The organism is Rhabdaerophilum sp. SD176 (genome assembly GCF_030143245.1).
Lineage (GTDB): Bacteria > Pseudomonadota > Alphaproteobacteria > Rhizobiales > Beijerinckiaceae > Rhabdaerophilum.
In genome coordinates this window covers 285,677-341,266 of the sequence record NZ_JARJNS010000003.1, presented here as the reverse complement: position 1 = coordinate 341,266, position 55,590 = coordinate 285,677, and the positions used below count along the sequence as shown (strand labels likewise).

Here is a 55,590-nt window from a genome sequence, read left to right as displayed (position 1 = left end):
TTCCTCCAGCAGCGCCATCAGCGCGCCCACGCCGGCCGGCTCCATCTGCTCGATGATGATCTGGTAGCTCGATTTGCCCGGGAAGGTGGTGATCCGGCCGATCGCCACGACTTCCAGCCCGTCCTCCGGGCGGAACTTGATTCGCGAGAACACGCCCTTCCAGATCACGGCGTCGATCTTCGCGTTCTGGTCCTTCAGCGAGAAATAGACATGGCCGGAGGAATGCGGCCCGCGATAGCCGGAAATCTCGCCGCGCAGGCGCACCTGCCCGAACGCATCCTCGATGGTGCGCTTCAGGGCGCCGGCCAGTTCGGAGACCGACAATTCGGGAGTATTGGTGACCGGCTGATCCATGCGCCGAGTGTAGAGATCGGCGGCGAGGGATGCTACAGCCCTGTTGCGTTGCGGGACCCGGTTTTCCGCAACTCACATAGTCAGAGGGTTATCATGAAGGTTCTTCTTCTCGGCAGCGGTGGCCGCGAGCATGCCCTCGCGCTGGCGCTTTCGCGATCCGCATCGCTGACGCAGCTCTTCATCCTGCCGGGGAATGACGGCATGGCCCGCGAGGGGCAGCTCGTTTCCGGCATTGCCCTCGCCGATCACGCCGCGATTCTCGACCTCTGCCGCACGGAAGCGATCGACCTCGTCGTGGTGGGCCCGGAAGCGCCTCTGGTGGCCGGCCTGGCAGATGATCTCGCCGCTGCAGGTTTCGCGGTGTTCGGACCCTCGAAAGCAGCAGCGCAGCTCGAGGGCTCGAAGGACTTCACCAAATCGGTCTGCGTTGCGGCCGGCATCCCGACCGCCGCCTATGCGACCTTCACCGACCATGCCGGCGCTCTCGCCTATCTCCGCGAAAAAGGCGCGCCAATCGTGGTGAAATATGACGGGCTGATGGCCGGCAAGGGTGTCACCGTCGCCGCCAGCCTTGCCGAAGCAGAAGAGGCCATCGCAGCGCTCTATGCCAACGAGCCGGCCGCCAAGGTGGTGATCGAGGAGATGATGGAAGGCGAGGAAGCGAGCTTCTTCTGCCTGATCGATGGCGAGACCGTAGTGCCCTTCGGCTCGGCGCAGGACCACAAGCGCGTCTTCGATGGCGACAAGGGCCCGAATACCGGCGGCATGGGTGCCTATTCGCCCGCGCCGGTCTTCACCGGGGCTCTGGAAGCCGAGACGCTCGCGCGGATCATCCTCCCGACCGCCCGGGAAATGGTGCGGCGGGGCATGCCCTATCGCGGCGTGCTCTTCGCCGGGCTGATGCTGACGAGCGAGGGCCCCAAGCTCATCGAGTATAATTGCCGCTTCGGCGATCCCGAATGCCAGGCGCTGATGCTCCGCTTCGAGGGCGACCTCGTGCAGGTGCTGCATGCCGCTGCGACCGGCGCTCTGGACCGGGTGAGCGTGACGCTCGCCGCCAGCCATGCTGTCGGCGTTGTCATGGCAGCCAGGGGTTATCCGGGCGATTATGCGAAAGGCAGCGTGATCCGGGGCCTCGACAAGGCCGGCACCCTGCCCGGCGTCACGATTTTCCATGCCGGGACGAAGGCGGTCGGTGGCGAGGTGACCAGCCATGGCGGCCGGGTCTTGACCGTGGCTGCAACAGGAACCACGCTCCGGGAAGCGCGCGACCGTGCCTATGCGGCGGTGGATGCAATCGACTGGCCAGAAGGCTTCTGCCGGCGCGATATCGCCGCCCGCGGGCTGGCGCGGCTCGGGCAGGGCTGAGGGAGCAGCAGCATGAGCGATCCGGCGGATCTGTTTCCCGGCTTCGAAAGCCGTTATTTCCCCACCCGCGAAGGACAGGTCTTCGCCCGGGTCGGCGGCAAGGGCCCGCCGCTTGTGCTGCTGCACGGCTTTCCGCAGACGCATGTGATCTGGCACCGGATGGCGCCGGAACTCGCGAAGACGCATCAGGTCATCGCGATGGATCTGCGGGGCTATGGCTGGTCGACCGCCCCGCGCGGTGGCCCGCCGCACGAGGCCTATTCCAAGCGGGCCATGGCCGAGGATGTCCTGGCGGTGATCGACCAGCTTGGCCATACGCGTTTCGCACTGGTCGGGCATGATCGCGGCGCGCGGGTCAGCTATCGGCTGGCTCTCGATCATCCGGGCCGGCTGACGCATCTCGCGCTGCTCGACATCATCCCCACGCTCGCCATGTGGGAGCGGATGGATGCCCGCCGGGCCATGCAGGTCTACCACTGGAGCTTCCTCGCCCAGCCCGAACCGATGCCGGAAACCCTGATCGCCAAGGCACCGACAGAATGGCTGGAGCATACGCTCGCGAGCTGGACGGCCGCGAAGGACCTTTCCGCCTTCGACAGCCGGGCGCTGCGTCATTACCGCGCCTTCTTCAACGACCCGTCGCGGATCCATGCCTGCTGCGAGGATTACCGCGCCGGGGCGACGATCGATGTCGACCATGACGAGGCAAGCCGGCAGGCTGGCGCTCAGATCGATTGCCCCGTCCTCGTGCTCTGGGGCGAGGTCGGCATTCCCGCCGCCGGATCCTCGCCGCTCGACGCGTGGAAAGCCTTCGCGCCGAGGGCGACGGGCGCGCCGGTCCGGGCCGGCCACTTCCTGCCAGAGGAGAACCCGACGGATACGCTGGCCGCGCTCAAGGTGTTTCTCGGATGAAGGGCCGCAAACGCAAGCCGAAGATCGGGCTGGTGCTCGGCTCCGGCGGGGCACGCGGTCTCGCGCATATCGTCGTGCTGGAAACCCTCGACCGGCTGAAGATCAGACCGGTCGAGATGGCCGGCACCTCGATCGGCGCCATTCTCGGCGCGGCCTATGCCTCGGGGGTCAGCGGCGCGGAATTGCGCGCCCATGCGATCCGAGACTTCAGGAACCGCACCGATGTGATGACGCGCCTGTTCCAGACGCGGGTTGGCCGCTTCGTCGACATGTTCCAGCAGGGGCTGGCCAACCCGGTTCTGGTGGATGGCGAAGGCATTCTGGAGCGCTTCCTGCCACGCCCTTTGCCGGAGACCTTCGCGGAACTGTCGATCCCGCTTTCGATCATCGCGGCAGATTTTCACCGGCTCGACCGTGTGGTCTTCACCGAGGGCGCGCTTCGACCGGCCGTTGCGGCGTCGATGGCGATCCCCGGGCTCGTTCGGCCGGTGGTGTATCGTGATCGCGTGATGGTCGATGGCGGCGCCGTAGACCCGCTGCCCGTCCGGGCGATTTCCGGCGAGGCCGATCTCATCATCGCAGTGGATGTTTCCCGGGCGGCCGCCCGGGAGGAAAGCGAGCGCATCCCCAATGCGGTCGAGACCGGGTTTCGCGTTTTCGACCTCATGCAGGCAGCCCTGGCCGACGCACAGGCGAGCGAGAACAGCCGGCCGATCTACCGGCTCAAGGCGCCCGTCGAGGGCTTCAATGCCCTCGATTTCTTCTCAGCCAAGGGCATTCTTGCCGCATCCGACGGGCTGGCCGGCGCGGTCGAGGCCATCATTGCGCAGGCCTCCGCGACGTAGCGGCCCTATCTCCGCTCCCGGAAGAAGGCGCGGAGCATCTCCGCCGCTTCCTGCTCGCGAATGCCGGAATAAAGTTCCGGCGCGTGGTGGCAACTCGGCTGGGCATAGAGCCGCGGCCCGTTCTCCACCGCCCCGCCCTTCGGATCTCCCGCCGCGTAGTAGAGCCGGCGGATCCGCGCGAAGGAGATGGCCGTGGCGCACATCGGGCAGGGTTCGAGCGTCACATAGAGATCGGCGCCGACCAGCCGCTCGCTGCCGATCCGGGCACAGGCCTCGCGGATGGCGAGCATCTCGGCATGGGCTGTCGGATCATGGCATTCCCGCATCCGGTTGCCGGCCCGGGCCAGAAGCTCGCCCTCGCGCAGGATCGCGGCGCCGATCGGGACCTCGCCCCGCCCAGCCGCAGCCCGCGCCTCCTCGAAGGCGATGTCGAAGCCGTTCAGGCCCTGCTCCTTGCTCATGGCGGGGTTGCCTTCCGCGTCCTGTCCTGCGCTTTGCGAATAAAGTTGCGGCTGGCCCTCGCAACAGGCGGTCTATCCTGATATGAGCGCGACATGTCTGACAGCGATAATGAGAAACGTCGCGGTGGCAAGCCCCGCGACTCCCGCCCGCGCGCCGATCGTTCCGGCGATGCCCCGCGTTCCCCGCGCCCCAAGGGCGAGTTCCGCCCGCGGCAGGACCGCGACGCGCCGGCCGGTGACAGCCGCCCCAAGCGTTCTTTCCGGCCGCGTGACGAGCAGGCTGGCGAGGAGCGCAGCTTCCGTCCGCGCCCGCCGAGAGATGGCGCCCCGAGTGGCGACCGCCCCTTCAAGCCGCGGGCCCCGCGCCGGGACGATCAGGCCGGTGAAGAACGCAGTTTCCGCCCGCGCCCGCCGAGGGATGGCGCCCCGAGTGGCGACCGCCCCTTCAAGCCGCGCGCCCCGCGCCGGGACGATCAGGCCGGTGAAGAACGCAGTTTCCGCCCGCGCCCGCCGAGGGATGGCGCCCCGAGTGGCGACCGCCCCTTCAAGCCGCGCGCCCCGCGCCGGGACGATCAGGCCGGTGAAGAACGCAGTTTCCGCCCCCGCGCGCCGCGCGATGGCGCCCCGAGTGGCGACCGTCCGTTCAAGCCGCGTGCCCCGCGCCGGGACGATCAGGCCGGTGAAGAACGCAGTTTCCGCCCGCGCCCGCCGAGGGATGGCGCCCCGAGCGGCGACCGCCCGTTCAAGCCGCGTGCCCCGCGCCGCGACGAGCAGGGCGGCGAGGAGCGCAGTTTCCGCCCGCGCCCGCTAAGGGATGGTGCCCCGAGCGGCGACCGCCCGTTCAAGCCACGGGCCCCGCGCCGGGACGAGGATCCGAATGCGCCGAGTGGCTTTGCTCCGGAAGGCGAACGCATCGCCCGCGTGATGGCACGGGCAGGCCTCTGCTCGCGCCGTGATGCCGAAACCTGGATCGAGGAAGGCCGGGTCGCCGTCAACGGCCGGGTCATCGACAGCCCGGCTTTGGACGTGACCGACCGCGACCGTATCCTCGTGGACGGGAAACCCCTGCCGGAGCGCGAACGCACGCGGCTCTGGCTCTACAACAAGCCGCGCGGCCTCGTAACCACGGCCAGCGATCCGGAAGGGCGGCCCACCGTTTTCGACAACCTGCCGGCAGAATTGCCGCGCGTGATCTCTGTCGGCCGCCTCGACATCAATACCGAAGGGCTGATGCTGCTCACCAATGATGGGGGTCTTGCCCGCGTTCTGGCCCTGCCGGAGACCGGCTGGCTGCGCCGCTACCGTGTGCGGGTGCATGGCGGCGTCGACCAGGCGATGCTGGATACGCTGCGTGAGGGGATCTCGCTCGACGGCATCGATTATGGCCCCATCGTCGCCACGCTGGAACGCGAGGTCGGCGACAATGCCTGGCTGGTGATGGATCTGCGCGAGGGGAAGAACCGCGAGATCAAGCGGGTGCTCGAGCATTTCAACCTGCAGGTCAACCGGCTGATCCGCGTCTCGTTCGGGCCGTTCCAGCTCGAGGATCTCGGCGAGGGGGCCATCGAGGAAGTGCGGACCAAGACCCTGCGCGATCAGCTTGGCGACCGCCTGACGGCTGAAGCCGGCGCCTATTTCGACGGCCCCCGCCGCGAGAGCCTCGCCGACCGCGAGGCGACACTGCAGGACGAGCCCGTCCGCAAGCGTTTCGACAAGCGCAAGCCCGGAGAGAAACGCGAGCTGGCCCTTTCCGGCGCAGCAAAGGATCTCAAGCTGGAGCGCGAGCGTGTCGAGGACCGGCGGGGCCGGACCGTCAAGGTCGAGCGGATCGTCAAGAAGGATCTGCCGCCGGAAGAACCGCCGCGCATCATCCGCGAGGAGCGGGAGGAACGGCGTCCGCGCCGGGATTTCGGTGATCGTCCCTTCCGGTCGCGCGATGGTGCGCCGGGCGGCGACCGCCCCTTCAAGCCGCGTGCCCCGCGGCGGGATGACCAAGGCGGCGAGGAACGCAGCTTCCGCCCCCGCCCCCCGAGGGATGGTGCGCCGAATGGCGATCGGCCGTTCAAGCCGCGTGCCCCGCGGCGGGATGACCAAGGCGGCGAGGAGCGCAGCTTCCGGCCCCGCCCGCCGCGGGATGGTGCGCCGGGCGGCGACCGCCCGTTCAAGCCGCGTGCCCCGCGCCGGGATGACCAAGGCGGCGAGGAGCGCAGCTTCCGGCCCCGCCCGCCGCGGGATGGTGCGCCGGGCGGCGACCGCCCGTTCAAGCCGCGTGCCCCGCGCCGGGATGACCAAGGCGGCGAGGAGCGCAGCTTCCGGCCCCGCCCGCCGCGGGATGGTGCGCCGGGCGGCGACCGCCCGTTCAAGCCGCGCGGCGATTTCAAGCGACCGGGCGGCCCGAAGCCGGGCGGCCCGCGCCCGGGTGGCAAACGGCCGCCGCGCGACCGGGGCTGATCCATGCGGATCGTCGGCGGGCGGCTTGGCGGGCGGACCCTCCGGGGGCCGCAGGGCGACAGCATCCGGCCGACAACCGACCGGATGCGGCAAGCGCTGTTCAATATCCTGATCCATGCCAACGCGTTCCCGTTCGACGACGCCCGTGTGCTGGATCTCTTTGCCGGCACAGGTGCGCTTTCGGCGGAGGCGCTGTCGCACGGTGCCGGCTTCGCCGTGATGGTGGATATCGGCGCCGAGGCGCGCGGGCTGCAACGCGAGAATGTCGAAGCGCTCGGGCTGGGCGGGGTGACGCGCATCCTCCGCCGCGACGCGACCCGGCTCGGCGAGGTTGCGCCCTTCGAGCCTTTCGGCCTCGTCTTCTGTGATCCGCCCTATGGCAAGGGGCTGGGCGAGGCTGCGCTGGCTTCGGCCCTCCGCGGCGGCTGGATCGCGCCGGACGCTCTGGTGGTGCTGGAAGAGCGCGCGAGCGCCGATGTCGCCCTGCCCGCGCCGCTGGTCGAGATCGACCGCCGCAAGGCCGGCGAAACCCAGCTCATCTTCGGCCGGATGCCGAACTGAAACGGCGTCAGGAACGGCCGAACAGCCGCTCCAGATCCTTCAGGCTAAGCGAGACATAGGTCGGCCGGCCATGGTTGCACTGGCCGGAGCCGGGCGTTGCCTCCATCTCGCGCAGCAGGGCGTCCATTTCCTCGAGCCGCAAGCGCCGCCCGGCCCGCACCGAATGGTGGCAGGCAAAGGTCTTCAGGACGTGATCCTGTCGCGCGGCAAGGCTTTCGCTGCCGCCCCATTCGCTGACCTGATCGGCAAGATCGCGCAGCAGCGCCACGATATCCGAGCCGGCCAGAGCCGCCGGCACTTCCTGGACGGCCACAGCGCCGGGGCCGAACGGTTCGATGACCAGCCCCGCCTCCGCCAGGGCCCCGGACTGGTCGAGCAGGGAAATGATGGCGGGCTCGGGCAGGTCGACAATCGCCGGAATAAGGAGAGGCTGGCGGGGAACCGCCCCCTCGGCACGGGCCTTTTTCAGCCGCTCGTAGACCAGCCTTTCATGCGCGGCGTGCTGGTCGACAATAACCACGCCCTCGCCGGTCTGGGCGAGGATATAGGTCTCGTGAAATTGCGCGCGGGCATAGCCGAGCGGCGGGAAAGCGGCATCGTCGCCGGCATCCGCCTGCCGCGAATCGGCAAACGGCACGCTCTCCGAAACCCGGGCGGGCTCGCCAAAGCCGGCATGCGGCATAGCCGGCACGGGCCGTTCCGGCAGGCGCTGGTCCGGGAAAACGAAGCTGAGCGGGCGCGGCGGTGGCGGGTTGCCTGTGCCGAGATGGGTGATGCCCTGCGCGCGCAGGCGCTGCAGCATGGCCTCACCACCCCGGCTCGAGGCCTGATGCCCCATGCCGGCCAGCGCATCGCGGATGCCGGCGATCATCAGGCCGCGAATGCCCTCGGCATCACGGAAGCGCACCTCGAGCTTGGCCGGATGGACATTCACATCGACGCCGGCAGGATCCAGTTCGAGGAACAAGGCCACGACCGGGTAGCGGCCAGCCATCAGGCTGTCGGCATAGGCAGCCTTCAGCGCGCCGATCAGCAGGCGGTCGCGCACGGGGCGGCCATTGACGAAGAGATACTGGTCCAGCGCGCTGGCGCGGTGATAGGTCGGCAGCGAGGCCAGCCCCGAGAGGCGGAAGCCGTTTCGCTCGGCCGAAAGGGTGGCGGCATTGCCAGTGAAATCCTCGCCGATGAGCCGGGAGATCCGGCGGCGCAGGCCTTCCTCGCCCGGAGCCTCGGCGGGCAGGTCAAAACCGGAGAGGTGATCGCCGGAAAGCGTGAAGGCGATGCCGGGATGGGCCATGGCGAGGCGGCGGATAACGAGCGCCGCCGCCTGGGCCTCGGCGCGGTCGCCCTTCAGGAATTTCAGCCGCGCCGGGGTGGCATAAAAGAGATCGCTCACCTCCACCCGCGTGCCTTGCGCCATGGCCGCAGGGCGGATCGGCCCGACCTGCCCGGCATCGACGAGGATGGCATGGCCCTCGCCGCCCGCCGCGCGCGTGGTGATCTGCAGCCGCGCGACAGCGCCGATCGAGGGCAGGGCCTCGCCCCGGAAGCCGAGGGTGAGGATACGGTCGAGCTGGCCTTCGGGCAGTTTGGACGTTGCATGGCGGCGGATGGCGAGGGCGAGATCCTCCGGCGGCATGCCGGCGCCATCATCCGAGACGCGGATCAGCCGGCGGCCGCCCTGCTCCAGCCGGATCTCGATGCGGCGCGCGCCGGCATCGATAGCGTTCTCGACCAGCTCCTTCACGGCGGCAGCCGGACGCTCGATCACCTCGCCGGCGGCGATCTGATCGATCAGGACGGGGTCAAGCTGGCGGACGGGCATGCTTGCTTATGGCGTGATTCGCGGCCCTGCCCGGATTTGTCGACATCAGGCCTGTGGGGAACCGGGCTGATCCTGGCAATCTATTTCTCGACAAGACCGCGGAGATTAGCGAGGCCAGCCTCGAAGTCACGGCCGACCATGCGATCCATGTTCATCAGCAGATCCATGATCTTGCTGGGAAGCGGCGCCGGGCCCTCCATCGCCCAGACCAGTTCGGTCCCGCCAACCACCGGTTTAAGCGTGAAGCTGGCACGGTTGGTGGCGCGGAAGGGCTTCTCGAACTCGAGCCGGTAGGCGACGGCTTCGTGCGGGCGGCTCTCGACGATGCTCATATTGCCCTTGCCGACCTGGCTGTTCCCGTCCCAGCCCATGCTGGCGCCAAGCCCGGCCCGGCCGGGGCCATAGGTGGTGCGCATGGCCGGGTCCTTGCGGGCCCAGGGCGACCAGAGCTGCCAGGATTCCAGACTGTCGAGATAGGGGAAGATCACATCCGGCGGCGCCGCCAGAATGATCCGCCGTTCGATGCGGAATGTGTCAGGCTTTCGCGAGGCCAGGAGGACCAGCGCGAGAACCGCGCCGGCCAGAACCACAAGCAGGATCATCCACCATGACATGCCGGCCTCCCTGATCGCTCGCGGAGCCGGCACCCATGGGAATGCCCGGTCAGCCCGCGAGGGCTTCCTTCTGCTTTTCCATCCGCTTGCGATCGTTCGGATCGAGGAAGCGCTTGCGCAGGCGGATCGATTTCGGCGTGACCTCGACCAGTTCGTCATCCTGGATCCAGGCGAGCGCGCGTTCAAGCGTCATCCGGATCGGCGGCGTCAGCCGGACGGCCTCGTCCTTCGAGGTGGTGCGGATATTCGTGAGCTTCTTGCCCTTGAGGACATTGACCTCGAGATCGTTGTCCCGCGTATGCACGCCGATGATCATGCCCTGATAGACCTTCCAGCCGGGCTCGATCACCATCTGGCCGCGATCCTCGAGGTTCCAGAGCGCATAGGCCACGGCCTCGCCGATATCGTTCGAGATCAGCACGCCGTTATGGCGGCCGCCGATTTCACCCTTGAAGGGCTCATAGGCCTTGAACAGGCGATTCATGATCGCCGTGCCGCGGGTATCGGTGAGCAATTCGCTCTGATAGCCGATCAGGCCGCGCGTCGGGGCGTGGAAGACCAGGCGCAGACGATTGCCGCCCGAGGGCTTCATCTCGATCATCTCGGCCTTGCGCTCGGACATCTTCTGCACGACCGTGCCGGAATATTCCTCGTCAACGTCGATCACGACTTCCTCGACGGGCTCCAGCATCTCGCCGTTCTCGCCCTTTTCCATCACGACGCGCGGCCGGGAAACGGCGATCTCGAAGCCCTCGCGGCGCATGGTCTCGATCAGGATGGCGAGCTGCAATTCACCGCGGCCGGAGACGAAGAACGAATCCTTGTCTTCCGATTCCTCGATGCGCAGCGTGACGTTGCCCTCGCCTTCCTTGAACAGGCGGTCGCGGATCATGCGCGAGGTGACCTTGTCCCCCTCGGTGCCGGCATAGGGGCTGTCATTGACGATGAAGCTCATCGTCACGGTCGGCGGGTCGATCGGCTGGGCCTGAATGGGCGTGTCGACCGATGGGTCGCAGAACGTATCCGCCACGGTGCCCTTGACCAGGCCGGCGATGGAGACGATGTCGCCGGCGACACCCTCTTCGATCGGCTGGCGCTCGATGCCGCGGAAGGCGAGGATCTTCGAGACGCGGCCGGTTTCGACGAGGTTGCCCTTGCGGTCGAGGACCTTGATCTGCTGGTTCGGCTTCACCGAACCAGAGGAGATCTTGCCGGTGATGATGCGGCCGAGGAACGGGTTGGCCTCGAGCAAGGTGCCGAGCATACGGAACGGCCCCTCCTCGACGGTCGCTTCCGGCACATGGCTCAACACGAGGTCGAAGAGCGGCGCGAGGCCTTCTTCCTGAGAGCCATCCGGCTTCAGCGACATCCAGCCATTGCGGCCGGAACCGTAGAGGATCGGGAAGTCGAGCTGCTCGTCGGTGGCATCCAGTGCGGCGAAGAGATCGAACACCTCGTTGACGACTTCGGTGACGCGGGCATCCGGGCGGTCGACCTTGTTGATCGCGACGATGGGCTTCAGACCGATCTTGAGCGCCTTGCCGACAACGAACTTGGTCTGAGGCATCGGGCCTTCCGCCGCATCGACGAGCACGATGGCGCTGTCGACCATCGAGAGGATGCGCTCGACCTCACCGCCGAAATCGGCATGGCCCGGCGTATCGACGATGTTGATGCGGGTATCCCTCCAGACAACCGAGGTCGCCTTGGCGAGAATGGTGATGCCGCGCTCTTTCTCGAGATCGTTCGAATCCATCACGCGCTCGACCACGCGCTGGTTTTCGCGGAAGGCGCCGGACTGCGCGAGGAGCTTGTCCACCAGCGTCGTCTTGCCGTGGTCGACGTGGGCGATGATGGCGATGTTGCGCAGTGACATGGGTTTGTTCCAAAAAGCGCCCGGACGTCCGGTGGGTCCCGGACGGTGGCGGCAGGGCGTTGCAGTCTACGGTGTTGCAGCGCAGTATCCTTTTTGCGCTGCAAGAGCAAGCCGGCGCGCGGCGATTCCACCGGTTCAGGTCGAAATTGCCGTCAGACCGGGTGGCCGGCGCGGCTCGCTGCGCTCGCCCGGCGCCTCGCGGATCCGCTGCTGGGCATCCGCCAAGGCCAGGCGCAACTCGTCGACGAGAAAGCGGATCGTGGCGATCCGGTCCGAATCCTGCGCGGCTTCCGCGACGGAATGCAGCAGCATGTGATGGAGCGTGCGGGCCTCGGCTTCGAGGGCGGGAAGCGCCTCGGCCGTGACGGCCTGGCGAAGCTGGTCGATCAGCACGACCATGCGGTGCAACTCGTCATCCGTCACCGGGTGGACGCCGGTGCGGTTGTTGGTGACCCGGGAGAAGAGCGCCGCGGCGACCGACCCGACCAGCGAGAACCCCATCACGCCGAGATAGAACCAGTCGCCATAACGCTCGAAGAAGGTCTTCGTCTCGCCTTCGATATAGGCAATCGTGCCGGGATGGACGGGAAGCTTGGCGCCCCGGTCCTCGGCGGAAGGCAACTCGATCTGGTTGGCGGCGGGGGCCTCGGCGGCGATGGACAGCCGGAGCGCGAAGAGAAGGCGGGTCAATTCGCTGACGACCGATTCATCCAGTGTGCGGCGGGCCACGAGGCGATGGGTCGCCGCGAGCGTGGTGGTTTCCTCCGCCGGCTGTGCGGGATCGCCGCCGAAGACCCCGCGCACCAGTTCGACCGTGTCATAGGCCGGGACCTGCTCCGCAATCGCCTCGGCCCCGGCGATCGGCAGAAACCCGGGCGCCTCGCCGTCGACCTTCGGAAAAGCGAGGAAGGCCGCGCGGCTCATCCGGTCGGCGACCGGCGCGACCGAGAAGAACGCATCGAGCTTGCCGGCCTGCATGGCCTGGGTGATCTCGGCCTGGCTTCCGCGGATGACATCGACCTCGGAAGCGGCGATTCCGTAATATGTGAGGATGCTCTCAAGCATCCGGTCATTGGCCGGGCGTGGTGCAATGGAGCCGATTGCCTTGCCCTTGAGATCGCCGATCTTGGTGATCTTCGAGCCGGGCTTGGTGACGAAATAGACCGCTTCGCGCCGGAAGATCGCCACCGTCGCCGCCTTTTCCGGCACGGTGATATCCGAGCGGATCACCGCCAGGTCCGCCTTGCCGCTCTCCAGCAGCGCACCGCTGGCGGAAGCGCCTTCCGTCAGCACGAGCTTGAGGCGCAGCGAGGCCTTCTCACGCTGGAGCGATTGCAGGAAGGCCACAACGATGCGGATATCCTGCCCGCCGAGCGGCCCCACCGCAATCCGGAGGAGGCGCGGCGCGAACAGCCCGTAGGCTGCTGCCGCCGCGATCGCCACGCCGACAAAAACGATGGCCAGAACTTTCAGCCGCATGCGCATCGATCCGCCCTCCGGTCCGTGCCGTGCCAGCGGGAAAACACGCCGCCCCGCCGGGCCTCAGCTGGTGCGGGCCTTGCGCATCGCCAGGGTCCGCAGCCGCAAAGCGTTGAGCTTGATGAAGCCCTGCGCATCCCGATGATCATAGGCCACCGCGCCTTCCTCGAAAGTCACGAGTTCCTGATCATACAGGGAATACGGGCTTTCGCGACCAATCACCGTCGCATTGCCCTTGTAGAGCTTCATCGTGACGCGGCCGGTGACGTTTTCCTGGCTCCTGTCGCACAGGGCCTGGATCATCTCGCGCTCGGGCGTGAACCAGAAGCCGTAATAGACCAGCTCCGCATAGCGCGGCATCAGCGATTCCTTGAGATGCATCGCCTCGCGGTCGAGCGTGATCGATTCGATGCCGCGATGAGCGGCATGGAGGATCGTGCCGCCGGGCGTCTCGTAGACCCCGCGCGACTTCATGCCGACGAAGCGGTTCTCGACGAGGTCGAGCCGGCCGATGCCGTTCTCCTTGCCGAGTTCGTTCAGGCGCGTCAGCAGCGTCGCGGGCGACATGGCCACGCCGTCAATGGCCACGGCATCGCCCTTCTCGAAATCGATGGTGATGATCGTCGCCTTGTCCGGCGCGGCCTCGGGCGCGATGGTGCGCATATAGACCATTTCCGGCGCCTCGATGGCCGGATCCTCGAGCACTTTCCCTTCCGAGGAAGAATGCAGCAGGTTCGCATCGACCGAGAACGGTGCCTCGCCATACTTGTCCTTGGCGATCGGGATCTGGTGCTGCTCGGCAAAGGCGATCAGCCGGGTGCGGCTGGCCAGGTCCCATTCACGCCAGGGGGCGATGATCTTGATGTTCGGCTCGAGTGCGTAATAGGTCAGCTCGAAGCGGACCTGATCGTTGCCTTTGCCGGTGGCGCCGTGGCAGACGGCGTCGGCGCCGACCTGGCGGGCGATCTCGATCTGGCGCTTGGCGATGAGCGGCCGCGCGATCGAGGTCCCGAGAAGGTACTGGCCCTCGTAGAGCGCGTTCATGCGGAACATCGGGAAAACGAAGTCGCGGGTGAATTCCTCGCGGAGGTCATCGATGAAGATATGCTCGGGCTTGATGCCCAGCAATTCGGCCTTCTTGCGCGCCGGGTCCAGCTCCTCGCCCTGGCCGAGATCGGCCGTGAAGGTCACCACCTCGCAGCCATAGGTGGTCTGGAGCCATTTCAGGATCACGGAGGTGTCGAGGCCTCCGGAATAGGCCAGGACAACGCGCTTGATATCGGATTTCGCCATCGGTTCTTCTTCCAAACGTCCGGACCCTGCGAGCCCGGAACTCCATTCCCCTCACCGGCCCAATTTTCACGCGCGGCATCGACACCGGCTCGAAAAGGCGCTGGAGAGGTCCTATAACCGGAACCCGACGGCACGCAAGCCACTCCCGCGAGAACGCCAAAGATGCTCTCCACCGACGACCTGACCCGTTTCGCCCGCCATATCGTGCTGCGCCCTATCGGCGGGCCGGGCCAGCAGCGCCTGCGTCGCGCCAGCGTTCTGGTGGTCGGGGCCGGCGGGCTGGGCACGCCACTGCTGCTCTATCTCGCCGCAGCGGGCGTGGGCCGGATCGGGATCGTGGATGACGATGTCGTCTCGCTCTCGAACCTGCAGCGACAGGTGATCCATGGCACGCCGGATCTCGGCCGGCCCAAGGTCGAGAGTGCGGCCGACGCGCTTCATCGGCTGGACCCCGGCGTCATGCTCGACCTGCACAGGGACCGGCTCGATTCCGGCAACGCGGCGGCTCTCATCGCCGGCTATGACGTGATCGCCGATGGATCGGACAATTTCGACACGCGCTACCTGCTCGCCTCGGCCTGCGAGGCGGCGCGGAAGCCGCTGGTCCATGCCGCCGTCAACGAGATGCATGGCTCGATCACGGTTCTGCGCCCCTGGGAGGCCGGGCCGGACGGGGTTCTCAATCCGCGCTACACGGATCTCTTTCCCGAAAAGCCGCCGGCAGGCAGCATTCCCACCTGCTCGGAAGCCGGCGTGCTCGGCGCGCTGGTCGGCATGGTGGGCTCGCTCCAGGCGATCGAGGTCATCCGGCAGATCACGCCGTTCGGAACGCCGCTCGTCGGCAAGCTGCTGCTGATCGATGCGCTCGACATGCGGTTCGAGACGATCGAATACGGGCGGGCGGCCTAGCGCCGGCGCTTCCCGCGGGTGGCCGGGCGGACGCCGCTCCACGGATCGATGACGGCGCTGGTCCGGCCGTTGCGCCGGGTCATCTCAATGCCGCCGATGCCCGACAGCCCGGCATCGGGGTTCGCGCGCCGGGAATTGCGGCCCCGACGGTGGATGACGGAGGCCTCCGGATCCCCGGAGGTGACACGCGGCGCTCTCTGGCCGCGCTGCGGCGCCTGCTTGGCGAGGCATTCGTTGTAGGCGAAGGCATTGGAGATTCCCTCGCAGGCCGCAAGGGCCGGCCGGGCGAAGAACCCGACCCCCAGAAAGACCCATCCTGCCAACAGGATAGGACACGCAGCGTGGCGTCTTGCCATTCTTGAACCTCTTCAACGCGGGCGAAACCTCACCCGCGCAAGGTCGCGCCTGTCTTTCCGGTGATTTCCGCCACCAGTTTCTTCGAAAAGGCCTCGATCTCCGCATCCGTCAGCGTTTTCTCGCGCGGCTGGAGCGTCACGTTGAGGCCGATCGAGACCTTGCCCGGCTCGATTCCCTTTCCGGCATAGACATCGAAGACCGTGACGTTTTCCGTCAAGGGCTTGTCGATGCCACGGGCGAGCCGGAGCAGCGTCTCGGCCTCGACGCTTTGATCCACAAGGAAGGCAAAATCACGGCTGACCGGCTGGAGATCCGACAGGTCGAGCTTGGCCTTGACCTTGGTCGGCTTCTTTTTCGGATAGGGCAGCCCGTCAAGGATGATCTCGAAAGCCTGCAGCCGGCCTTCCGCGCCCAAAGCCTCGACAAGGCGCGGATGCAACTCGCCGAACCAGCCGACAACATCTTTCGGCCCAAAGCGCAGGATCGCCGCACGGCCGGGATGCAGATGGTCCGGTGCCGGATTGACCTGCCCGGCCGCCACGACCTGCAGCCCGCCGGTCGGCACGCCGAGTGTCGCCAGCAGGGCCATCACATCGCCCTTGACGTCGAAGAGATCCGCTTCGCTGCTGCCGGTCCAGTGCCGGCCCGCGCCGGCCGCCCGGGCGAGGCCGCGCCGGATGCCGGCTGCCGCGAAGCGCTGGTCCTTCTCGCCATCGCCCCTGAAAATCTGGCCGACCTCGAACAGGGCGACATCGGGATAGCCCTGATCGGCATTACGCTGCGCTGCTGCTACAAGGCCCGGCATCAGGCTGGGCCGCATGTCGGAGAGATCGGCCGCAATCGGGTTGGCAAGCGCCAGCGCCGGCTGGCCGCCGCCGAAAAGCGTGGCCGCCTTCTTCGACACGAAGGACCAGGTCACGGCCTCGACAAGCCCGCGCACGGCGAGCGCACGCTTGGCCTGCCGCACACGGCCCTGAAGGGGGGTCAAAACGGGCTTGTGCACCTCATGGACGCGCTGGATCGGGACCAGCGGCACCGAATCCACACCGACGATGCGGACGATTTCCTCGACGAGATCGGTCTTGCCCTCGATATCCGGGCGGAAGGAGGGCACGGCCACTTTGAGCACCGGACCCTGCCCCGAGCACCAGAAGCCAAGTGCGGAAAGGATCGCCTTCATCTCGGAGACGGGCACGTCGAGCCCGGTGAGCCGCTTCACTTCGGAGACCGGGAAATCGACGATCCGCTCGGTTTCCGGCACGGCACCGGTCAGGCTGATCTGGCTTGGCGTACCGCCGCAGAGATCGACCACCAGCTTTGTCGCCAGTTCAAGGCCCGGCACGGTGAAGGCGGGGTCAACCCCACGCTCGAACCGGTAGCGGGCATCGGTGTTGATGCCGAGCTTGCGGCCGGTTTGTGCGATGTTGAGCGGCGACCAGAGCGCCGATTCGATCAGCACATCGGTGGTGGCATCATCGCAGCCGGAATGTTCGCCGCCCATGATGCCGCCGATGGATTCGGGGCCGTTATCATCGGCGATGACAACCATGCCAGGCTCGAGCGCATAGGTCCTGCCATCGAGCGCGAGAATGCTCTCGCCGGCGCGGGCATGGCGTACGGTCAGCGCGCCCTTGACCTTGGCCGCATCGAAAACGTGCAGCGGGCGGCCGCGGTCATAGGTGATGTAATTGGTGATATCGACCAGCGCGTTGATCGGGCGGAGGCCGATGGCGCGCAGGCGCTTCTGCATCCATTCCGGCGAGGGGCCGTTCTTCACGCCGCGTACGAGGCGCAAGGCGAAAGCCGGGCAGAGGGCGCGATCCTCGCCGGCGAAATCCAGCGTCACCGGCACGGTGCAGGCGGCATCGCCCTTGATGGCGGGAATGCCGGCATCCCTGAGCTTGCCGAGGCCAGCGGCGGCGAGATCGCGCGCGATGCCGTGGATGCCGGTGGCATCGGGGCGGTTGGGCGTCAGGTTGATCTCGATGACCGGGTCGGACAGGCCGGCCCATTCGGCATAGCGGGTCCCGACCGGCGCATCGGCCGGCAGGTCGAGAATGCCGTCATGATCCTCGGAAATCTCGAGTTCGCGGCCCGAGCAGAGCATGCCGGAGGATTCAACCCCGCGGATCACGCCCTTGCCGATCGTGATGTCCTTGCCGGGAATATAGGTGCCGGGCGGCGAGAAGACGCTCTTCATGCCGGTGCGGGCATTCGGCGCGCCGCAGACCACCTGGACCGGCCCGCCACCGAGCCCTGTCTCGACCATGCAGACGCGCAGGCGATCAGCATTCGGATGCTGCTCGGCCGAGATGACATAGGCAATGGTGAAGCCCGAGAGCTTCTTGCCCGGATCATCGACGCTTTCCACTTCCAGCCCGATGCGGGTCAGGGTCTCGACGATCTGGTCGAGCGTCGCGTCGGTTTCGAGATGCTCCTTGAGCCAGGACAGGGTGAATTTCATGGTTTTGCACTCGGCCAGATTGCAGCAGCGATGTATAGGGACAGACCAAAAACTATAAAAAATACCCAGCCAAGAGCTTCTTTAAAGGCAGCATTCCTTATGTTTTTTGCTTGTCCATAGAATATATGTTTTGGATATGATTCGTGAATTTCCTCCGATCCAAAACCTCCGAAAGTAATATCATTTTTGAATCCCGACAAATTTATCACTCCACTGGCATTTGGATTTATTGAAAACTCGACTCTCAATGCATCTTTTTTTGTAACAGAAACACCCTCTGGCACACGGACTGAAAATTCTGAAATTTCACTCTTGCTATTCACCTCTAATGAAAATCTTGCAACCTTAAAAGAATTGCTCCAAATATAAACATCCGCAAAGTCGATTGGATTATGATAGTGTGAGTGCTTTTTTACATTATAATACAATTTTGGACTTGAGCGATCGGACGAAAATTTCTTCCACGCGAAAAACGCTGAAATGATCGTCGCCACACCCGCAAGTGATGCAATGAGGACCTGGAGGCTCACGCGCTCAACCCTCCGGCCAGAGTCGGCAGGTCGAGCGGGCGGAAGCCGTAATGCCTGAGCCAGCGGATATCGGCCTCGAAGAAGGGGCGCAAATCCGGCATGCCGTATTTCAGCATGGCGATGCGGTCGATTCCCATGCCCCAGGCATAGCCCTGCACGGCATCCGGATCGAGGCCGCAATTGCGCAGCACATTCGGGTGGACCATGCCGCAGCCGAGGATCTCGAGCCAGTCCTCGCCCTCGCCGAAGCGGATCTCGCCGCCCTTGCGCGAGCATTGGATATCCACCTCCATCGAGGGTTCGGTGAAGGGGAAGAAGGAGGGGCGGAAGCGCATCTTGACGCTCGGCACCTCGAAGAAGGCCTTGCAGAATTCCTCGAGCACCCATTTCAGCTGGCCGAGATTGGCCGACTTGTCGATGACCAGCCCCTCGACCTGATGGAACATCGGGGTATGGGTCTGGTCGGAATCGCAGCGATAGGTGCGGCCCGGGCAAATGACGCGGATCGGCGGCTTCTGGGCCAGCATCGTCCGGACCTGAACCGGTGAGGTATGGGTGCGCAGAAGCTTGCGCTCGCCGTTCTCGCCGGGGTTGAAAAAGAACGTGTCGTGCATTTCCCGCGCGGGGTGATGCGGCGGGAAGTTGAGCTTCGTGAAGTTGTAATCGTCGCTCTCGACATCCGGCCCTTCCGCCACGGCGAAACCGAGATCGGCGAAAATCGCGGTCAGTTCGTCCAGCACCTGGCTGATCGGATGGATGCGGCCGGTTTCCAGCCCGGCTTCGAGCACCGGCAACGTGACATCGACCCGCTCCGCGGCGAGGCGCGCATCAAGCGCGGCATCTTTCAGCACGGCCTTGCGGGCAGCAAGGGCCTCGGTCACCCGGTCCTTCAGGGCGTTGATGGCGGCGCCGGCCTCCTTGCGGGCTTCCGGCGCCATCGAGCCCAACGTGGCCAGCAGCGCGGAAACAGAGCCCTTCTTGCCAAGCGCGGAGACCCGCACGGCCTCCAGCGCCTCTTCCGAGGCGGCGGCGGCGATCTCCGCCGAGAGGGACTTTTCCAGTGAGGTCAGATCCGACATTCCGAGAACCCCTTGTTGCGCGCCTCGCTTGTCATGCGGCGGGGAAGCGCGTCAAGCATCCTGATACGCACAGGGCAAAAATCCGGTGGCGCGGCAAGGCAGCAACAAAAAACCGGCGCCTGCGGGCGCCGGTTGTGAAGGCCTGGCCGTGGCCGGACAATTCAGGCGGTGGCCGGCAGGGCACCCTTGGCCTGGTCGACGATGGCCTTGAAGGATTCCGGCTCGCGGATGGCGAGGTCGGAGAGGACCTTGCGGTCGATCACGATGTTGGCGCGCGCCAGGCCATCGATGAAGCGGCTGTAGGTCAGGCCGTATTCCCGCACGGCGGCGTTGATGCGCTGGATCCAGAGCGCGCGGAACGTACGCTTCTTGGCGCGGCGGTCACGCGTCGCATATTGCATCGCGCGATCGACGGCGGCCTTCGCGGTGCGGATGGTGTTCTTGCGGCGGCCATAGAAGCCCTTGGCAGCCTTGAAGACTTTCTTGTGCTTGGCGTGAGATGTCACGCCCCTCTTCACACGAGACATTGTTCAACTCCTGATTTGCTGATCGCTTTTGCCAGCGAGAGCGCGTCGCGCTCGGATCGTTTCAGTCTGGTCGCGTTTTCTTCACGCGAACCGGGGTCCACTTCGCTTGAAAACGCTCCCGATCAGCCGTTCGGGAGGAAATACTTCTTGATGTTGTCGCCGTCGGTCTTGAACAGCACCCGCATGCCGCGATGATCGCGGATCTGCTTGTTGGTGCGCTTGATCATGCCGTGGCGCTTGCCGGACTGGGCGTGCTTGACCTTGCCCGTTCCGGTAATCTTGAAGCGCTTCTTGGCGCCGGATTTGGTCTTCAGCTTGGGCATTTGCCTCTCCTTAGGAAGGAAGCGACCCCGGGGGGCCGCGGCACGTCACCGGATTTCCGAGAAAATCCTCGACGCGAAAGAACCGCCACGGCAGCCCTTATCAGCCGGGCGGTTCGAACGAAGGCGCGCTGATACGCCAGGACGGAGAAAAGTGCAAGGGGGCCCTGCCCCCTGCCAGCCGACCGGCGCCTTATTTCGGCGCCAGCACCATGACGACCTGGCGACCCTCGAAGCTCGGCTCGTTCTCGACCTTGGCGATATCGACCGTATCGGCCTTCACCCGGTCGAGCACGCGCATGCCGATATCCTGATGCGCCATTTCACGGCCGCGGAAGCGCAGGGTGATCTTCACCTTGTTGCCTTCCTCGAAGAAGCCCTTCATCGCCTTCATCTTGACGGTGTAATCATGATCATCGATGGCCGGGCGAAGCTTGATTTCCTTGATTTCAATGGTCTTCTGCTTCTTGCGCGCCTCGGCGGCCTTCTTCTGCTCGGCGAAGCGGAAACGGCCGTAATCCATGATCTTGCAGACCGGCGGCGTCGCGTTCGGCGAAACCTCGACGAGATCAAGCCCCTGGTCCTCGGCGAGCTTGATCGCGTCGAACACGGCGAGCACCCCCTTGTTGGACCCATCGGCGTCGATCACCTGGACTTCCCGGATGCGGATATCCCGGTTGATGCGCGGACCTTCCTTCACCGGAAGGGGAACGTTTCTCATAGGCCTGCGAATGGTCTTTCTCCTTGGCTATTGCGGATGGTGGCCGCCGGATGTCCCCATCCGCGAAACCGGCCTGAAAATCAGCGCATTCGCGGACAAAGTCAACGGGAAGGAAGGGCCTTGCCCACCGTGCCCTCAAGAAGCGCGATGTAACAGTCGAGCGTCTGCGCCACCATCTGGTCGAGCGAGAAATTCCGCTCGACATGGCGGCGCGCGCGGGTGGCCAGCGCATCGCGGGCGCTGGGCTTGAGATCGAGCGCAAGCGCAAGCGCCTCGGCGAGAGCGGGAGCATCGCCGGCGGGCACGCGCCATCCGGTCCGCTGTTCGGGCCGTACCTGCGGCGGGGCGAGCACGGTTTCCGGTACGGCGCCGAGATCGGAGACAACCACCGGCACGCCCATGGCCTGGGCCTCCACCGCCACACGGCCGAAGGCTTCGGGCTCCGTCGAGGGCACGGTGACGACAGCCGAGGCCGCGAGCGCGGCCGGCATGTCGGTGACATGGCCGACGCGGCGGACGACAGAGCCGAGATTCCGCCCCGCGATCTCGCCGTCCAGCTCGGCGACATAGCCCTCCCGGCCTTGCGGATCACCGGCGAGAATGAAGACCACGTCGCGATAGCCGCGTTCGCGCAGCAGGGACGCCGCCTCGACCAGCAGCTTCTGCCCCTTCCACGAAGTGAGGCGGCCGGCCAGCAGGACGATCCGGTCATCCGGCGAGGCCAGCCATCCGCGCCGGATCCGCTCGACACGGTCGGGGCCGATCCTGTCAGGCGAGAAGGCCTCGAAATTCGTGCCGCGCGGAATGACACGCAGTCTTTGCGGTTCGATCCGGTGGGTTTTCTGGATCAGTTCGGCGGTGAAATGCGAATTGGCAATCACCACGTCGCCGCGGGCCATGACGGAATTGTAGAGGATCTTGGGCGCCGACTTGCCGTTATAGGCACCATGATACGTCGTGACAAAACCGATCTTCATCGCCCGCGTGGCGGCATAGGCCACCCAGGCCGGCGCGCGGGACCGGGCATGGACCAGTTCCACCCGCTCCTCGCGCAGGAGGCGCACCAGTTTGCCGACATTCATCGCCATCGAGAGCGGGTTCTTGGTCGAGGCCGGAAACGGCACCCAGATGCCGCCCTTGGTCTGCAATTCGCCAATCAGGCGGCCGCCCTCGGTAGCGACGAGCGCGCGCGCGCCGGCCTGCGAGAGGCCTTCGGCGATATCCACCGTCGTGCGTTCGGCACCGCCGGCATTCAGATCGGGGATGATCTGGAGGATCGTCCTGCCGAGAAGCGGCTTCGCGGGGGAGGCAGAAAAGACCATCGGGGAACGGGGCTTTCGGAACCGGCTGGGGATGTTTACTGCTGCGCCGGGATCTGCGCAAACATCCGGGAATCGCGCCGGCGCAAACCGGCCATGGGAGACATAGAGACATGCAGCAGCCGGTGCAATCGTTCGAGGTCGAGGGCAACCCGGAAGCGGGCTTCCCGGCGCGCCGGCTGGCCTATCGCCTCCGGCCCGGAAGACGGCCGACCCTGATCTGGATGGGCGGTTTCCGCTCGGACATGACCTCCACCAAGGCGGAAAAGCTCGAAGAGGCCGCCGCGGCCGAGGGTTTCGGCATGCTGCGCTTCGACTATACCGCGCATGGCGAATCCAGCGGGGACTTCGCTTCGGCGACGCTTTCGCTCTGGCTGGATGATTCCCTGCAGATGATCCGGCAATTCGGCGGCGAGCGGCCGATCCTTGTGGGCTCGTCCATGGGCGGCTGGCTCGCCCTCCGCGCAACGGAGATCCTCGGGGCCGAAGGTCGTCCGCCCGGCGGGCTGGTGCTGATCGCCCCGGCGGTGGATTTCACCGAAGCACTGATGTGGGCGCAGTTCCCGCCGGCCATCCGTCGGCAGATCGAGGAAGAGGGCGTGTGGTACCGGCCCTCGGCCTATTCGCCGGAGCCCTATCCGATCACGCGGGCGCTGATCGAGGATGGACGGCGCCACCTGCTGCTCGGCAAGGGCGCGCGTTTCGGCGTGCCGATCCATATCTTGCAGGGCGCCGAAGACCCGGATGTGCCGCTGGCGCATGTCCGCCGCTTCATGGCGGAACTGGTCGAGGAGGAGGTGCGGATGGCGGTGATCCCCGACGGGAATCATCGCCTCTCGCGCGATGAGGATATCGCCGCGCTCCAGCGGATCACGCTGGACATGGCCCGCGCGCTGGCTGGCGCGCGGTAGCCGAGGTTCAGTGGACCGTCGCCATGTCGAGATCGTTCTGCCAGGCGCCGGAAATGACCAGCTCCCGGCTGTCGGCCAGCATGAGCGGGGAGCCATCGGCCGCGAACAGCGCGAAAAGCTGCACTGACGGATGGACTTTCTCGGTCTGCGGAAACAGGTGGCGAAGCTCGGCGGCGCGGAAGGCGCGCATATAGGCCAGTTCGCCATCACCCATCGCCGCCAGGGCTTCCGGCGTGCGGGCCGGTTCGGGCGCCTGCGGCTTCAGAGCCAGCGGCGGACGCGCCGGACTGGCATTCTTCTTCGGGGGGGTCGTCCTCTTCATTTCGGCCATGGGAGCCTCCAGTTCACCTATTGAACGCACCAAGGCGTTGACGAAGTGTTGCAATCCATAAAAGGCGTCGAAAAGGTCCTGCTTTACGGTTGATCCTCGCGCTCTGTGCCACCACCAGCGATGCGGTGAAGCACAAACCGGACCAGACACGCGACGGCATTCCCGGTCCGGCCGGGGGTCGGCGCGGCAGGCGGCAGGGCTTTTCAGGTTTGTCTAGTCGCGAGCGTGGATGTCGATCTTGCGGATGATCCGCTCCGGTTCGGGCCGGGCGAGATCGACCGAGAGCAGACCATGCATCAGTTCGGCGCCGAGAACCTCCATCCCGTCAGCGAGAAGAAAAGCCCGCTGAAACTGCCGCGCGGCGATGCCGCGATGCAGGAACTGGCGGGTCTTGTCATCCAGCTGGCGACCGCGGATCACAAGCTGGCTTTCCTCAAGCGTGATCTCGAGTTCGTCGCGGGTGAACCCGGCGACAGCCAGGGTGATGCGGAGGCGATCCGGCAGGTTCTCGGTGCGCGGAAGGCGCTCGATATTGTAGGGCGGATACCCGTCCGAGGCCGCCTTGGCGACGCGGTCGAGTGCACGCTCGATATCGTCGAAGCCCAGCATGAAGGGCGAGGACAGGGATGGAACGCGGGACATGGCGAAAAGCCCTCCTGAAGAAGCGGCTCTGGTTGCGTCACCCGCAAGGGCGTGACACGACGAATATGGACAGTGCCCCGGCCGGGCGCAAGAGGAGGCCGTTGCGGAAAGGCGGACTTCCGCAGGGCGGCGATGCCGGAGCGCTTGTCGGATGCATGGGACAGTATCCTGTCTGATCCGGAGACAGCCATGATGGCCAAATCCTCTCCTCCTCCTGCGACCGGCAAGGCCGGGCTTCGCAAGGCCGCACTCGCTCGGCGGGCGAGGATAACCGCTGAAGCCAGGCAGGAAGCCGGAGCGCGCATGGCCCAGGCCGGTCTGGCCGCCGTCACCGGGCTGGCGCCCGCCGCACGGATCATCGCCGGTTACGTCGCCCTGCGCGACGAACTGGACCCCGCGCCGCTGCTGGCAGCGCTTGCGGCTGCGGGCCTGTCGCTGGCCCTTCCGCGGATGACGGCGAGCGGCCTCGCCTTCCATGCCTATGAAATGGGCGGCCCGCTCGAAAAGGGCGCATTCGGCGTTGCCGAACCACCGGCCCGAGCGGCAATCGTGGCGCCGGACGTGATCCTCGCGCCACTCGTCGCCTTCGACCGGCGCGGCAACCGCCTCGGCTATGGCAAGGGCTTTTACGACCGTGCCTTCGCCGCTCATCCGGAGGCTGTCCGGATCGGGCTCGCCTTCTCCGTGCAGGAAGTGCCGGTGGTGCCGGTCGAGGCGCATGACCTGCCGCTGGCAGCGATCCTCACCGAGGCGGGCCTTGTCCGGCCGTGAACGGGCCGGTCAGGCGCGGCCGAGTTTCCACCATTTGCCCTTGGGCTTCTCGCCCTCTTCCCCGGCCTCCTCGGCCGACGGCGCGACGGCCTCCCCGAAATTCTCGAAGAACTCGCCGGCCAGTTTCTTGGCTGTCGAATCAATCAGCCGCGAGCCGAGCTGTGCAATCTTGCCGCCGACTTCGGCCCGGACGGTATAATGCAGGATCGTGGCATCGCCATCGGCCTCGAGGCGGACATCGGCGCCGCCGCGCGCATGGCCGGCCACGCCACCCTGCCCTTCGCCGGAGATGGTGTAACCGTTCGGCGGGTCGATATTCGACAGGGTCACCTTGCCGGTGAAGGAGGCTTTGACCGGCCCGATCTTGAGCGTGACCTTCGCCTCGAGCTCGTTCTCGCCGGTCTTCTCGACGCTTTCGCAGCCGGGAATGCAGGCTTTCAGCACATCCGGATCGTTCAGCGCGGCCCAGACCACCTCGCGCGGGGCCTCGATGCGCCGGTTGTCACTCATGTCCATGGCAGGTTCCTCCGGTGCGCATGAAAGGCGGCGGCGGGCATCGCGTCAAGCGACGACCGTCATCGTCTTTCGCAGGACGGCCCGGTTTATCCTGACAGAAACTGGCGGGAGGATGCGGCAAGCCCGGTGCCGTCAACTCCCTTCCAGAAAAGGACATCCCATGTTCAGCCATGTCACACTTGGAACCAATGATCTCGCCCGCGCCAAAGCCTTTTACGATGCCGTTCTCGGCCCGATCGGCTATCCGATGATCCATGACGAGAGCGCGCATGAAACCTATGGCTACGGGCCGGACATGCCCGGCGCGCCGAGCTTCTGGATCCTGCGGCCAATCAATCGTCAGGCTGCAACCTTCGGCAACGGCACCACGATCGGCTTCGTCGTGACAAAACGCGCCCTCGTCGACCGGTTCCATCAGGCGGCGCTGGCGGCCGGCGGCACCTGCGAGGGGGAACCGGGGCTGCGCCCGCATTATCACCCGGATTACTACGGCGCCTATGTGCGCGACCTCGACGGCAACAAGCTGTGCTGCGCGTGCCATCTTCCGGCCGACCAGGCCGCCTGAACCCGGGCTGGCACGCGAACTGTTTCCTGCCTCCCCAGAACGCCCTTGCGGAATCATGCGCCGCAAGCCAGCGTTGAGGCACGAAAGAAGGCAGGCGGGACGATGGTTGACTACGTGATCATGGAATGGGGGAGCGCAGCCCTGCGCTGGCTGCATGTCATTGCCGCCATGGCATGGATCGGCTCCTCGTTCTTCTTCATGCATCTGGATGCGGGGCTGCGCCCGCATCCGGAGATTCCCGCCGGCAAGGGCGGCGCGGCCTGGCAGGTCCATGGCGGCGGCTTCTACGAGATGAAGAAACATCTCGTCGCGCCGGCCAGCCTGCCGGCCGAGCTGACCTGGCACAAATGGCAGAGCTACATGACCTGGCTCTCCGGCTTTTTCCTGCTGGGCTGGATCTATTACGCGCAAAGCTCGCTGTACCTGATCGACCCGGCCGTCCGGGTGCTGAGCCCCGCCGCCGCGGCGGGGATCGGCATTGGCTCGCTGCTGGCGGGCTGGATCGTCTATGATCTCCTGTGCAAATCCCCGCTCGGCCGGAACGAGACCCTGCTTGCCGTGCTGGGCTTCGGCTTCGTGGTGGCGATGAGCGCCTTCTACGCGCAGGTCTTCTCCGGACGCGGCGCGCTGATCCATACCGGCGCGCTGATGGCGACCGTGATGAGCGGCAATGTGTTCCGGATCATCATTCCCAACCAGAAGAAGGTGATCGCCGCGCTTCTCGCTGGCGAGGCGCCGGATCCGGCCCTCGGCAAGCAGGCCAAGCAGCGTTCGATACACAACAATTACCTGACGCTGCCCGTCGTCTTCCTGATGATCTCGAACCATTATCCGCTCGCCCATACCGGGGCGGTGCTGCCGCTGCTGGTCGCGCTGATCACCTTTGCCGGGGCTGTCATCCGCCATTTCTTCAACGGCTGGCATGCCGATCATTCCAAGGCACCGTGGTGGTGCTGGATTGCCGCAGCGCTGGCATTCGGCGCAGCCATGGCCCTGTCGTGGCAGGCGGCACCGGGCCGCCAATCCTGGCTGGCGGCCGAACGTCAGATCGCCGCAGCGAACCCGGCCATGACCGAGCAGGCAATCCAGATCGTGCAGGGGCGCTGTTCGATGTGCCATGCCAGCCAGCCGGTCTGGGATGGCATTTCCGCGCCGCCGAAAGGGGTGAAGCTGGCCGAGGAGGCGGATATCCTGCGGGAGGCGAAGGCGATCGGCTTGCATGCCGTACTGACCCATGCGATGCCGCCGAACAACATCACCGAAATCACAGCCGAGGAGCGCGCGACGCTCGCACTCTGGCTGACCCGCCGGTAATCCGGCCTCCCTGTCACGGAATTCCGCCATGACCCGCCCCAACCTGCCCGCCACGACCCGGATGATGGAGCGGCTCGATGCGCTCGCCCTCGTCACCGACGAGCCGGGGAAGATTACCCGGCTCTACCTGTCGGATGCCCATCGCCGGGCGATCGATCTCGTCTCCGGCTGGTTCCGCGAAGCCGGGCTCAACCCGGCCGTCGATGCGGCGGGGAACATCCATGCGCGGTTCGAGGGGCGCGAACCCGGCCTGCCGGCCCTGATCATCGCCTCGCATATCGATTCGGTGCGGGATGCGGGGAAATATGATGGCAATCTCGGCGTCCTGGCCGGCCTCGCTGTGGTCGAGGAGCTGGCCCGGCTCAATGAAAGGCTGCCCTTCGCCGTCGAGGTCATCGCCTTCGGTGACGAGGAAGGCGTTCGCTTCCCCGACACGCTGACCGGTTCGCGCGCGATTGCCGGCCGGTTCGACCCCTCGGCGCTGGATGGCCGCGACCGCGATGGTGTCTCGATGCGCGATGCACTTGCCGCCTTCGGGCTTGATCCGGATTCGATCCCGTCCGTCGCCCGCCAGCCCGGCTCGGTGGTCGGCTATCTCGAATTGCATATCGAGCAGGGCCCGGTGCTGGAAGCGGCGGACGAGCCACTCGGCATCGTCACCTCCATTGCCTCGATCCAGCGCTTTACGGCCATTGTCACCGGCGAGGCCGGTCATGCCGGCACGGTGCCGATGGCCTACCGCAAGGATGCCCTGGCCGCGGTGGCCGAGATGGTGCTGGCGGTCGAGCGCGAGGCACGGCATGCGCCAGGGCTTGTCGGCACGGTCGGGCGGATCGAGGCTGCGCCGGGTGCAATCAACGTCATTCCCGGCAGTGTGACCTTCACGCTCGATCTCCGGGCGCCGGACGATGCCGCCCGCCATGCGCTGGTGGCGCGGGTGCTGGCGGCACTGGAGGAGGTTGCCGCGCGGCGGGGCGTGACGCTCGCGCTTGAGGCGGGTTACGAGGAGCAGGCCACGCCCTGCCACCCGGCGATCCAGTCGGCGCTGGCAACGGCGATCGAATCGCTCGGCCACAAGCCGCTCCGCCTGCTCTCCGGCGCCGGCCATGACGCCATGGCCTTCGAGAAACTCTGCCCGATGGGCATGCTGTTCCTGCGCTGCAAAGGCGGGATCAGCCATAATCCGCTGGAATCCATCACCGAGGCGGATGCGGATACCGCGCTGGCGGCCATGCTTGCTTTCGTCCGCACGCTTGATCCCGCGGCCCTGTCGGGCTGAGAGCGGCCAGCAAAAAGGGCGCCCGAAGCGCCCTTTTCCTCTCGGCCGATGGTAATGGCCGTCTTCCGCCTTACTTCGCCTTGCCGTCCGGACCGAAGGTCTTGAGGTATGCGATGAGATTGGCGATCCGGGTCTCGTCCTTGAGGCCGGCATAAACCATCTTGGTGCCCGGCATCTGGCCCTTCGGATCCTTGATATAGGCCGTGAAGGTGGCCTCGTCCCAGACCTTGCCGGAATTCTTGTTCGCGTCGGAATAATTGTACCCAGCGACAGTGCCCGCCTTGCGACCGATCAGGCCGTTGAGTTGCGGGCCAACACCGTTCTTGGCGGTCTCGCCAACGGCATGGCAGGCGCGGCACTGGCCGAAGACCGACTTGCCGGCTTCGGCATCCTGGGCCATGGCCGGAGCAAGGCTGGCGAGGGTCAGGGCCAGGATGGCGATCGAGCGTTTCATTGCATTCCCCTTTTTGAATGTTTGAGAACGGCAATATGACAAAACCGATCTGAGCGCAAGCTGAACTGGCGCGTCAGATTGGCGTCAGGCGGAGAGAACCAGCCCCTGATCCCAGCTGGGCACAGGGCCGTAGAGTTCCAGCAGGAAATCGATGAAGACACGCGTCCGCTGCGGCAGGTGGCGGCGCGAAGGATAGACCGCATGGATCGCCACACGATGGCTCGCCCGGTAGCGCGGCAGCACCTGGACCAGGTGGCCGGCGCGCAGTTCCGGCCCGACATCCCATGTTGACCGCAGGGCGATGCCCATGCCGGCGATCACCGCCTCGCGAATCACCTCGCTGGAATTGGTGGCGACTCGGCTGGCCACCGGCACCGAGACCGCCCCTTCCGGCCCTTCCAGCCGCCAGTGATCGGCATTGTGGACGAGCAGGGCATGCCGGGTGAGATCGGCCAGCGTATCCGGGCAGCCCTGCCGGGCCAAATAGGATGGTGCGGCGCAGAGCACCCGGTGGTTCGGCGCGAGCTTCCGCGCGACGAGACTCGTATCCTGCAGGTCGGCGATGCGGATGGCGACATCGAACCCGTCACCCACCACATCGACAAAGGTATCGGTGAGCGAGAGATCAAGCGAGATTTCGGGATAACGTTCAAGAAACCGCACGAGATGCGGGGCGACATGCAGCCGGCCGAAGGTGGTCGGCGCCGAAACACGCAGCGGGCCACGGGCCAGCATGGCACGCTGGGAGACCCAGTTCTCCGCCTCTTCGACCGAGGCGAGGATGGCGAGGACGCGCTCATGGAAGCCACGACCGGCCTCGGTCAACGCGATCTGCCGCGTGGTGCGCTGGAGCAGACGCGTGCCGAGTCGCTCCTCAAGCCGCTTGATGCGCTTCGAGATAACCGGCGGCGACAGGCCGAGATCGCGCGCGGCCTGCGACATCGAGCCGGTGGCAGCGACGCGCGCGAAGATATCGAGATCACCCAACCTGTCCATGCGGAAACAAATAGCGCGATCCATTCGATTCCGGAACAGATGCCATGCAGAATCAAGGGTGCTGTTCCCGGCCTGCGGCTGCGCTAGCATTAGGATCGTTCCAAAGGGTCTGATAGAAGAGCCTTATCAAGGAAATGGAGCCGGAGACCGGCCATTGTTCCGGGGAGAGAAAGCATGGGTGCCATCGCCTTTCCGACGCCGCAGGCAGAAATTCTCGCCCGCCGCGAGAGCCTTCTCGCCGGCCTCGCAGCCCTGTTGCCGCCGGAATGCCTGATCACCAGCGAGGACGAGCGTCGCGCCTACGAGACGGATGCGTTCACCGCCTATCGCCGTGTGCCGATGGCTGTGGCCCTGCCGCGCAACACGGCGGAGGTCTCGGCAGTTCTCGCCTATTGCCACGAGCAGGGCGTTCCGGTGGTTCCGCGCGGGGCGGGGACCAGCCTGGCCGGCGGGGCGATCCCCCAGGAAGACGCGGTGGTGATCGGCGTCTCGAAGATGAACCGCATCCTCGAGATCGATTATGCGAACCGCTTCGCCCGGGTCGAGGCCGGCGTGACCAACCTTGCGATCACCAATACGGTTTCGGCCGAGGGCTTCTTCTACGCGCCTGACCCGTCGAGCCAGCTCGCCTGCACGATCGGCGGCAATATCGGCATGAATTCCGGCGGGGCGCATTGCCTGAAATACGGGGTGACGACCAACAACATCCTCGGCGTGACGCTGGTGCTGGTCGATGGCACCGTGGTCGAGATCGGTGGCCCGGCGATGGATGCGCCGGGCTATGACCTGCTCGGCCTGGTCTGTGGCTCGGAAGGCCAGCTCGGCATCATCACCGAGGCAACCGTGCGCATCCTGCGGATGGCCGAGGGCGCGCGCCCTGTACTGTTCGGCTTCCCGACCAGCGAACAGGCCGGCGAGGCGGTGGCCGCGATCATCGCGGCAGGCATCGTGCCGGTTGCGATGGAATTCATGGACAAGCCGGCCATCGAGATCTGCGAGGCTTTCGCCAAGGCCGGCTATCCGATGGATGTCGAGGCGCTGCTGATCATCGAGGTCGAGGGTTCCGATAGCGAGATGGATGCCACGCTGGCGCGCATCGTCGCCATCGCCCGCGCGCATGGCGTGAAGACCGTGCGTGAGTCGAAATCGGCCATGGAGACGGCCGCGATCTGGAAGGGCCGGAAGAGCGCCTTCGGGGCGACCGGGCGGATCGCCGATTACATCTGCATGGACGGCACCATTCCGACCGGGCAATTGCCTTATGTGCTGCGCCGGATCGACGAGATCGTGAAGCATTACGGGCTGCGCGTCGCCAATGTGTTCCATGCCGGCGATGGCAACCTGCACCCGCTGATCCTCTACAACGTCAATGATCCGGGCGAGGCGGAAAAGGCCGAGGAGGCCGGCAACGATATCCTGAAGCTCTGCGTCGAGGTGGGCGGCTGCCTCACCGGCGAGCATGGCGTCGGCATCGAGAAGCGCGACCTGATGCATCACCAGTTCAACCGGGTGGACCTGCAGCAGCAGCTCCGTGTGCGGGCAGCGTTCGATGCGCAATGGATCCTGAACCCGGCCAAGGTTTTCCCGCTTGACGGGAGGGCGGCATGATCGTGGTGCGTCGCCCCCGGGACGAGGAAGAACTGGCCGCCCTGGTCCGCGAGGCCGGTGGCCAGGGCGCGCCGCTGACGATCGAGGGCGGCGGCACGCGCAAGGGCCTCGGCCGGCCGGTCAATGCCGGGATTGCCGTTTCGACCGGCGCAATGAGCGGCATCACGCTCTACGAACCGGCGGAAATGGTCATCGGCGCGCGGGCGGGCACGCCGCTGGCGGTGATCGAAGCGGCTCTTGCCGAGAAGGGCCAGATGCTCGGCTTCGAGCCGCCGGATTTCCGACGCCTTTACGGAACGGATGGCACGCCGACAATCGGCACGGTGGCGGCCGGGAACCTTTCGGGATCGCGCCGGCTCTGGGGCGGCGCCTGCCGCGACAGCCTGATCGGCGTGCGCTTCGTCAACGGCACCGGCGAGATCGTCAAATCCGGCGGGCGGGTGATGAAGAATGTCACCGGGCTCGATCTGGTGAAGCTGCAATCCGGCGCCTGGGGCACGCTCGGTGTGTTGACCGAAGTGATCTTCAAGGTGGTCCCGCGGCCGGAAATGACCGAGACGCTTGTGATCGAGGGCCTTTCCGAGGCCCGCGCCATCGAGGCGATGAGCGCTGCGGTCGGCTCTCCCTTCGAGATTACCGGCGCGGCGCATCTGCCGGGGCTGGACGGCACGCCGCCCCGGACCATGCTGCGCATCGAGGGCTTTGCCTTTTCAGTCAACTACCGGACCGGGGCTCTGGCCGGGCTGCTCCGCCCCTTCGGCGCGCTTGGTCGGCTGGATGCCCCGGAAGCGGAGGCGCTCTGGCACGACGTGTCTGACGGCGCCCTTCTCGCCGAACCGCGTGACCGCGCGATCTGGCGGCTCTCCGTCAAGCCGGGCGAAGCGGCCGCGGCGGTTGCGGCCATCCGGGCCACCCGCCAGGCCACCGCCTTCTATGACTGGGCGGGCGGCCTGGTCTGGCTGGCGACGCCGGAAACCGGCGATGCCGGGGCGGCGGTGATCCGCCAGGCGGCGCGGCAAGCCAGCGGCTATGCTACCCTGCTCCGGGCTTCGGACGGGCTGCGCGCCGAGGTGCCGGTTTTCGAGCCGGAAGCGGCACCCATTGCAGCGCTGAACCGGCGGATCAAGGCCAGTTTCGACCCTGAGGGGCTGCTGAATCCGGGGAAGATGCATGCCGGATTGTGAGCGCCCGTTCCCGCCGGCAGGCAGCCAATCCGCCCGTGATGTGAAGACCATCGGCCCGCTCGCGGCCTGGCAGGCAGGAGCCTGAGACATGCAGACGAATTTCTCGCTCGCGGCTTTGGCCGATCCGGCGATGCAGGCTTCGGAGAAGATCCTCCGCACCTGTGTCCATTGCGGCTTCTGCACGGCTACCTGCCCGACCTATCTCGAACTCGGCGATGAACTCGACAGCCCGCGCGGACGCATCTACCTGATCAAAAAGATGTTCGAGCAGGGCGAGCCGGCCACGCCCGAAGTGGTGCAGCATATTGATCGCTGCCTCTCGTGCCTCTCCTGCATGACAACGTGCCCCTCCGGCGTGCATTACATGCACCTTGTCGACCACGCCCGCGCGCATATCGAAGAGACCTATCGCCGGCCGTGGCACGAAAGGCTGATGCGGGAGGTGCTTGCGCAGGTCCTACCCTACCCCAACCGGTTTCGCTTCGCCCTCGCCGCAGCCTGGCTGGGCAGGCCGTTCCGGCCGCTGGTGGCGAAAGTGCCGAAGATCGGCGGGCCGCTGGCGGCGATGCTGACGCTGGCACCCTCCCGCCTGAGTGGACGCTCGGCCATGGAAGGTCCGGCCAACTTCCCGCCGACCGCCCCGAAGCGGGGCCGCGTCGCGCTGCTTTCCGGCTGTGCGCAGCCGGTTCTGGCGCCGGAAATCAACGAAGCAACGATCCGCGTGCTCACCCGGCTCGGCATCGAGGTGATCCTGCCGAAGGGCGAAGGATGCTGCGGTGCGCTGGTGCATCATATGGGCCGGGAGGAAGCAAGCCATGCGCAGGCAGCCCGGCTGATCGACGCCTGGATTGCCGAGATCGAGGGCAAAGGGCTCGATGCGATCCTGATCACCGCCTCGGGCTGCGGCACGACGATCAAGGATTACGGCTTCATGTTCCGGAACGACCCCGCCTATGCCGGGAAGGCGGCGCGGGTCTCAGGCCTGGCCAAGGACATCACCGAGTATCTCGCCGGGCTCGATCTCCAGCCCGCGCGCGAAACCGGGCTGACGATTGCCTATCACTCCGCCTGCTCGATGCAGCATGGCCAGAAGATCACCGAAGCACCGAAATCCGTGCTGAAGGCGCTCGGCTTCATCGTGAAGGACGTCCCGGAAGGGCATATCTGCTGCGGCTCGGCCGGCACCTACAACATGCTCCAGCCGGAAATTTCCGGCCGGCTCCGCGCCCGCAAGACGCGCAACATCGCCCGGCTGAAGCCGCAGGCGGTGGCGACCGGCAATCTCGGCTGCATCAGCCAGATCGGCCTCGGCTTTGCCGAACGGAACGAGGCGGTGCCGGTGGTCCACACGATCGAGCTCGTGGATTGGGCGCTCGGCGGCGAAAAGCCAGCCAAGCTGGGCTGAGGGCTTGTCACCCGCCTAACCCGGCCGATGATCGGTATCGTCGGCCTCTCCCCGAAGGAGAGAGGCCGGGACAGCTCCCTCAGCGGAAGAAGAGGAACGTCACCGCGATGAAGAGCGGGATCAGGATCGCGCCAGACCAGACCATGTAGCCGAAGAAGCTCGGCATCTTCACGCCCATATCCTTGGCGATGGCATAGACCATGAAGTTCGGCGCATTCCCGATATAGGAATTCGCGCCCATGAAGACGGCGCCGCAGGAAATGGCGGTCAGCGTCAAGGCCATGGGGCCCATCAGTGCCTTCGGGTCGCCACCCGCCAGCTCGAAGAAGACGAGATAGGTCGGGGCATTGTCGAGGAAGGACGAGAGGATGCCCGTCGCCCAGAAATAGGCGACGTTGTTCGGCGTGCCATCCGGATTGGTGACCAGCGCAACGAGCGGCCCGAAGGCCCCTGCCTTGCCGGCCTTGAGCATGGCGAGAACCGGGATCATGCAGATGAAGATGCCGGCGAAGAGCTTGGCAACCTCGAGGATCGGCCCCCACGAGAATTCATTGCCCGCGCGAACCTGCTTCGGCGTGATCTTCAGCGAAACGAGCGCGATGATGACCAGTGCGATGTCGCGGGCGATGTTCTGAAGCTCCATCTCGCCGCCGGGGAATTTCACCGTGATGCCCGGCTTCCACGAAGCGGAAACGAGAATGGCGACGATGATCGCGCCGAGCAGCGCGAAATTCGCCGTGCCGAACAGCTTGATCGGCCGGTCCGGCGTCTTGTCCTTCATCGGCGGGAGTTTGTCTTCCTTGCCATGCAGGATGCTGTCCCAGATGTAGAACAGGACAAGCAGGGCGATGACGAGAAAGAGCATCTCGCCGAACATGTGCGTGGTGGTCCAGAAGAAATCCACACCGCGCAGGAAGCCGAGGAAGAGCGGCGGATCGCCCAGAGGCGTCAGCGAACCGCCGATATTCGAGACGAGGAAGATGAAGAAGATGACGACATGCACGTTGGTGCGGCGGTCGTCATTCGCGCGGATGATCGGGCGGATCAGGATCATCGAGGCGCCGGTCGTGCCGACGATGCTGGCCAGCACCGTACCGATGCCGAGCAGGCCGGTATTGACCAGCGGCGTGCCGCGCAGGTTGCCGGTGACGAGGATGCCGCCAGCCACGGTGAAGAGCGCGAAGAGCAGGATGATGAAGCTGACATATTCGAGCAGAATCGTATGGAGCACAGCCGCGAGCGCGATGCCCGCGCCCTTGGACAGGACGAGCGGCAGCACGGTCAGCACCGCCCAGAAGGCGGCGATCTTGCCGTAATTGTGCTCCCAGAAATGAGGAAAGAGCACCGGCCCGGTGGCGATGCAGAGCAGGAGCCCGCAGAAGGGCACGGCCCAGAGGAAGGACAGGCCAGAGCCATCAAGGCCCTCGGCCGCCAAAGCAGGACCCGCCATGCCGAGGCTGATCGCCAGCACGGCTCCGATCACCGCGCCGAACCGGCCGCTGCCTTTGTGGCTCTGCATGGCCGAAAACATCCGAAGCATAGGCTTCCCCCACCCTGTTTTTCGCTGGCAGGACAGAAGCGGGGCTGCACGGCAAGGTCAAGGGGGAAGCCCGACATGGCGGCGCTCCTCCCCGGAATTCCCTTCAGCTGCTTCCGGCGCAGCACCCGGGGATCGGGTGGCTGGATCCACCGGACGGGATGGCGGGACGGGCAACCGGTTTCACTTGCGGTTCATTTTTCTGATGGCATGATGTTTTTCAGAAGAATCCTCTCTCGTTATTTTATTTTCAAGAGAATCCTGCCGATGTGCCGCTTCCTCGCCTATCAGGGCCAGCCTGTCCTTCTCGAGACCGTGGTGTCCAAGCCCTGCCACTCGCTGATCCACCAGTCGATCTGCGCGACGGAGGCGAAAACCGCGACCAATGGCGACGGGTTCGGCCTCGGCTGGTATGGCGAGCGGCCGGAGCCGGGGATCTACCGCGACCTGCGTCCGGCCTGGTCCGACGAAAACCTGCTCTCGATCTGCGCGCAGGTCCGCTCGCCGCTGTTCTTCGCCCATGTCCGCGCTGCCACGGGCACAGCCACGGCACGCGCCAATTGCCACCCGTTCAGCCACGAGACCTGCATGTTCATGCATAACGGGCAGATCGGCGGCTACGGCCAGATCCGCCGCGGCATCGAGAACCTCATTCCCGATCCGATGTATCGGCACCGCCATGGCACAACCGATTCCGAGGCGATTTTCCTCGCTGCCATGGCGCGCGGTGCGGCCAGCGATGCGGCCCGGGCCTTTTCCTCGGTGCTCTCGGCCATCCGCGGCATGACGAAGGCCGCAGGCATAAACGATGCTTTGCGCTTTGCGGCTGCCTTCACCAATGGCGATACGCTGCATGCCTTCCGGTGGGCCTGCGACGAGAAGGCGCCGACGCTCTACTGGCGGCATGACAATAACGGCCTGCATGTCGTTTCCGAACCGCTGGACGAGACCCGCGCGATGTGGAACGCCCTGCCGCAGGGCTCGGTCCTTGTGGCCGACCGGCATGGCCCGCCCCAGGTGCGGGATTTCAACCCGGCCTGCGACTGAGCCGGTCCAGCGGCATTTCCACTGAACCGCCAACAAAGATCCGGCATTCGGCCACGCGGCGTGCTAGGCTCGATCCGGTTGTATCGGCCGGGCAGCCCGGCCAGCCCTTCCCTGCCGTATCCCCGGCCTGGTGCCACGCGTCGCTGCAGGAAAGATCTGTCACGCATGAAGCTGCGCATCGGCTACGAGCTTCACTATCTGTTCGAGCATCCCACCCCGGCCATCCTGATGCTCAATGTCCATTCCAGCCGTGTCGAGGATCTCGTCCTGCCCGATCATGTGGCGACCATCCCCCCGGTTCTCCTGTCCGGCTACCATGACGGGCATGGCAACTGGTGCACGCGGCTTGTCGCGCCGGCAGGGGCTTTCACCCTGCGTGGCGATGCGATCATCCGCGACAGCGGCCTGCCCGATCCGGCCGGCACCCGCTCCTGGCAGGTGCCGGTCGAGGACCTGCCGGATGATACGCTGGTCTTCCTGCTCCCGAGCCGCTTCTGCGACAGTGACCGGATGCTGGATCTCGCCTGGCAGCTCTTCGGCACGGCCCAGCCCGGCAGGGCCCGGGTCCAGGCCGTCTGCGATTTCGTGCACCGGCACATCGCCTTCGGCTATGCCCATGCATCGGTCGGCCGCAATGCCACGCAGGCCTACGAGGAAAGGCGCGGCGTGTGCCGGGACTATGCCCATCTCGCCATCGCCTTCTGCCGCGCGTTGAACATTCCTGCCCGCTACTGCACGGGCTATCTCAGCGATATCGGCACGCCGCTGCCGCATCCCCCGGGCGATTTCGCCGCCTGGATGGAAGTCTATCTTGGCGGGGAATGGCAGATGTTCGACCCGCGCAACAACCGGCCCATGATCGGCCGGGTGCTGATGGCCCGAGGCCGTGATGCGGCGGATGTCGCCATGACCACGACCTTCGGGCCCAACACGCTGACCGGCTTTCGCGTGTGGACGGATCCGGTGGAAGGCGGGGCCTGACCCAGGCCTTCAGGCCGGCCGGCGCGCTGGCCAGAGGCCGAGCACGAGCATGCAGCCGGCCATGATAGTTCCACCGCCGGCCAGCTGCGGCCAGGACAGTTTCTCGCCGAGCCAGAGGGCACCAATCAGGACGGCGACAACGGTCACCGCGAATTCCACGCTGATCGTGCGCGTGGCGCCGATCGAGGCGACGAGGCCGAAATAGACCACATAGGTCAGGCCGCTCATGCCGCCGCCGAGGACCAGCAGGTACAGGAAATCCATCGGCACCAGCGGGCCCGGCACCGGAACCAGCAGGATCAGCGGCAGGGCCATGATACCGCCGGCGAGGAAGGCGAGCATCGTTACCTCCCAGGAGCCGGCCGCCCGCAGGTGGCGACTGGCATAGACCGAGCCGAAAGCCGCGCAGAGCGCGCTGGCCATCGAGTCGAGGCAGCCAATCGCGAAGAGCGGCGTGAAGGGCACGGCCGGAAAGCCGACCAGCAGGATAACGCCGGCAAAGCCGAGGGCAAGGCCGGCAAGCTTGCGGCCGTCAAACGTCTCAAGGCCCCAAAGCCGGCTGATCAGCATCGAGAAGAGCGGGATGGTTGCCACGAGGATCGCCGCCATCGCGGTGCCGATGATCGGGGTGGCATAGGAGAGTCCGACCAGCTGCCCCGCAACCGTGGTGGCGCCAACCATCAGGCCATGGCGGAGCGGGAAGCCGAAATCGAGCCGGCGGCCCAGCGCCCGGGCCAGCAGATAGAGGAAGATCGCCGCGAGGATGCAGCGGAAGGTGACCGCGCCGACCCAGCCGAAGGCATCGACCACGCGCACCAGCACCAGAAAGGAAAGGCCCCAGACGAGGGCGAGGAAGACATAGCCGGCGAGATCGCGGGGAGACATGGGAAACCGGGGATCGGGGGGCGGGATGCGAGCCGGGCTGGTGCCCGCCTCAATGCGCCTCGTCCCAGTTGCGGGCGGCGCGGGCATCGACCTTGAGCGGCACCTTCAACTGGAGCAGCGGCAGCGGCGCCTCCTCCATCACCCGGGTGATAACCGGAATGGCGCGCGCCGCCTCGGCCTCGGGCACCTCGAAGATCAACTCGTCATGGACCTGCAGCAGCATGCTGGCGGGCACGCGGCGCTCGGCCAAAGCGGCATCCATCCGCAGCATGGCGCGGCGGATGATATCGGCCGCCGAGCCCTGGATCGGCGCGTTGATCGCCGCGCGCTCCATGAAGGCACGCTCGGAAGGGTTCTTGGAATCGATGGCGGGGTAGTGGCATTTGCGGCCGAAGACCGTCTCGACATAGCCGTCCTTGCGGACCTTCGCCTTCATCGCCTCCATGTAATCCTTGATGCCGGGGAAGCGCTCGAAATACTTGCGGATATAGGCGCCGGCCTCCTCGCGCGGGATCGAGAGCTGGTTGGCGAGGCCGAAAGCGGAAATCCCGTAGATGATGCCGAAATTGATCGCCTTGGCGCGGCGCCGGATCTCGCCGGTCATCTCCGACAGGGGCACATTGAACATTTCCGAGGCTGTCATGGCGTGGATATCCACGCCCTCGTCGAAGGCCTTCCGGAGCTGCGGAATCTCGGCGATATGGGCGAGGATGCGCAGCTCGATCTGGCTGTAATCGGCCGAGACCAGCAGCCGGCCCGGCTCCGCCACGAAGGCGGTCCGGATCTTGCGGCCCATCTCGTTGCGGACCGGAATGTTCTGGATGTTCGGCTCGGAGGAGGCGAGCCGCCCGGTTGTGGTCGAGGCGAGCGAGAAGGAGGTATGGACCCGGTTGGTGCGCGGGTTCACATAGCCCGGCAGCGCATCGGTATAGGTGGATTTCAGCTTCTGCATCTGCCGCCATTCGAGCAGCCGCGCAGGCAGCTCGTGACCTTCCGCCGCGAGATCCTCCAGCACATCGGCCCCGGTGGACCAGGCGCCGGTGGCGGTCTTCTTGCCGCCCGAGAGCCCCATCTTGCCGAAGAGGATATCGCCCAGCTGCTTGGGCGAACCGAGATTGAAGCTCTCGCCCGCAAGCGCGTGGATCTCGGCTTCGAGCCGCGCCATTCCTTGCGCGAATTCGCCCGAGAGACGGGAAAGGATCTGCCGGTCGATGGCGATGCCCCGCGCCTCCATCGCGGCGAGGCAATCGGGCATGCCACGCTCGAGCGTCTCGTAGACCGAGACCATGCCCTCGGCGACGAGGCGGGGCTTCAGTGCCAGCCAGAGGCGCAGGGTGATGTCGGCATCCTCGGCGGCGTAATGCGTCGCCTTGTCGATCGGCACCTGGTCGAAGGTGACGGCCGCCTTGCCCTTGCCGGCCACTTCGGAAAACGGGATCGGCTTGTGGTGGAGATGCAGGGTGGACAGCTCGTCCATACCATGGCCATGCCGGCCGGCATCGAGCACATAGGAGAGGAGCATCGTATCATCGACCGGCGTGATATCGACGCCGTGCTGACGCATGACCAGCAGGTCAAACTTGATGTTCTGCCCGATCTTGAGCACGGCCGCATCTTCCAACACCGGCTTCAGCAGGGCCAATGCCTCGGCCAGCGGGATCTGCCCGGGAACGGGGCCGGAATCGAACAGGCCATCGCCGCTGCGATGCTGGAGCGGCACATAGCAGCCCTCGCCCGGCGCGGTGCTGAGCGAGACGCCGACCAGATCGGCCTGCATCGGATCGAGGCTGTTGGTCTCGGTATCGAAGGCCAGGATGCCGCGCTCGCGGGCGCGATCCAGCCAGGCAGCAAGCGCGGCAGCGGTCTGCACGGCTTCATAGGCCTCGTGCTTGACCGGCATGGCGCGCAGGGCAGCCAGACGCGTGGCGGCCAGACCGGCCGGGCCTTCGGGCGGGGCCGCCGCCAGGGTGACACCGCCGCCGGATGGGCTGCCGGCTTCCGGCGCAACGGAATCGCCCGGCTCGGCCGGCGCGGTCCCGCCCTTGGCATAGGCGGGGTCGGGCTCGACCTTGTCGACGGCCACACCGTAGAGATCAGCCACCCGCCGCGTCAGGGTGGTGAATTCCATCGCCTTGAGGAAGGCAACCGCGGCTTCGGCGGTCGGATCATGGGCGACGAGGGTCTTGAGCGGGGCTTCCACCGGCACATCGCGCACGAGGGTGACGAGCCTGCGCGAGATACGGACCTTCTCGACCACTTCAGGGTCGGTCAGTGTTTCGCGGCGCTTCGGCTGCTTGATCTCGCCGGCACGGGCCAGCAGGGTGTCGAGATCGCCATATTCGGCGATGAGCTGCGCGGCGGTCTTGACGCCGATACCGGGCGCTCCGGGGACATTGTCGGTGGAATCACCGGCCAGCGATTGCACATCGACGACGCGATCCGGCTTCACGCCGAAATACTCGAAAACCTCGGCCTCGCCGATCAGCCGCTCCTCGCGCTCGCCGGAGGCGGGGTCATACATCACCACGCCCGGCTCGATCAGCTGCATCAGGTCCTTGTCGGCGGAGACGATCGTCACTTCCGCACCGGCCCGGACGGCCTGGCCGGCATAGGTGGCGATGAGGTCATCGGCCTCGTAGGTATCCATCTCGATCGGCTGGTAGCCGAAAGCCCGGACCACCGCGCGCATCAGCGGGAATTGCGGGACGAGATCCTCGGGGGGCTCGGAGCGGTTCGCCTTGTAGGCGGGGAAGAGCGCCTTGCGAAAGGAATTCTCGCTCTTGTCGAAGATCATCGCGAGATGGGTGGCCTTCCGGCCGCGCGCGCCCTCGCGGATGAACTGGACGAGCTTGGTGGCGAAGATGCGCACGGCCCCGGTCGGCAGCCGGTCGGACCGGTAATTGTAGCGCTGGTCCTGCCGGATGGACTGGAAATAGGCCCGGAAGACGAAGGACGAACCATCGATCAGGATGACATGGTCGCCGGGACCGGGCGGGTTGATGCGGGGCGTTTCACTGGACATGCCCCGGTTTATAGGCCCCGCCGGCGGAAAGGTCAGCCGGGATTTCGGACAAATCACGGCAGGATTCGATCGACCGGCCGGACGGTCAGGTCTTGTCTTATGAATAGGACAAGCCAAACGGTGGCATGGCTGCGGCCAGAAGACCCCGCCCCCGCCAGAAGGAAAAGGCGGGCGCGCGCCGGAGCCAACGAAAAAGGCCGGCAGGTTTCCCCGCCGGCCTGATCGATGGCATCGTCGATGGCGGGACGAACCCGCCAGCCGTGACGCGCCTTACTTGGTCTTCTTGAGGGCGGCGCCGAGAATGTCGCCGAGCGTGGCACCCGAATCCGCCGAGCCGTACTGGGCCATGGCTTCCTTCTCTTCGGCCATTTCCAGCGCCTTGATCGACACCTGGACCTTGCGGGCCTTCTTGTCGAACAGGATGACGCGGGCATCGAACTTCTCGCCGGCGGCGAAGCGGTCCGGACGCTGATCCGCACGGTCGCGGGCCAGTTCCGAGCGCTTCACGAAGGTGGTGAGATCCGAGCCGACGATCTTGGCTTCCAGACCGCCATCCTTCACTTCCAGCACTTCGCAAGTGACAACGCCACCGCGCTTGATCGAGTCGCCGGCATCGGCGAAGGGATCGCCCGAGACCTGCTTGATGCCAAGCGAGATGCGCTCCTTCTCGATATCGACGTCGAGCACGATGGCGCGAACCATGTCGCCCTTCTTGAACTCGTCGATGACCTGCTCGCCCGGGCGGTTCCAGTCGAGATCCGAGAGGTGGACCATGCCGTCGACATCGCCTTCAAGGCCAATGAACAGGCCGAACTCGGTCTTGTTCTTGACTTCGCCTTCGACAACCGACCCGACCGGGTGGCGATCGATGAAGCTTTCCCACGGGTTGTTGAGGGTCTGCTTGAGGCCGAGGCTGATACGGCGCTTCGAGGGATCGACCTCGAGAACCTGCACTTCGACTTCCTGGCTGGTCGAAAGGATCTTGCCCGGATGGACGTTCTTCTTCGTCCAGGACATTTCCGACACGTGGATCAGGCCTTCGATGCCCGGTTCCAGCTCAACGAAGGCACCGTAATCCGTGATGTTGGTCACGCGGCCGGTGAACTTGCCATTGATCGGGTACTTGGCTTCGATGCCTTCCCACGGATTGCCCTGGAGCTGCTTCATGCCGAGGCTGATGCGGTGGGTATCCTGGTTGATCTTGACGATCTTGACCTTCACGGTCTGGCCGACGGTCAGCACCTCGGTCGGGTGGTTGACGCGGCGCCAGGCGATGTCGGTCACGTGCAGCAGGCCATCGATGCCGCCGAGATCGACGAACGCACCGTAATCGGTAATGTTCTTGACCACGCCGTCGATGATCTGGCCTTCCTCGAGGTTCGAGACCAGTTCCTGGCGCTGGCCGGCGCGGGTCTCTTCAAGGACCGTCCGGCGCGACACGACGATGTTGCCGCGGCGGCGATCCATCTTCAGGATCTCGAACGGCTGCAGGACGCCCATGAGCGGACCGACATCGCGGATCGGGCGGATATCGACCTGGCTGCGCGGCAGGAACGCCACGGCGCCGTCGAGATCGACGGTGTAGCCACCCTTGACCTGGTTGAAGATCGTGCCGGTGACCTTTTCCTTGGCCTCGTAGGCCTTCTCAAGGCGGACCCAGCTCTCTTCGCGGCGGGCCTTGTCGCGGCTGATGACCGCTTCGCCCATCGCGTTCTCGACACGCTCGAGATAGACCTCGACCTTGTCACCGACCTTGATGACCTGATCCTTGTTCGGACCGGCAAATTCCTTCAGCGCCACGCGACCTTCGGTCTTGAGACCGATATCGATGACGGCGACGTCCTTCTCGATCGCGACAACGGTGCCGGTGATCACCGAACCTTCAGCCGTATCGGCCGAGAGGAAGGACTGTTCGAGCAGAGCCGCGAAATCCTCGCGGCTGGGAGACATAGCAGTAGTGGACATGAAAACTCCGAATGCGCCTGCTGCCTCGGGCAGCCTCCGGCGCGGACACTGGTGCTTGGTCGGTTGCGTTTCACCCCGTTCCGCCAGCCGCCGCAAAGATGCGGCGAAGCCCTCGGGAGGCGACCAGTGCAGAAGAACACCGGCGGGCGGGATGCATGGTTTCCCTTCCGGCTTGGCTGGCGGTACCCGTATTTCCACCAAAGGTGAAAACGCCGAAACCGCCGGTACCCTGCAAAGGGTCCGGAAGATTGACGCGGGGAATACCAGAGACCGGCATCGAGGTAAAGCGAAAGCGCCCGGCCCAGCCTACCCTCGGCGCCATCGATCGCTTCAGAGGTGGCGTTTAGGCCGCCCCCGGCGCCGTGCGCAGATCGCGGCAATTGCAGCCTCGTCGCTGGCCTGCAGGTAGCGCCCGCGTTCGAGAATCTCCAGCGTGTATTCCTCGTAGGTCAGGCCAAGCGCCTCGGCCCGGGCCTGCCGCGAGAGGAGGATATCGGTGGAAGCCGGGCGCCATGCCGCGCGATGCTTCGCCTTCCAGGTGAAGAACTGTCCGATCCCGCCCTTCCCCCAGGGTGGCACATGCGGCTTTTCCCGCAGCGGTGGCCCGCCATTATGGCCGATGCCGATCCGCCGCTTCCCGGCCATTCAGGGCAGGTCCCGCATCATGAAGGTGGAATTGGGATCGGGCCGATACTCGCCGAAAGGCGGGCATTCGACAAAGCCGTGCCGGGCATAGAGCTCGCGGGCCGGGCGGAAATAGTCGAAGGAGCCGGTCTCGAGATAGAGCCGGCGCAGCCCCGCCGCGCGGGCGGCATCGAGGATATGGCCCAGCATGACGGTTGCGACGCCACGGCGCAGGGCATGATCCCAGGTCCGCATGGACTTGACCTCGCCGGCCTCGCCGTCGAGCCGGCGAAGCGCACCCATGCCGAGCAGCTCCTCGCCCGCCCAGATTGTCCAGAAGGCGATATCCGGCTTCTGCATCGCCGAGAGATCGAGCACATGGGCCGAGCCGGCCGGGGTGACCGCCCGGTTCGTCTCGAAATGGTGGCGGAGCAGGGCGACCACGCGGTCATCGGAGAAATCGCCGGGGCGGATGGTCAGCATCGGGCCTCACACCAGGAACAGGAAATAGCGGGCGCCGGATTCCGGCGGGGTTTCGAAAGCCGTCGGCCCGTAGAGCCGGTAGCGGAGGCAATCCCCGGGGCCGAGATCATGGCGGATGCCCTCGACCGTCAGGAAAAGCCGCCCCTCGATCAGCACCAGATGATGCTCGTGGCCTTGCTTGGCCGGTCCGTCATAGGCAATGCGCCGGCCTGCTGGCAGCCGGGCCTCCACAACCTCGCCGCTCAGCCCGTCGGCGGGCGGCGAGACGAGACGGCGCTCGAACCCGTTGCTCGGATCCTTCCAGACCGGCTGCCTCGACCGCGGCAGGTACGCATCGACCTGCCGCTCGGCCAGGTGCAGCAGCCGGGAAATCGTGATCCCGTAGGTGGCGGCGAGTTTGCCGAGCGTGCTGGCGGTGGCGCTGGTCTCGGCGTTTTCAAGCCGCGAGAGCGTGGCGCGGCTGATGCCCGAACGGTTCGCCAGTTCATCGAGCGACCAGTTCCGGGCGATCCGCAATCCCTTGAGATGGGCAGCGATGCGGGAATCAAGATCGGTCTCGATGCTGCCTACTTCCATAAACGAGATAAATTCTCATTTGTGGAATGATGTCAAGCCATGCGCGGCCGGAGGATCAATGCGAGAATGGCACCGCCGATAAATCCGCCGAGATGGGCCTGCCAGTCGATGCCGGGCACGAAGATCGTCACCGCGATGTTCAGGCCAATATTGATGGCGAAGAACGAGACCGGAAGGGCGATATCGCGCAGCAGCCAGAAGGCGAAAAGTGCTCCGAGCAGGCCGGAGGCGCCGCCCGAGGCACCGGCGCTGATGAAGGGCTGGCTGTGCAGCATCAGGGAGCCGAAGCTGCCGGCAAGGATCGAGCCGAGGAAGAGAATCGTCATCCGCAGGGCGCCAAGGCCGCGCTCCAGCGGCACGCCCCAGGCGAGCAGGCAGATGCCGTTGGCCACGAGATGCATCAGTCCGAAATGGAGGAAGCCGGCGGTGAGCATCCGCCAGTACTGGCCATCGAGCCAGTCGAGCGGCAGCAGCCCGCCCCAGGCCGCGATGGTCCGGGTGGACATATCGAGCCCGCCCTCCGCAATGACGAGGCCGACATAGACCAGCGCATTGAGGGCGAGGAACAAACCCGTGGCGGGTGGCATGCCCCGCGGTTCGGCATGGGTCTCCATCAGACAGGCTCTCCGGGTTCAGACAAGGAAGCTCGCGATCTCGGCGAGCGGCTTCTTCTCGGTCGCATGGCGGGGGATATGGGCATCTCCCGCGGGATAGCCCGTCACCAGCAGGATGTAGGGTTTCTCCTGCGCCGGGCGCCGGCAGATTTCGTTCAGGAAGCCCATCGGACTCGGCGTATGCGTCAGCGTGGCGAGGCCGGCATGATGCAGCGCCGCGATCAGGAAGCCGGTGGCGATCGAAACCGATTCCGGTACGTAATAGTTCTTGCGCATCACGCCATCGGCGCTGGGGCTCGATCGGGCGCCGAAAATGGCGATAAGCCAGGGGGCAATCTCGAGGAAGGGCTTCTGCGGATCGGTGCCAAGCGGGCGGAGGGCCGCAAGCCATTCCTCGCCGGCCTTGCCGGCATAGAAGGCGCGCTCCTCTTCCTCGGCTGCGGTGCGGATGCGGGCCTTGAGCGCAGGATCGCCGATCACCGCGAAATGCCAGGGCTGGTGGTTGGCGCCGTTCGGGGCCGTCCCTGCCGCACGAAGGCAGGTCTCGATAATGTCACGCGGGACCGGCCGAGGCGAGAAATCACGGACCGTATGCCGCCGGGCAATCTCGGCACGGAATGTCTCGGCCCGTTCGCGCATTTCCTCGAGCGGATATTCCCGGTAATCCGGCAGCGGAACGGACTCGAAATCACGCGTTGGCATTGTCATCGCTCCCGGCGGGTCAGAGCTGCAGGGCCCCGGTTCGCATCAGCCGAGAGACTGCCCCGCCTCGGCCAGCACGGCAAGCACCTCGGCCAGCGCGCGGGCAAAGGCAGCGTCGGCATCCAAGGCCGAGGTATCGATCCGGATCGCATCGGGCGCGATCTGCATGTTGGGCGCATCCCGCGCATCCCGTTCGACGAGGTCGGCGAGAATGCCGGCCTCGGTGACAGGCTCGCCTCGCGAGGCCAACTCGCGGTAGCGGCGGCCGGCGCGGATGGCGACATCGGCATCGATCCAGAGCTTGGCCGTCGCATCCGGCGCGATAACGGTTCCGATATCCCGACCGTCGAGCACTGCGCCGCCGGGTTGGTGGGCGAAATCCTGCTGGAAGGTGCGCAGGGCGCGACGCACGCCATCGACCTTGGCGACACGGCTCGCCGCTTCGCCCGCCTCGCGCCGGCGCAGGCGATCATCCTCGAGCCAGGCCGGCTCGAACCGCGCTGCGATGCCCGTTGCCGCCAAACCATCATCGAGGTGGTGGCCGTCATCGCGCAGGCGCTGGCCGACGGCGCGATAGAGGAGCCCGGTATCGAGAACCGGCAAGCCGAAATGCGCCGCCAGCCTCTTGGCCAGCGTGCCCTTGCCCGAAGCGGCCGGACCGTCAACCGCGATGATCAAGGCGGGCTTCATCGCAGGGCTCCACCCAGCCGCGTCATCATCGGCACGAAATCGGGGAAGGAGGTGGCGATGAAGCTCGTATCGTCGACGCCGACGGCCTTGTCGGAAGCGAGCCCCATGATGAGGAAGCTCATGGCGATGCGGTGGTCCATATGCGTGGCGACGAGCCCGCCTCCAGGCGCCGCGCGGCCCGAGCCGGAGACGATGAGGTCATCCCCGACGATCTGGTGCGCGACGCCATTGGCCGCGAGGCCATCGGCCACAGCGGCGAGGCGGTCGCTTTCCTTGACGCGCAGTTCCTGCAGGCCCCGCATCCGGGTCTCGCCCGAAGCGAAAGCGGCGGCCACGGCAAGGACGGGATATTCGTCGATCATGGACGGCGCGCGCTCGGCCGGCACATCGACGCCGCGCAGGGGCGAGTGGCGGATCCGGAGATCGGCCACTCGCTCGCCGCCCTCGACGCGGCTGTCGAGTTCCTCGATCGAAGCGCCCATCTCGAGCAAGGTGGTGAGGAGCCCGGTGCGGAGCGGGTTCATCATCACGGATTCGATGATGACATCCGATCCCGGCACGATCAGCGCCGCCACGATCGGGAAAGCGGCGGAGGACGGATCCGCCGGTACGACGATGGGGCGGGGGCTGAGTTCCGGCCGGCCCTTCAGCGTGATGCGGCGGCCATGGGTGCCGGCAGGCTCGCTGCGGATCTCGGCGCCGAAATAGGCCAGCATCTTCTCGGTATGGTCGCGGCTGGCTTCCGGCTCGATCACGATGGTCTCGCCCGGGGCATTAAGCCCGGCGAAGAGCACCGCAGACTTGATCTGCGCCGAGGCCACGGGGGTGGTGTATTCGATCGGGATGCTGTCCCTGGCGCCCTGCAGCGTCAGCGGCAGCCGGTTGCCCTCGGCCACGTCGATCACCGTGACGCCCATGCGCTTGAGCGGATCGAGAATACGGCCCATCGGGCGCTTGCGGAGCGAGGCGTCACCATCGAAGGTCGCGCGGATCGGGTGGCCGCCGACCACGCCCATCATCAGGCGCGAGCCGGTACCGGCATTGCCGAAATCCAGCGTCCCGCGCGGCTCCAGCAGCGTGCCGATGCCCATGCCACGCACGCGCCATTCACCCGGGCCGAGATGCTCGACCGTGGCGCCGAGCGCGCGGGCTGCATCGGCGGTGCGCAGGACATCCTCGCCCTCGAGCAGACCGGTTACACGTGTCTCGCCCACGCTGAGCAGGCCGAGGATGAGCGAGCGATGCGAGATCGACTTGTCGCCGGGAACGCGCACCCGGCCCCGGAGCGGCCCGCCCCGTTCCGCCTGGAGGGGAAGCGCTTCGGAACCATGGGCCATGTCTCGATCCTCGAACGATGCCCCGCGGCTGCCAAAAAAACCCGGGCGGGGCGGGAAAACTTGCTTATCCGGGTCTTGCCCGCAACAAGCATTTGACAGGAAAGTGCGAGGCCACTAACGGGCTTCATCCCGACTTTGCAAGCGGAAGTTTTTGCCCCGGCCCGCCCCCCGGGCCCCATGACAGGAACGCGACATTGCCCAAGGCTGAACTCGGCACCAAGCGCATCTGCCCCGTGACGGGCAAGAAGTTTTACGATCTCGACAAGGATCCGATCGTCTCGCCCTATACGGGGCAGAGCTATCCCCGTGCCTATTTCGATCCGCAGCCCAAGATCGCCAAGGCCGAGGTGGCCGAAGACGAGGAACTGGTCACGGATGAGGTGGCCGCACCGGAACTCGTGCCGCTTGAAGAGGCGGAGGAGGCCGATGACGCCAAGGTCGTTGCCGATGACGACGATATCGACATCGATGGTGATGATGACGATACCTTCCTCGAAACCGAGGAAGATGAGGATGACAGCGACGTTGCCGACCTGATCGACGGCGATCTGGAAGAAGACGAGGAAAGCTGATCCTCTGCCGTGCCGGACCGGGGCGAAAAAGATCGACCTCCGGCCGGAAAGGCACTTGCGGCGCGCGGGGTCTTGTGACAATAAGCGCGCCTCCGAACGCGGTTCGGTTCCGGCATGCCCCCAGGCATGCTCGTGATGTGGGGCTATAGCTCAGCTGGGAGAGCGCCTGCATGGCATGCAGGAGGTCAGCGGTTCGATCCCGCTTAGCTCCACCATCTCCTTTTCAGCATTTCCCGCCTTGTCCTCTGAATTGCCGGGCCGATCGCAAAGCGGGTTGCCCGGCGGAAGCGATTCTTCCGCTCAGACCTGAATCGCCTGCAACCGGGCACGCGCCGCGCCCAGTTCATCGGCATTGATGCCGTGGCCGAAGCCGGGATAGATCCGCTCGTCCACCGCGGCCCCCATGGCGCGCATGAGCGCCGTGGTTTCCTGCACGCGTACCAGCGGGATGTGCGAATCGACATCGGAGCAGCCGATCAGCACCGAGGCGCCGGCAAGAGCCGTCTCCGTGCCAGGCACCGGAAGGCGTGGCTCGCCCGGCGGACCGATATAGCCGCCGCTGAACCCGAAAACGGCCCCGTAGGCGCGCGGCTGCCGGATGGCCGTTTCCAGCGCGAGGCAGGCCCCCTGCGAGAAGCCGCATATGCCAATCCGCGCGGCGGCAACCCCGCCCTGCTCCAGCGCGGCGAGCACGCCCGCCGTCAGGGCCAGCGCGCGGGAGAGATGTGGCTCGTTGGCCGCCAGCGGCGCAGTGAATGGATAGGGGTACCAGCTGGATCCCGGCGCTTGCGGCGCGAGGAAGCAGAGATCGGGCTGGGCGAATGCCTCGGCGAGTTCGAGGATCGATTCGGCGCTCGCACCCCGGCCATGCAGCATCAGCATGAAGCCGGCCGCGCGGGTCGGCGGGGCGCCGGTCCGCCGGAGCGGGAACCGGGAGAGCAGGGAATCGGCATCTGTCTGGCTGAGCATGGCCTCTCCTATCCGGCAGGGGTGAGCGGCGCGAGGCGGCGCTCGATGTCGGCCCGCCTGGGTTCGAATTCCGGCGGCAGTTGCAGGCTGGTCCCGAGCCGTTCCGGCGGCTCGTCGACAGCGAATCCCGGCGGGTCGGTCGCGAATTCGAACAGGATGCCGCCAGGTTCGCGCACATAGACCGAGCGGAAATACCGCCGGTCGAGCACCGGCGTCGGATCGAGGCCCCAAGCAACAAGCTCGGCGCGGATTTCCCCGAGGCCGGCTTCGTCGGGCACCCGGAACGCGAGGTGATGGACAATGCCGGCGCCTGTCTCGACCGGCGAGGCCGCGCCTTCCCGGGCGAGATCGAGCGACTCCCCGGTTCCGGGGACGACGAAGCGGCGGAGGCCGCGCTCCTCGCCCGCCAGCTCGAAACCCATCAACCGGACGAGCAACGCCTCGGTTGCGGCCGGCGCCTGCGAGAGCAGCGTCGCCCCGGCGAGAACCGGATGTGTGGCCGCGCCGATGCCCTCCCGGCCGATCAGATCCAGCGCGAGACCGAAAGGATCCTCGAAGCGCAACACCGACTCGCCGAAGCGCTCCGTCGGACCGAGCGTATCCACACCCTGCTCGACGAGGTGCAGGATCCACGTCTCCATGTCTTCGGCGGGGATGGCCAACGAGATGGCGGCAGCGGCCCCGCCGCCAACATGCCCCCGCGCGGCATCAGTAAAGGGGAAGAAGGTGAGCAGGGTGCCAGGGCGCCCGCCCGCATCGCCGAAGTAGAGATGGTGGATATCCGGCGCATCGAAGTTCACGGTCCGCTTGACGAGATGCAGTCGCACCACCTCGCGGTAGAAGCGGAGCGTCTCGACCGGGTCGGTCGACAGCATCGTGACATGGTGCAACCCGAACCTGCGCGTCATCGCCATCCCTTTTTGGTCCCTTCCGGAAAGATGGGCTTCCCGAGGCTTTGCACAAGGGCAATCCGAGGTTGACGCGCCAAGGACAGGCTGCACAGAAAACATGCATATTTGTGATCACAGTTACCAAATATACACGATCATCATCAAAAGAATGATGGGCCTTCCTTCGAACAGGATCCCGCCATGCATGCATTCGGAAACCGGCTGTTCCTCTCGCTGCAGGGGTCGATCGCGGCTCTTGGGCTGCTCTGCTGCCTGCTTGCAGGCAGCATCTGGATCGAGAACACGTTCCGCACCGAGACGACCGCCGAGATTCGCGACACGCTCCGGAAACAGGCCCTGATCGAGAAGGCCAATGCTCTCGTCTATGCGGTGGTGATGGAATCGCGCGGGCTCTACATGACCGACGATCCGAAACGCATCCAGCAATTCGGTGGCGGCCTCGAGAAGCAATTGGCGACGCTCCAGTCCACGATGACCGAGTGGAAGGACCTCGTGACCGATGTCGACCGGTCGAGTTTCGCAGAGCTGGAAAAGCAGGGCCGGACCTTCACGGAACTGCGGACGCAACTCGTGGCCGCAGCCCGGGCGCACGGTTCCAAGGCGGCGCGGGAGATCGGCGACAACGATGCCAACCGCGCGACGCGGACTGCCTTCAACAAGGCGCTGGAGGCCCTTGCATCGGCTTACCAGACACGCATGGTGGAAATGGACCAGAGCCTGACCGCCATCGCCCGGATCATCAGCGCGGCGCAATGGGCGACAATGTTTGCGGCCTGTGCCGTCGTCCTCGCCCTGCTGGTCTGGACCAACCGTGTCATCGCGCGGCCGTTCACGGATCTTGCAAGCGATATCAGCCGGATTGGCCGCGGCGAGACAGATTTCAGCGTCTCGCATGATCACCGGAAAGATGAGCTCGGCAACATCGCCAAGGCTGTCGAGGGCTTCCGCCAGATGCAGGCCGAACGGTCCGATCTGCGCCGCGCCGAACAGGACGAACTGGCTGCACGGGCCGAACGCCAGCGCCAGCTCGAGGCGGCGATCGCCACTTTCGAGAGCAACGCGCTTGCCCGCGTGAACACGCTGGCCTCCACGTCGAGCCAGCTTCACAACGCTGCCGCCACCCTGTCGACCGGCGCCGAGGAAACGGCGCGTCAGGCCGAGGTGGTGACAGAGGCTTCGACGGAGATGTCCGCCACCGTGGATTCGCTGGCGGAATCCGGCCGGGAACTCGCGCAGGCGATCGGCGGAATCGCGTCCGGCATGACGAAAGCGAGCGAGGTTTCGGCGCAGGCCTCTGATCTCAGCGCAGCCACCGCCGGCAAGTTCTCCGAACTGGCGCAGGCCGTTTCAGCGATCGGCCAGGTGGTCGATCTCATCAACTCCATCGCGAGCCAGACGAACCTTCTTGCGCTCAATGCCACGATCGAGGCCGCCCGCGCCGGTGAAGCGGGGAGAGGCTTCGCGGTGGTGGCCAGCGAAGTGAAGGAGCTGGCCACCCAGACAACGCGCGCAACGGCGGAGATCGGTGCCAACATTGCCCATGTGCAGAGCGTGACCCGGGATTCCATCGCGGCGGTGGAAGCTATCGGCACCACGATCGAGGAAATGCGCCGGATCGCGGGGGATGTCTCGCTGGCCGTCGAAAACCAGCGCCGCGCCAGCGAGGGCATCGCCGATGGCGTGATCCATGCCGCCGAACGGACGCAGCAGGTCACCAGCAACATTTCCGGCGTTTCGGATGCAGCGGACCAGAATGGCAGCGCGGCGATGCAGGTCCTTCAATCGGCCAGCCAGCTCTCCGAAGCGGCGGCCGACATCAAGAGCGAGATGGACCGCTTCCTCGGCCAGATCCGCGCGGCCTGAGCCGCCCTCTGCGATGGCGTGGCGGGCGCATGCCCGCCTGGTAGCGGACTATCAACCGTTTCGATCAAAACAATCCCGTTCCCCCCGGCAGATGCGTTCACCAGGGCGTGATCGAGCGCGTTTGGCGTGGTGGAAAAAGCCATTTGTTAGGAGATGGGGGCGACACTCCGGCGCGACGCGGAGTTTTCCGCAACCGGAATCCGAATTCCCATGCTCGACTTCGTAACGGCGAAAATCATTGCGCGCCTTTCGACCGAGAACCTCATTGTCTCCGGCCTGCTGCTGGCGACGGCTCTGGGCTCGGCGCTCTATGTCTATTTCAGAACCATTGAAAAGCGGTCCTTCCGGGAATTCTTCGAGTTCCTTATCCCGCACGAAATCATCACCCACCCCTCGGCGAAAGCGGATCTCCTGTTCTGGATCACGAAACGGGCGATCACGCCCTTCCTGATGTTCCCGGCAGGCGCGGTTTTCGTCGGGGCGATGGGCTATGCGACCCACCAGACGCTCGGCGGTGCATTCGGTATCACCGAACCGCTGTTCGGACAGCCCGGCCCACTGACCATCGTGATCTTCACGATCACGATGCTGCTCGCCTATGACATCTCCTATTACACCTATCACTGGGCGCAGCATAAATTCCCCTTCATGTGGGAATTGCACAAGGTGCATCATTCCGCGGAAGTGATGGTCGGGATCACCAAGGATCGCGTCCATCCGCTGGACGAGTTGATGAACCGCGCCTGGGACGGCGTCATCGCCGGCTTCTTCTTCGGCCTCTGGACGCTCGCCTCGCTCAACCCGGTCGAAGCCACGGTCTTTGGCGTCAATGTCTATGTGATCCGCAATATCCTCATGATGGATTTCGTGCGGCACACGCATCTCAAGATCTCCTTCGGCGCGCTGAACAGCATCGTCCTGTGCCCCCATTACCACCAGCTGCATCACAGCGCCGATCCCCGGCATTACGACAAGAATTTCGGCCTGCTTTTCAGTTTCTGGGATCGCTGGTTCGGGACGCTGGCCGTGCCGGAAAAGGACGAGAGTTTCACCTTCGGCCTGATGGAACGGGAGAGCCGGGAATACCAGTCGCTCTTCGGCCTGTGGGTCCTTCCGATCATCAGGATGGGCGGACATATCCTGCGGTGGCTTCGGCTCGACCGCGGGCGGAAGGCCGTGGAACCGGCCAAGGAGCCTTCGGTATGAATGCACCCTTCCGGATTGCAAATGAGGCTGCCGCCGCGTCATCCACCGGAATCCGGGTGGAGATCGTCAGTACGGCAGAGGCGCTTTCTGCGCTCGAGCCGGACTGGCAGCAGCTCTGGGCCGCCTGCGGCGCCCTGATCTTCCAGAGCCATGGCTGGATCGCAAGCTGGTGGTTGCACATTGCCGATCGGGAGACCCGGCAGTTGATGATTGCCACCGCGTGGGACGGGCCGATCCTTGTCGGCATCCTGCCGCTGGCGATCCATCGCCATCGCGGATTGCGTCTTCTCGAATGGGCCGCGCGTGACCATGCCGATTACTGCGACATGCTTGTCCACCCCGCCGCGTCAGCGGATGTGGCTGGTGCCCTTTGGAATGCTGTGAGCCGGCAGCGCGGCTATGATCTCATCCTGCTGAACCGGCTTCTCCCGGATGCGCGCGCCCATGCGCTGCTGACCTCGGGCGAGCGCCCGGTCCTGATGCCCAATCATCGCAGCGAAATGAGCCTCCGCGTGGTCGGCCTCCATGCTGATGGCGAAGCCTGGTTCAATGCGCAGAACAAGAAGACCCGCCAGAATTACCGGCGCGGCATGGCCTATCTCTCGGAGGGGGCAGAACTCCGGTTCAGGCTGCTGCCTCCGGATGCCGAGATCGAGCCCGTGCTGACCCGCCTTGCTGCCCTCAAGCGCGCCTGGCTGGAGAAAATGGGCCTCGAGGCACCGCTTTTCGACCAGGATGCACCGCTTCTGAGCGCGCTGGTCGACACCCTCCGCCGGGCCGGCCAGTTGCGGATCTTCGTCCTCGAGCGAGATGGCGAAACCATCGCGATCTCAATCAACTTTGTCGACGGCAAGAAGATGATGGCTTTCGTGACCACCTATGACCCTGCCGTCGAGAAGGGCTCGCCAGGCATGGTCCTGATGGTCGACTATATCCGCTGGGCCTTCGATAACGGGCTGGATCTGGTCGATTTCCTCTGCGGCGCGGAGGATTTCAAGTCACGCTTCGCCTCGGAAACGGTGACCCTGACCTCGATGGCCGGTGCGGCCTCCCTCGTCGGGACGGCAGCCCTGACCACCGACAGGCTGGTGCGGTTCATCCGGACCTGCCGGGCCGAGCTGGCCGAGCGCCGCGCAGGCGCCCGGGCCGCCTGAAGCCGCTCAGGCCGGAAGCGCCGCACGCGGATCATGCCGGGCCAGACGGGCGAGCAGGTATTCAACCTCCTCGCGCGCTGCTGCCGAAAGCGCACCGGCGGGGCGCCGCTGGGCGTCCGAGGTCAGCAGGCCCCGGCGCATCAGCACGTATTTCCGCACGGCGAGGCCGACACCCGGCTGTTGCTCGTAACGCAGCAGGGGCAGATGGGCA

General features: G+C 65.8%; 54 protein-coding genes and 1 tRNA gene (2 of these 55 only partly in view). 21 read left to right on the top strand and 34 right to left on the bottom strand.

Annotated features, from left to right (window positions below; genetic code table 11):
* On the bottom strand, positions 1-354 hold the 5' end (the start) of the coding sequence (gene xseA / locus P0652_RS08305; protein WP_284178316.1) for an exodeoxyribonuclease VII large subunit. Its footprint begins 1,212 nt before the window's first position; the window shows 354 of its 1,566 coding nt (coding positions 1-354); the start codon lies at positions 352-354; the stop codon falls past the left edge of the window.
* A gap of 93 nt (positions 355-447) precedes the next feature.
* Here xseA and purD point away from each other — a divergent pair, with 93 nt between their 5' ends.
* From purD to P0652_RS08290, 3 genes are read left to right on the top strand one after another with little or no spacing between them, the layout of a single operon-like run.
* Complete coding sequence (gene purD / locus P0652_RS08300) at positions 448-1,722, top strand: phosphoribosylamine--glycine ligase (RefSeq protein ID WP_284178315.1); 1,275 nt, start codon at positions 448-450, stop codon at positions 1,720-1,722.
* A 12-nt stretch (positions 1,723-1,734) separates the two neighbouring features.
* Positions 1,735-2,634, top strand: coding sequence for an alpha/beta fold hydrolase (locus P0652_RS08295; protein ID WP_284178314.1), 900 nt, complete (start codon positions 1,735-1,737; stop codon positions 2,632-2,634).
* On the top strand, positions 2,631-3,479 hold the full coding sequence (locus tag P0652_RS08290; protein ID WP_284178313.1) for a patatin-like phospholipase family protein: 849 nt from the start codon (positions 2,631-2,633) through the stop codon (positions 3,477-3,479). The genes P0652_RS08295 and P0652_RS08290 overlap by 4 nt, the downstream gene beginning before the upstream one ends.
* A 5-nt stretch (positions 3,480-3,484) precedes the next feature.
* On the opposite strand, the gene P0652_RS08285 is transcribed toward P0652_RS08290, so the two are convergent.
* Complete coding sequence (locus P0652_RS08285) at positions 3,485-3,940, bottom strand: nucleoside deaminase (RefSeq protein ID WP_284178311.1); 456 nt, start codon at positions 3,938-3,940, stop codon at positions 3,485-3,487.
* 93 nt (positions 3,941-4,033) lie between these two features.
* Between P0652_RS08285 and P0652_RS08280 the strand changes: the two genes are divergently transcribed.
* Positions 4,034-6,391 (top strand): pseudouridine synthase, encoded by a 2,358-nt coding sequence (locus P0652_RS08280; RefSeq protein ID WP_284178310.1) that lies wholly within the window; start codon positions 4,034-4,036, stop codon positions 6,389-6,391.
* Between the two features lie 3 nt (positions 6,392-6,394).
* A complete protein-coding gene (gene rsmD, locus P0652_RS08275; RefSeq protein ID WP_284178309.1) occupies positions 6,395-6,952 on the top strand; it encodes a 16S rRNA (guanine(966)-N(2))-methyltransferase RsmD in 558 nt (185 codons plus the stop codon).
* A gap of 7 nt (positions 6,953-6,959) precedes the next feature.
* Here the strand turns inward: rsmD and mutL are convergent, their stop codons facing one another.
* The 5 genes from mutL to P0652_RS08250 form a co-directional block, all read right to left on the bottom strand.
* A complete protein-coding gene (gene mutL / locus P0652_RS08270; RefSeq protein WP_284178308.1) occupies positions 6,960-8,777 on the bottom strand; it encodes a DNA mismatch repair endonuclease MutL in 1,818 nt (605 codons plus the stop codon).
* A gap of 80 nt (positions 8,778-8,857) precedes the next feature.
* A complete protein-coding gene (locus P0652_RS08265; RefSeq protein ID WP_284178307.1) occupies positions 8,858-9,391 on the bottom strand; it encodes an SRPBCC family protein in 534 nt (177 codons plus the stop codon).
* Between the two features lie 49 nt (positions 9,392-9,440).
* A complete protein-coding gene (gene typA, locus P0652_RS08260) occupies positions 9,441-11,267 on the bottom strand; it encodes a translational GTPase TypA (RefSeq protein ID WP_284178306.1) in 1,827 nt (608 codons plus the stop codon).
* 135 nt (positions 11,268-11,402) lie between these two features.
* Positions 11,403-12,746, bottom strand: a complete 1,344-nt coding sequence (locus P0652_RS08255) for a TAXI family TRAP transporter solute-binding subunit (protein WP_284178305.1) — start codon at positions 12,744-12,746, stop codon at positions 11,403-11,405.
* Between the two features lie 63 nt (positions 12,747-12,809).
* Positions 12,810-14,039 carry an argininosuccinate synthase gene (locus P0652_RS08250; RefSeq protein ID WP_284178304.1) on the bottom strand — a complete coding sequence of 410 codons (1,230 nt, stop codon included), beginning with the start codon at positions 14,037-14,039 and terminating at the stop codon, positions 12,810-12,812.
* 162 nt (positions 14,040-14,201) lie between these two features.
* Between P0652_RS08250 and P0652_RS08245 the strand changes: the two genes are divergently transcribed.
* A complete protein-coding gene (locus P0652_RS08245; RefSeq protein WP_284178303.1) occupies positions 14,202-14,948 on the top strand; it encodes a HesA/MoeB/ThiF family protein in 747 nt (248 codons plus the stop codon).
* Here P0652_RS08245 and P0652_RS08240 read toward each other — a convergent pair.
* The 8 genes from P0652_RS08240 to P0652_RS08205 form a co-directional block, all read right to left on the bottom strand.
* Positions 14,945-15,304: a hypothetical protein gene (locus P0652_RS08240; RefSeq protein WP_284178302.1), complete on the bottom strand. Its 360-nt coding sequence runs from the start codon at positions 15,302-15,304 to the stop codon at positions 14,945-14,947. The two genes, P0652_RS08245 and P0652_RS08240, sit on opposite strands and share 4 nt — an antisense overlap.
* A 29-nt stretch (positions 15,305-15,333) precedes the next feature.
* The gene (gene pheT, locus P0652_RS08235; RefSeq protein ID WP_284178301.1) at positions 15,334-17,769 is read right to left on the bottom strand and encodes a phenylalanine--tRNA ligase subunit beta; all 2,436 of its coding nucleotides are present in this window, start codon (positions 17,767-17,769) and stop codon (positions 15,334-15,336) included.
* Complete coding sequence (locus tag P0652_RS08230; RefSeq protein ID WP_284178300.1) at positions 17,766-18,299, bottom strand: hypothetical protein; 534 nt, start codon at positions 18,297-18,299, stop codon at positions 17,766-17,768. The genes pheT and P0652_RS08230 overlap by 4 nt, the downstream gene beginning before the upstream one ends.
* Positions 18,296-19,378 (bottom strand): phenylalanine--tRNA ligase subunit alpha, encoded by a 1,083-nt coding sequence (gene pheS / locus P0652_RS08225; RefSeq protein ID WP_284178299.1) that lies wholly within the window; start codon positions 19,376-19,378, stop codon positions 18,296-18,298. Before pheS ends, P0652_RS08230 begins: the two co-directional genes overlap by 4 nt.
* Positions 19,379-19,539: 161 nt before the next feature.
* Positions 19,540-19,905 (bottom strand): 50S ribosomal protein L20, encoded by a 366-nt coding sequence (gene rplT / locus P0652_RS08220; RefSeq protein WP_284178298.1) that lies wholly within the window; start codon positions 19,903-19,905, stop codon positions 19,540-19,542.
* A 122-nt stretch (positions 19,906-20,027) separates the two neighbouring features.
* The gene (rpmI, locus tag P0652_RS08215) at positions 20,028-20,228 is read right to left on the bottom strand and encodes a 50S ribosomal protein L35 (RefSeq protein WP_284178297.1); all 201 of its coding nucleotides are present in this window, start codon (positions 20,226-20,228) and stop codon (positions 20,028-20,030) included.
* Between the two features lie 190 nt (positions 20,229-20,418).
* Positions 20,419-20,946 (bottom strand): translation initiation factor IF-3, encoded by a 528-nt coding sequence (infC, locus tag P0652_RS08210; protein WP_284178296.1) that lies wholly within the window; start codon positions 20,944-20,946, stop codon positions 20,419-20,421.
* Positions 20,947-21,047: 101 nt separating this feature from the next.
* Positions 21,048-22,268 (bottom strand): glycosyltransferase family 4 protein, encoded by a 1,221-nt coding sequence (locus tag P0652_RS08205; protein ID WP_284178295.1) that lies wholly within the window; start codon positions 22,266-22,268, stop codon positions 21,048-21,050.
* Between the two features lie 110 nt (positions 22,269-22,378).
* Here P0652_RS08205 and P0652_RS08200 point away from each other — a divergent pair, with 110 nt between their 5' ends.
* Positions 22,379-23,176 (top strand): alpha/beta hydrolase, encoded by a 798-nt coding sequence (locus P0652_RS08200; RefSeq protein ID WP_284178294.1) that lies wholly within the window; start codon positions 22,379-22,381, stop codon positions 23,174-23,176.
* A gap of 7 nt (positions 23,177-23,183) precedes the next feature.
* Here P0652_RS08200 and P0652_RS08195 read toward each other — a convergent pair whose 3' ends face one another.
* Both P0652_RS08195 and P0652_RS08190 read right to left on the bottom strand, forming a co-directional pair.
* A complete protein-coding gene (locus tag P0652_RS08195; RefSeq protein ID WP_284178293.1) occupies positions 23,184-23,507 on the bottom strand; it encodes a BQ00720 family protein in 324 nt (107 codons plus the stop codon).
* A 213-nt stretch (positions 23,508-23,720) separates the two neighbouring features.
* Positions 23,721-24,149, bottom strand: coding sequence for an Hsp20 family protein (locus P0652_RS08190; protein WP_284178292.1), 429 nt, complete (start codon positions 24,147-24,149; stop codon positions 23,721-23,723).
* 189 nt (positions 24,150-24,338) lie between these two features.
* On the opposite strand from P0652_RS08190, the gene P0652_RS08185 reads away from it, so the two are divergent.
* A complete protein-coding gene (locus P0652_RS08185) occupies positions 24,339-24,920 on the top strand; it encodes a 5-formyltetrahydrofolate cyclo-ligase (RefSeq protein ID WP_284178291.1) in 582 nt (193 codons plus the stop codon).
* A 9-nt stretch (positions 24,921-24,929) separates the two neighbouring features.
* Here P0652_RS08185 and P0652_RS08180 read toward each other — a convergent pair whose 3' ends face one another.
* Positions 24,930-25,436 (bottom strand): SRPBCC family protein, encoded by a 507-nt coding sequence (locus P0652_RS08180; protein WP_349774970.1) that lies wholly within the window; start codon positions 25,434-25,436, stop codon positions 24,930-24,932.
* Between the two features lie 160 nt (positions 25,437-25,596).
* Here P0652_RS08180 and P0652_RS08175 point away from each other — a divergent pair, with 160 nt between their 5' ends.
* The 3 genes from P0652_RS08175 (at position 25,597) to P0652_RS08165 (ending at position 28,594) form a co-directional block, all read left to right on the top strand.
* Entirely contained in the window at positions 25,597-26,001 is a 405-nt protein-coding gene (locus P0652_RS08175; RefSeq protein WP_284178290.1) for a VOC family protein, read from the top strand.
* 102 nt (positions 26,002-26,103) lie between these two features.
* Entirely contained in the window at positions 26,104-27,315 is a 1,212-nt protein-coding gene (locus P0652_RS08170; protein WP_284178289.1) for a urate hydroxylase PuuD, read from the top strand.
* Positions 27,316-27,343: 28 nt separating this feature from the next.
* Positions 27,344-28,594 (top strand): allantoate amidohydrolase, encoded by a 1,251-nt coding sequence (locus P0652_RS08165; RefSeq protein ID WP_284178288.1) that lies wholly within the window; start codon positions 27,344-27,346, stop codon positions 28,592-28,594.
* 70 nt (positions 28,595-28,664) lie between these two features.
* On the opposite strand, the gene P0652_RS08160 is transcribed toward P0652_RS08165, so the two are convergent.
* Positions 28,665-29,048, bottom strand: coding sequence for a c-type cytochrome (locus tag P0652_RS08160; protein WP_284178287.1), 384 nt, complete (start codon positions 29,046-29,048; stop codon positions 28,665-28,667).
* Between the two features lie 84 nt (positions 29,049-29,132).
* Positions 29,133-30,044 (bottom strand): LysR family transcriptional regulator, encoded by a 912-nt coding sequence (locus P0652_RS08155; RefSeq protein ID WP_284178575.1) that lies wholly within the window; start codon positions 30,042-30,044, stop codon positions 29,133-29,135.
* A 174-nt stretch (positions 30,045-30,218) separates the two neighbouring features.
* Here P0652_RS08155 and P0652_RS08150 point away from each other — a divergent pair, with 174 nt between their 5' ends.
* The 3 genes from P0652_RS08150 (at position 30,219) to glcF (ending at position 34,241) form a co-directional block, all read left to right on the top strand.
* Complete coding sequence (locus tag P0652_RS08150) at positions 30,219-31,652, top strand: FAD-binding oxidoreductase (protein WP_284178286.1); 1,434 nt, start codon at positions 30,219-30,221, stop codon at positions 31,650-31,652.
* Positions 31,649-32,836 (top strand): glycolate oxidase subunit GlcE, encoded by a 1,188-nt coding sequence (gene glcE / locus P0652_RS08145; RefSeq protein WP_284178285.1) that lies wholly within the window; start codon positions 31,649-31,651, stop codon positions 32,834-32,836. The genes P0652_RS08150 and glcE overlap by 4 nt, the downstream gene beginning before the upstream one ends.
* Positions 32,837-32,924: 88 nt before the next feature.
* The gene (glcF, locus tag P0652_RS08140; protein WP_284178284.1) at positions 32,925-34,241 is read left to right on the top strand and encodes a glycolate oxidase subunit GlcF; all 1,317 of its coding nucleotides are present in this window, start codon (positions 32,925-32,927) and stop codon (positions 34,239-34,241) included.
* A gap of 79 nt (positions 34,242-34,320) precedes the next feature.
* Here glcF and P0652_RS08135 read toward each other — a convergent pair whose 3' ends face one another.
* The gene (locus tag P0652_RS08135) at positions 34,321-35,760 is read right to left on the bottom strand and encodes a sodium:proton antiporter (protein WP_502947496.1); all 1,440 of its coding nucleotides are present in this window, start codon (positions 35,758-35,760) and stop codon (positions 34,321-34,323) included.
* Positions 35,761-36,045: 285 nt separating this feature from the next.
* On the opposite strand from P0652_RS08135, the gene P0652_RS08130 reads away from it, so the two are divergent.
* On the top strand, positions 36,046-36,825 hold the full coding sequence (locus tag P0652_RS08130) for a class II glutamine amidotransferase (RefSeq protein WP_284178283.1): 780 nt from the start codon (positions 36,046-36,048) through the stop codon (positions 36,823-36,825).
* 165 nt (positions 36,826-36,990) lie between these two features.
* Positions 36,991-37,806 (top strand): transglutaminase-like domain-containing protein, encoded by an 816-nt coding sequence (locus P0652_RS08125; protein ID WP_284178282.1) that lies wholly within the window; start codon positions 36,991-36,993, stop codon positions 37,804-37,806.
* A gap of 9 nt (positions 37,807-37,815) precedes the next feature.
* On the opposite strand, the gene P0652_RS08120 is transcribed toward P0652_RS08125, so the two are convergent.
* The 10 genes from P0652_RS08120 to aroA all read right to left on the bottom strand — a co-directional run bounded on the left by P0652_RS08120 (position 37,816) and on the right by aroA (position 48,704).
* Positions 37,816-38,691 carry a DMT family transporter gene (locus P0652_RS08120; RefSeq protein WP_284178281.1) on the bottom strand — a complete coding sequence of 292 codons (876 nt, stop codon included), beginning with the start codon at positions 38,689-38,691 and terminating at the stop codon, positions 37,816-37,818.
* A gap of 49 nt (positions 38,692-38,740) precedes the next feature.
* The gene (polA, locus tag P0652_RS08115) at positions 38,741-41,713 is read right to left on the bottom strand and encodes a DNA polymerase I (protein ID WP_284178280.1); all 2,973 of its coding nucleotides are present in this window, start codon (positions 41,711-41,713) and stop codon (positions 38,741-38,743) included.
* A 270-nt stretch (positions 41,714-41,983) separates the two neighbouring features.
* Positions 41,984-43,678: a 30S ribosomal protein S1 gene (rpsA, locus tag P0652_RS08110; protein ID WP_284178279.1), complete on the bottom strand. Its 1,695-nt coding sequence runs from the start codon at positions 43,676-43,678 to the stop codon at positions 41,984-41,986.
* A gap of 330 nt (positions 43,679-44,008) precedes the next feature.
* A complete protein-coding gene (locus tag P0652_RS08105; RefSeq protein WP_284178278.1) occupies positions 44,009-44,323 on the bottom strand; it encodes a hypothetical protein in 315 nt (104 codons plus the stop codon).
* Positions 44,324-44,785 carry a GNAT family N-acetyltransferase gene (locus P0652_RS08100; RefSeq protein WP_349774969.1) on the bottom strand — a complete coding sequence of 154 codons (462 nt, stop codon included), beginning with the start codon at positions 44,783-44,785 and terminating at the stop codon, positions 44,324-44,326.
* A gap of 6 nt (positions 44,786-44,791) precedes the next feature.
* Positions 44,792-45,361 carry a helix-turn-helix domain-containing protein gene (locus P0652_RS08095; protein WP_284178277.1) on the bottom strand — a complete coding sequence of 190 codons (570 nt, stop codon included), beginning with the start codon at positions 45,359-45,361 and terminating at the stop codon, positions 44,792-44,794.
* Between the two features lie 32 nt (positions 45,362-45,393).
* Positions 45,394-45,975, bottom strand: coding sequence for a rhomboid family intramembrane serine protease (locus P0652_RS08090; protein ID WP_284178276.1), 582 nt, complete (start codon positions 45,973-45,975; stop codon positions 45,394-45,396).
* A gap of 18 nt (positions 45,976-45,993) precedes the next feature.
* Positions 45,994-46,677, bottom strand: a complete 684-nt coding sequence (locus P0652_RS08085) for a nitroreductase family protein (RefSeq protein WP_284178275.1) — start codon at positions 46,675-46,677, stop codon at positions 45,994-45,996.
* A gap of 45 nt (positions 46,678-46,722) precedes the next feature.
* On the bottom strand, positions 46,723-47,367 hold the full coding sequence (locus P0652_RS08080; RefSeq protein ID WP_502947495.1) for a (d)CMP kinase: 645 nt from the start codon (positions 47,365-47,367) through the stop codon (positions 46,723-46,725).
* Positions 47,364-48,704 carry a 3-phosphoshikimate 1-carboxyvinyltransferase gene (gene aroA / locus P0652_RS08075; protein WP_284178274.1) on the bottom strand — a complete coding sequence of 447 codons (1,341 nt, stop codon included), beginning with the start codon at positions 48,702-48,704 and terminating at the stop codon, positions 47,364-47,366. Before aroA ends, P0652_RS08080 begins: the two co-directional genes overlap by 4 nt.
* Before the next feature lie 194 nt (positions 48,705-48,898).
* Here aroA and P0652_RS08070 point away from each other — a divergent pair, with 194 nt between their 5' ends.
* Positions 48,899-49,276: a TIGR02300 family protein gene (locus P0652_RS08070; protein WP_284178273.1), complete on the top strand. Its 378-nt coding sequence runs from the start codon at positions 48,899-48,901 to the stop codon at positions 49,274-49,276.
* 139 nt (positions 49,277-49,415) lie between these two features.
* Positions 49,416-49,491 (top strand) — tRNA-Ala (locus tag P0652_RS08065).
* 85 nt (positions 49,492-49,576) lie between these two features.
* Here the strand turns inward: P0652_RS08065 and P0652_RS08060 are convergent.
* On the bottom strand, positions 49,577-50,245 hold the full coding sequence (locus tag P0652_RS08060) for an alpha/beta hydrolase (protein WP_284178272.1): 669 nt from the start codon (positions 50,243-50,245) through the stop codon (positions 49,577-49,579).
* Positions 50,246-50,253: 8 nt separating this feature from the next.
* Entirely contained in the window at positions 50,254-51,153 is a 900-nt protein-coding gene (locus P0652_RS08055; RefSeq protein ID WP_284178271.1) for a VOC family protein, read from the bottom strand.
* A 183-nt stretch (positions 51,154-51,336) separates the two neighbouring features.
* On the opposite strand from P0652_RS08055, the gene P0652_RS08050 reads away from it, so the two are divergent.
* From P0652_RS08050 to P0652_RS08040, 3 genes are all read left to right on the top strand, one after another.
* Positions 51,337-53,019, top strand: a complete 1,683-nt coding sequence (locus tag P0652_RS08050; RefSeq protein WP_284178270.1) for a methyl-accepting chemotaxis protein — start codon at positions 51,337-51,339, stop codon at positions 53,017-53,019.
* 210 nt (positions 53,020-53,229) lie between these two features.
* The gene (locus P0652_RS08045) at positions 53,230-54,225 is read left to right on the top strand and encodes a sterol desaturase family protein (protein WP_284178269.1); all 996 of its coding nucleotides are present in this window, start codon (positions 53,230-53,232) and stop codon (positions 54,223-54,225) included.
* On the top strand, positions 54,222-55,379 hold the full coding sequence (locus tag P0652_RS08040) for a GNAT family N-acetyltransferase (RefSeq protein WP_284178268.1): 1,158 nt from the start codon (positions 54,222-54,224) through the stop codon (positions 55,377-55,379). Before P0652_RS08045 ends, P0652_RS08040 begins: the two co-directional genes overlap by 4 nt.
* A 6-nt stretch (positions 55,380-55,385) precedes the next feature.
* Here the strand turns inward: P0652_RS08040 and P0652_RS08035 are convergent, their stop codons facing one another.
* Positions 55,386-55,590: the 3' portion of a dihydrodipicolinate synthase family protein gene (locus P0652_RS08035; RefSeq protein WP_284178267.1), read on the bottom strand. Its footprint extends 731 nt past the window's final position; the window shows 205 of its 936 coding nt (coding positions 732-936); its start codon lies off the right edge, out of view; the stop codon is at positions 55,386-55,388.

Excerpts from the sequence above, each read along its gene's own strand:
- purD (WP_284178315.1), top strand. The coding sequence starts at position 448 with ATGAAGGTTCTTCTTCTCGGCAGCGGTGGCCGCGAGCATGCCCTCGCG.
- P0652_RS08295 (WP_284178314.1), top strand. The coding sequence starts at position 1,735 with ATGAGCGATCCGGCGGATCTGTTTCCCGGCTTCGAAAGCCGTTATTTC.
- P0652_RS08290 (WP_284178313.1), top strand. The coding sequence starts at position 2,631 with ATGAAGGGCCGCAAACGCAAGCCGAAGATCGGGCTGGTGCTCGGCTCC.
- P0652_RS08285 (WP_284178311.1), bottom strand. The coding sequence starts at position 3,940 with ATGAGCAAGGAGCAGGGCCTGAACGGCTTCGACATCGCCTTCGAGGAG.
- P0652_RS08280 (WP_284178310.1), top strand. The coding sequence starts at position 4,034 with ATGTCTGACAGCGATAATGAGAAACGTCGCGGTGGCAAGCCCCGCGAC.
- rsmD (WP_284178309.1), top strand. The coding sequence starts at position 6,395 with ATGCGGATCGTCGGCGGGCGGCTTGGCGGGCGGACCCTCCGGGGGCCG.
- mutL (WP_284178308.1), bottom strand. The coding sequence starts at position 8,777 with ATGCCCGTCCGCCAGCTTGACCCCGTCCTGATCGATCAGATCGCCGCC.
- P0652_RS08265 (WP_284178307.1), bottom strand. The coding sequence starts at position 9,391 with ATGTCATGGTGGATGATCCTGCTTGTGGTTCTGGCCGGCGCGGTTCTC.
- typA (WP_284178306.1), bottom strand. The coding sequence starts at position 11,267 with ATGTCACTGCGCAACATCGCCATCATCGCCCACGTCGACCACGGCAAG.
- P0652_RS08255 (WP_284178305.1), bottom strand. The coding sequence starts at position 12,746 with ATGCGGCTGAAAGTTCTGGCCATCGTTTTTGTCGGCGTGGCGATCGCG.
- P0652_RS08250 (WP_284178304.1), bottom strand. The coding sequence starts at position 14,039 with ATGGCGAAATCCGATATCAAGCGCGTTGTCCTGGCCTATTCCGGAGGC.
- P0652_RS08245 (WP_284178303.1), top strand. The coding sequence starts at position 14,202 with ATGCTCTCCACCGACGACCTGACCCGTTTCGCCCGCCATATCGTGCTG.
- P0652_RS08240 (WP_284178302.1), bottom strand. The coding sequence starts at position 15,304 with ATGGCAAGACGCCACGCTGCGTGTCCTATCCTGTTGGCAGGATGGGTC.
- pheT (WP_284178301.1), bottom strand. The coding sequence starts at position 17,769 with ATGAAATTCACCCTGTCCTGGCTCAAGGAGCATCTCGAAACCGACGCG.
- pheS (WP_284178299.1), bottom strand. The coding sequence starts at position 19,378 with ATGTCGGATCTGACCTCACTGGAAAAGTCCCTCTCGGCGGAGATCGCC.
- rplT (WP_284178298.1), bottom strand. The coding sequence starts at position 19,905 with ATGTCTCGTGTGAAGAGGGGCGTGACATCTCACGCCAAGCACAAGAAA.
- rpmI (WP_284178297.1), bottom strand. The coding sequence starts at position 20,228 with ATGCCCAAGCTGAAGACCAAATCCGGCGCCAAGAAGCGCTTCAAGATT.
- infC (WP_284178296.1), bottom strand. The coding sequence starts at position 20,946 with ATGAGAAACGTTCCCCTTCCGGTGAAGGAAGGTCCGCGCATCAACCGG.
- P0652_RS08205 (WP_284178295.1), bottom strand. The coding sequence starts at position 22,268 with ATGGTCTTTTCTGCCTCCCCCGCGAAGCCGCTTCTCGGCAGGACGATC.
- P0652_RS08200 (WP_284178294.1), top strand. The coding sequence starts at position 22,379 with ATGCAGCAGCCGGTGCAATCGTTCGAGGTCGAGGGCAACCCGGAAGCG.
- P0652_RS08195 (WP_284178293.1), bottom strand. The coding sequence starts at position 23,507 with ATGGCCGAAATGAAGAGGACGACCCCCCCGAAGAAGAATGCCAGTCCG.
- P0652_RS08190 (WP_284178292.1), bottom strand. The coding sequence starts at position 24,149 with ATGTCCCGCGTTCCATCCCTGTCCTCGCCCTTCATGCTGGGCTTCGAC.
- P0652_RS08185 (WP_284178291.1), top strand. The coding sequence starts at position 24,339 with ATGATGGCCAAATCCTCTCCTCCTCCTGCGACCGGCAAGGCCGGGCTT.
- P0652_RS08180 (WP_349774970.1), bottom strand. The coding sequence starts at position 25,436 with ATGGACATGAGTGACAACCGGCGCATCGAGGCCCCGCGCGAGGTGGTC.
- P0652_RS08175 (WP_284178290.1), top strand. The coding sequence starts at position 25,597 with ATGTTCAGCCATGTCACACTTGGAACCAATGATCTCGCCCGCGCCAAA.
- P0652_RS08170 (WP_284178289.1), top strand. The coding sequence starts at position 26,104 with ATGGTTGACTACGTGATCATGGAATGGGGGAGCGCAGCCCTGCGCTGG.
- P0652_RS08165 (WP_284178288.1), top strand. The coding sequence starts at position 27,344 with ATGACCCGCCCCAACCTGCCCGCCACGACCCGGATGATGGAGCGGCTC.
- P0652_RS08160 (WP_284178287.1), bottom strand. The coding sequence starts at position 29,048 with ATGAAACGCTCGATCGCCATCCTGGCCCTGACCCTCGCCAGCCTTGCT.
- P0652_RS08155 (WP_284178575.1), bottom strand. The coding sequence starts at position 30,044 with ATGGACAGGTTGGGTGATCTCGATATCTTCGCGCGCGTCGCTGCCACC.
- P0652_RS08150 (WP_284178286.1), top strand. The coding sequence starts at position 30,219 with ATGGGTGCCATCGCCTTTCCGACGCCGCAGGCAGAAATTCTCGCCCGC.
- glcE (WP_284178285.1), top strand. The coding sequence starts at position 31,649 with ATGATCGTGGTGCGTCGCCCCCGGGACGAGGAAGAACTGGCCGCCCTG.
- glcF (WP_284178284.1), top strand. The coding sequence starts at position 32,925 with ATGCAGACGAATTTCTCGCTCGCGGCTTTGGCCGATCCGGCGATGCAG.
- P0652_RS08135 (WP_502947496.1), bottom strand. The coding sequence starts at position 35,760 with ATGCAGAGCCACAAAGGCAGCGGCCGGTTCGGCGCGGTGATCGGAGCC.
- P0652_RS08130 (WP_284178283.1), top strand. The coding sequence starts at position 36,046 with ATGTGCCGCTTCCTCGCCTATCAGGGCCAGCCTGTCCTTCTCGAGACC.
- P0652_RS08125 (WP_284178282.1), top strand. The coding sequence starts at position 36,991 with ATGAAGCTGCGCATCGGCTACGAGCTTCACTATCTGTTCGAGCATCCC.
- P0652_RS08120 (WP_284178281.1), bottom strand. The coding sequence starts at position 38,691 with ATGTCTCCCCGCGATCTCGCCGGCTATGTCTTCCTCGCCCTCGTCTGG.
- polA (WP_284178280.1), bottom strand. The coding sequence starts at position 41,713 with ATGTCCAGTGAAACGCCCCGCATCAACCCGCCCGGTCCCGGCGACCAT.
- rpsA (WP_284178279.1), bottom strand. The coding sequence starts at position 43,678 with ATGTCCACTACTGCTATGTCTCCCAGCCGCGAGGATTTCGCGGCTCTG.
- P0652_RS08105 (WP_284178278.1), bottom strand. The coding sequence starts at position 44,323 with ATGGCCGGGAAGCGGCGGATCGGCATCGGCCATAATGGCGGGCCACCG.
- P0652_RS08100 (WP_349774969.1), bottom strand. The coding sequence starts at position 44,785 with ATGCTGACCATCCGCCCCGGCGATTTCTCCGATGACCGCGTGGTCGCC.
- P0652_RS08095 (WP_284178277.1), bottom strand. The coding sequence starts at position 45,361 with ATGGAAGTAGGCAGCATCGAGACCGATCTTGATTCCCGCATCGCTGCC.
- P0652_RS08090 (WP_284178276.1), bottom strand. The coding sequence starts at position 45,975 with ATGGAGACCCATGCCGAACCGCGGGGCATGCCACCCGCCACGGGTTTG.
- P0652_RS08085 (WP_284178275.1), bottom strand. The coding sequence starts at position 46,677 with ATGCCAACGCGTGATTTCGAGTCCGTTCCGCTGCCGGATTACCGGGAA.
- P0652_RS08080 (WP_502947495.1), bottom strand. The coding sequence starts at position 47,367 with ATGAAGCCCGCCTTGATCATCGCGGTTGACGGTCCGGCCGCTTCGGGC.
- aroA (WP_284178274.1), bottom strand. The coding sequence starts at position 48,704 with ATGGCCCATGGTTCCGAAGCGCTTCCCCTCCAGGCGGAACGGGGCGGG.
- P0652_RS08060 (WP_284178272.1), bottom strand. The coding sequence starts at position 50,245 with ATGCTCAGCCAGACAGATGCCGATTCCCTGCTCTCCCGGTTCCCGCTC.
- P0652_RS08055 (WP_284178271.1), bottom strand. The coding sequence starts at position 51,153 with ATGACGCGCAGGTTCGGGTTGCACCATGTCACGATGCTGTCGACCGAC.
- P0652_RS08050 (WP_284178270.1), top strand. The coding sequence starts at position 51,337 with ATGCATGCATTCGGAAACCGGCTGTTCCTCTCGCTGCAGGGGTCGATC.
- P0652_RS08045 (WP_284178269.1), top strand. The coding sequence starts at position 53,230 with ATGCTCGACTTCGTAACGGCGAAAATCATTGCGCGCCTTTCGACCGAG.
- P0652_RS08040 (WP_284178268.1), top strand. The coding sequence starts at position 54,222 with ATGAATGCACCCTTCCGGATTGCAAATGAGGCTGCCGCCGCGTCATCC.